Below are 55,492 nucleotides of genomic sequence, written 5' to 3' on the forward strand. Positions count from 1 at the left end.
CCACCACTCCCGGTGTCGGGTAGTTCCACAGCAGCAGCGCGAGCGCGCCGCCGGCGATGACCAGGCCGGTCGTCCAGGCCCGGTGCTCCTGCAGCCAGTGGCCCGTGGAGCCGGTGCGCATGCCCAGGCGTTCGAGGGCCCGGCCGGCCGCGCCCGTGGACCGGACCCCGGCCCGGCGGACGAGCCGGGCGCCGCGCCCGGGCCCGTACAGGTAGGCGGCCAGCGCGGTCACCACGGACAGGACGAGGAGCGTGCGCGTGCTCAGCCGCAGGAAGCGTACGAACGTGTCGTACACGGCGGCCGCGGCGTCCGGCGGGAGGGTCGCCGGGGGGACCGAGTCGAGGTAGATCCGCCGGGCCACGGCCAGGCCGACGAGCAGCAGGAGCATCATCACGAACAGCCCGATGGCCGTCGCCATCAGCCACACCCGGTGCGCGGGAGCGGCCCACACGCCCAAGGCTGCCAGCACGAGCACGGCGATGGGCAGCCACACGCCGACGGTGTTCAGCAGCCGCATCGCGTCCTGGGCCTGGTTGAGCTTGTCGACCTGGAGCAGCGGCACCTGCTTGTTCACCTCGGGGATGGCGGAGGCCTTCTCGAAGCCGGACTCGACGAGGCGCTGCTTGAGCTCGTCGGTCAGCGTGCCGATGTCCAGCACGATGGTGTCCCCGCTGGCCTGGACGGCGCTCGACCCCTCACCGGTCAGCACCTTCTCCACCGCGGCCTGCGCCCGCCGGTTGGCCTCGGTCCACACCGTCTCGAACTGGTCGCTGGTCACGACCTTGGACACCACGGCGCGGACCGCGGAGGTCAGGGCGCTCCTCAGCGGGCCTTCCAGCGCTTCGGACCTCTCCACCACCACCGGCGGGGCGTCCGCCTGCTGCAAAGCACGCTGGAGGGCGTCGGTGACGGCCTTGACGTCGACGTTCGCGACGACCGCGTTCGTCAGCTTGTCGGTGACCGCGTTCTGCACGGCCGGCTCCTGCGCGAGCGGGGCGACCGTCTGCACGTACCGGTCCTGATCGGAGACCGTGTTGTGCAGCCACGCCGCGATGACGCCGACCGGCGACAGCAGCAGCGCCAGCAGGAGCAGGACCGTCGCGCCGGTGTAGCGCAGCCGCCGGTGGCGCACCGAGGCCGACTTGCGCAGCCGTTCGTACTCCGCGCGCTCCTGCGGGGTCAGCGGGCGTTCCGCGGCGGGGGTCCCGCGCTCGTCGGGGCCCGGTGCGGTGGGGTCCATGCTTCCTCCTCACTGCCGCCCGGCGCGCCGGTGATCGCAGGCGGGGAGCCCCGACCCCGGCCCGGTCGGACCTCCACCGTGCCCGCCGCGCACGGCCGCCTGCCTCACCCGTCCCAGGTGAGGCAGGCGGCGGGTGCGGCGCGGCGGGGTGCGGGGGCCCGGTCAGGGCGCGGCAGGCGCCTTTGCCGGCCTGCCGGGCCGCTCGGCGGGCAGCCGGCGGCTGAAGGGCAGGCAGACCAGGGTGATGCCGCCGACGGCGAGGATCGCCGTCTTCAGTCCGCGCAGCTGCGCCTGCGCGTACGCGTCCACGTACGCGTCGGCCTCCGCGGCGGGCACCCCGGAGTCCTCGACCGCCGTACGCACCTGGTCGGTGGACAGGAAGCCGACCCCGCGGTCGATCGCGATGCCCGTCTGCTCGCGCACCGCGTCGGAGATGGCCGGATCGTCCGCGATCTGCCGGACGAAGACGGTGGAGAGGGCGACGACGAGCACCGAGCCGATCAGGGCGGTGCCGAGCGAGGAGCCCAGGTTCTGCGCGGTGTACTGCAGGCCGCCGGCCTCGCTGCGGCGGCTCTCCGCGACGCTCGACTGCACGACGTTGCCCAACTGCGACGCCAGCAGGCCCATGCCGACGCCGAGCAGGGCCATCGCGCCGGCGAAGGACGCGTCGTCGAGCTCCGGCCGGATCGCCGCGAGCAGCCACACCACGGCGGCGAGCAGGACGGCGAGGGCGGCCCTCACCACGGTGCGCGGGGAGGCCACCCGGCCCAGCAGCGGGCCGCTCATCGCGGAAAGGAACATCATGACGGACACCGGCAGCAGCCGCAGGCCCGTCTCGAAGGCGTTGAGCCCCTGCACGATCTGCAGGTACAGCGGAATGACGAAGAACAGGCCGAGCAGGACGAGGTTCTGACCCAGCAGCATCGCGAGCCCCGCCCGCAGCGGCGCCACGCCGAACAGGGAGAAGTCGACGAGCGCGTCCCGGCCGCGGGCCTCGCGCCGCCGCTCCCACACCCGGAACAGCCACAGCAGGACGCCGCCGGCGGCGACGACGAAGAGCGTGGGGGAGAAGCCGAGGACGGTGAACGGCGCGTCGCGCGGCTCCACCCACCCCCACGTCCCGCTCTGCAGGATGCCCAGCACCACCCCGCCCAGCCCGAGCGCCGACAGGACCGCGCCCACCCCGTCCAGGCGGGGCGGCCGGGCGGGCCGCGGCGGCTCCTCCACCCACCGCACCACGCACAGCATCGCGACGACGATCACCACCTCGCCCGCGAAGACGACGCGCCACGTCAGGTACGTCGTCACCCATCCGCCCAGCAGCGGGCCGATCGCGATGCCCGCCCCGGCCAGCCCGCCGATCACCCCGTACGCCACGGCCCGGTCGCGGCCCTGGTAGGCGCCCGCCACGAGGGCCGCCAGGGCGGGGAGGACCAGGGCGGCGCCCAAGCCCTCGACCACCGACCAGCCGATCGTCAGGACCCACAGCTCGGGCGAGACCGCCGTGAGGGCCGAGCCCACCGCGTACACGCACAGCCCCACCGTGAAGGCCCGGCGGCGGCCGATCATGTCGCCGACCTTCCCGCCCGTGATCATCCACGCCGCCATCACCAGCGTGTACAGGGTGATCACGGCCTGGATGGCGGTGACGTCGGTGTCGAAGTCCTCCACGAGCGCGCTGATGGAGACGTTCATGACCGAGGTGTCCAGCACCATCAGGAACTGCGCGGTTCCCAGCACCAGCAGAGCCCGCCATCGCCGCACTGCGCACCTCCTGGCCCGGGGCCACCCCCGGGAGCATGACGGCCACCCTGCCCACACGGTACGGACCCCCCGGGCGCGGGCTGCGCATTTGCCGGCGCATGTCGCCCGGCGGGCTCCGCCGGCGCCGGACGGCATCACGCGGGCGACGGGTCCCCCGGGGGGCGGGATCCCGCGTACGGGCCGCCGCGGGCCGGGCCGGGCGATACCGTAAGGGGGCCAGCCAGTTGAACTCCCAGGAGCTCCCGATGAGCGAACAGCCGGCCCCCGCCGCCCGGCAGCAGCTGGATCCCGCGGCCGCCGACGCGGTGCGCGCGTACGCCGCCCGCACCCGGGCCGGCGCCGACCGGTTCGCCGCCGCCCTGGAGGACATCGCCGCCAACGGGCTCCCCGCGCCGGAGGACTGCACGCCCTGGGAGGACCTCCGCGAGGCCCACCTGGCCCGCCTCGCCGCCCAGCGGCCGGCGGTCGCCTGACCCGGCGGCCCGGGGTCACCGCTTCAGGTAGGCGAGCACCGCCAGCACCCTGCGGTTGTCGTCCGCCGACGGCCCGATGCCCAGCTTCGCGAAGATGCCCGCGGTGTGCTTGGCGACCGCGCTCTCGCTGATGTGCAGGGCGCTCGCTATCGCCGCGTTCGACCTGCCCGCCGCCATCAGCTCCAGGACGTCCCGCTCCCGCCCCGTCAGACTGTCGGTCGTCCCCCGGGCCTCGCCGCGCGACAGCAGCCGCGAGATCACCTGCGGGTCCATCACCGTGCCGCCCGCGGCGACGCGGCGCACCGCGTCGACGAACTGCGCGGTGTCGGTGACCCGGTCCTTCAGCAGGTACCCGACGATGTCCACACGTGTTCTTCGCATGCCCCCGACGATCCCGCCCGGCGGGCGCGGGGGCACTGGTCCGGGATACCGGACCGGGGTGTACCCGGATACACGACGGCCGGCCGGCGGGCGGGTGTCACGGGTTGCGGCCGCGTCCGTCCCGTGGGGCGAAGACCGCGAGGGCGTCGGCGTCGGTCGCGCGGGCGTTCAGGAAGTAGTCGGCCCACTCGGCGATGTCGGGGTAGGACGATTCCCGGCCGAGCCGGGCGGCTGCCGCCCCGAGGTCGAAGTGCGTGGTGCGGAGTGCGACCCCCGGGCCGAGGAGGGCCCAGTGCGCGCCGCTTCGCCCGTAGGGCATGCCGACGCTGCCGGGGTTGACGACGAGTCGGCCGTGGGCGAGGCGGACGAACGGCATGTGGGTGTGGCCGCAGACCACGGTCCCGATGCCGGTGTCCAGCCCGTCGAAGACCTCCTTCCAGCGGTCGAGGCGGGAGTCGACCAGGACGACCTCCTCGTCGTCGCGGGGAGTGGCATGGCAGAACAGCACCTCTCCCAGGCCGTTGACGGACAGGGAGAGCGAGCGCGGGAGCGAGGCGAGGCGGTCGAGATGGTCCTCGCGGAGTTGTTCGGCTGCCCAGGGGGCGATCGGATCGGGGATCGTGTCGCGCCGTCCCCGGCGGTACTCGACGAGTTCCCGGTCGGCGTTGCCGCTGACCCAGGCCACGCGGTCGCCGAGGCCGGCCAGCAGGTCGAGGACCGGGGCCGGTTGCGGGCCGGCGGCGATGTCGCCGGTGAGCACGATGCGGTCGGCGGTGGCGACGTCCGGTTCGGCGAGCACCGCCTCCAGGGCGGGCAGGACGCCGTGGATGTCGGACAGGACGGCCACTCGGTTCGGCATGGTCACCACCGTGGGGCCACCACGGCCGATCGGCGCGGCCTTTCGCCCGGAGCGTACTCCGGGGCTGCCCTCCGGGAGACGGCGTGTGTGGCCAGCGGGCTCCGCGGATGGCCGGGGGCCCGCCGTTCAGCCCCCGTCCGAGGGCAGCCAGCAGCCGTGCAGGCCCAGCGGGACCCGTACGGGGACCCGGGCCCGGGCCACCGGCCCCGACTCCGGGTCCTCGGCCGCGAAGACGAGGAACCAGCTCGTGCCTTCGGTGCGGTCGGTGGCGAAGGTCAGCCAGTACCCGTGCTCCTCGGACCCGCTGCCCGGCTCGGGCGCGAAGACGGGCTCGCCGACCGCGAGGTCGCCCGCCGGCCACACCCGCGAGGCGCCGGTGGCGGTGTCGTACCAGCGCACCGCGTCGTACTCGCCGGGCAGCAGGTCCGCCCGGCCCGTCCCGGTGGCGAACGGGGCGCGGCGGTGGGGCCGGCCGAGGAGCCGGTCGTCGATGCGCGGGAACTCCACCCGGCAGTCGTCCAGCAGCGTGCGGGACATGGTGCCGGAGGCCGGGTCGATGCGGGCGCGGGCCGGCCCGCCGGTCACCTCCCCCGCGCCGTCCCCGCTCCCTCCGCTGCCCAGCGTCAGGCGGCTCCACTCCACGTAGTCCAGGACGACCGCGGCGTCCGCCCCGCCCCCGTCGTCGTACGCGTTGACGGTGTGCCACAGCCAGAAGGCCTCGCCCTCCGCCCACCGCACCGGCCCGCCGTCCCGCGGCACCAGCGCCACGCGCGTGCCGCGCTCGGGCCGCCAGGCGAGGAAGGATCCCCCGGCCGCGGCCGCCCGCAGGTCGAAGAAGGCGGGGGCGAGGACCAGCACCACGTACCGGCCTGTCAGCGCCATGTCGTGGATCATCACCGGCTCGTCCGCGCCGTCGACGGGCGTCGGCCCGCGGGTGACGGCGCCGTCGCGGCCGATGACCGACCAGGTCAGGTACGGGGGCTCCAGGGCGTAGCAGAACACCACCATCTCGCCGGTCACGGGATCGATCTTGGGGTGGGCGGTGATCCCCGCGGGCAGGGCGCCGTCGAAGTCCTCGCGGCCGAGGGTCGCCAGCTCGGCGTCGATCCGGTACGGGCACGCCGACTCGGCGAGGGCCAGCATCCGCCCCGCGTGCCGGACGACATTGATGTCAGGCAGGTCCTTGAAGGTGCCGGCGAGCAGCGGACCGACTTGGTCCGCGTCCGGCGTGACCATTGATTCGAGCCCGCCCCACAGGGCCCGCCCGGCCTTCTCCTCGGCCGCCATCGCCGGGGTGTGGACGAAGCGGTTGCGGTAGCGGGCGCGGCCGCCGGTGAGCCGGACGCCGTGCACCATGCCGTCGCCGTCGACCGGGTACAGGTACGAGCCGATCGGTGTGAAGCGCGGATTGGGCCCGTTGCGCAGGTACATGCCGTCGAGGCCGTCCGGGATCCGGCCGATCACCTCCAGCTCCTCGACGTCGACCTCCTCGCTGACGGGGGCGAAAGGGCCCAGCAGGTGGGGGACGCGGGTGGGGTCGAAGCGGGGCGGCGACTGCGTGTTCACGGGTACCTCCGGCCTCGCCCGCGGCGCCGGCGCGGTCGGGGGGCAAGGCATCCCGCCGGTCCGCGGACGCGTGTGTCGCCTTCCAGTCAAACGCGGACCGCCCGGGCGTGCCAGGCGCACGAGGCCGCAGCCGCGCGGACGCCGGCGCCGTGCCCGATATGGAAGTGCGGGCTCGCCGCCCCGTCTGTGATCATCGAGTCCGCGCGGCCGCGAACCGGCCGCGGCACGATTCGTCCGCACACCGCGCCGACGGGCGCACCCCGGGAGACCGCATGCCGTTCCGCTGCGCCACCGAATCCGACCTCGACCGCGTCGCCGCGGTGACCGTCGGGGACCCCGTCGGCTCGGTGGCCGCCGACCGCTACCGCGCCGAGCTCGCGCAGCGCATGTACCGGCCCGAATGGTCCTGGATCGCCGAGGACGGCGACCGCATCGTCGGTCGGGCCCTGTGGTGGGGGCGGCCCGACAGCGAACATCCCATAGCCCTGGACTGCCTGCACGTGGACGACGCCGTACCGGACCGGGCGGCCCTCGCGGCCGGCCTGCTCGCGGCGGCCCTGGACGCGTTCGCGGCCCAGGGCGCACGAAAGCCCCCGCTCTACAACCTGACGCTGCCCGCCGACTGGCGCGACCGGCCGGACGTCACCGCCGCCGTGTCCTGGCGGAGGGCCGCCGCGCTCGCCGCAGGCCTGACCGACGAGGTGGAGCGGCTGCGCCTCGAATGGACTCCGCAGAGCGGGCTGCCGGCGCCCGCCGGGCGGCTGGTCTTCCACGAGGGGTCCGACGAGGAGTTCCTGGACGCCTTCCGGCGCGTCGCCGAGGGCAGCCTGGACGAGGAGACCCGCCGCGGCCTCGCGCGCGACGGGGCCGAGGCGACCGCGCGCGGCGACATGGAGTTCTACCTGTCCTGCCCCGGGGAGCGCTCGTGGTGGCGCCTGGCCCGGACCCCCGGCGGCGAGCTCGTCGGGCTCGCCCTGCCGTCCGCGACCCCGTACCACCGCAACGTCGGCTACCTCGGCGTCGTGCCGGAGATGCGCGGCCGGGGCCACGTGGACGAGATCCTCGCCTGGATCACCCTGTTCCAGGCCGAGGCCGGAGCGGAGCGCATCACGGCCACCACGGACACCGGGAACACGCCCATGGCGGCCGCCTTCGCCCGCGCCGGATACCGCACGGCGGAGATCCGCCTGGTCCACTCGGCGCCGGCCGGCTGACCCGCGCCGCACGCGCGCCCGCCGACCGCCGTCACAGCCGCCGTCACGGCCCGGTCAGGAGCTGCGGCGACAAGTCCTCGGGGCTCGCCGGCCTCAGCCGGCCCCGCCGCCGGCGATCTGCTCCTGGGTGATCACCTGGATCTCTCCGGTCGCGTCGTTCCGGATCCGGTACACCGCGTGCGGGCCCTCGTCCCGCACCTCCTGGATCCGCCCCCGCTGCGGCTCCTCGCGGCCGTCGCGGTAGACGACGCGGTCGTTCGCGGTGTACGGCATGGCTTCCTCCGGCAGTACGGGAGACATCGGGCCGCTGCAGGCGCGCCTACCCGCCCGGCCCCGGAGCACGCGCCGCCCGGGCCGCCCCGTTTCGCCCGGAAGGACCGGGCAAGACGCGAGAGGAGCCCACCCGGCCGCACCGCCGCGGAGAAGGGCCCCCGCGTCCACGACCACGGGAGGAACCATGGACCATTCGCGTGCCCCGGTACTGGAAGCCCTCGAGGAGTTCCGGCGGCGCGGGGACGTCGTGTACGGCCCGCCCGGCCACAAACAGGGCCGGGGCACCGACCCCCGGGTCGCCGAGGCGCTCGGCCTCGGCCTGTTCCGCTCCGACGTCCTCCTCCTGAACGGCCTCGACGACCGGCGCCAGTCCCGCGGCGTCCTCGACCAGGCGCAGGAGCTGATGGCCGACGCCGTCGGCGCCGAGCACGCCTTCTTCTCCACCTGCGGCAGCTCCCTGTCCGTGAAGACGGCCATGCTGGCCGCCGCCGGCCCCGGTGAGAAGCTCCTGCTCTCCCGGAACGCCCACAAGTCGGTGATCTCGGCCGTCGTCATCAACGGCGTCGAGCCGATCTGGGTCCACCCGAAGTTCGACACGGAACGCCACCTCGCGCACCCGCCCGAGGCGGACGACGTCCGCCGCCGTCTCAAGGAGCACCCCGACGCCAAGGGCATGCTGCTCATCACCCCCACCGACTGGGGCACCTGCGCCGACATCGACGCCGTCGCCCGCGTCTGCCACGACGCCGACGTCCCGCTCATCGTCGACGAGGCCTGGGGCGCCCACCTGCCCTTCCACCCCGACCTGCCGCCGTGGGGCATGGACCACGGGGCGGACCTGGTCGTCACCAGCGTCCACAAGATGGGCGGCGCCATCGAGCAGAGCTCCGTCTTCCACCTCCAGTACGACCGGATCTCCCCCGAGGTCCTGGCCCAGCGGGAGGACCTCCTGGCGACCACCAGCGCCTCCACCCTCGTCTACGCAACCCTGGACGGCTGGCGGCGCCAGATGGCCGAGCAGGGGCACGACCTGCTCGAAGCGGCCCTGCACCGCGTGCGGCGGATCCGCGCCGCCGTCCGCGACATCCCCGGGCTGCGGCTCATGGACCGCGAGGTCGTCGACGAGGGCCTCGCCGCCGGATTCGACCCCCTCAAGCTCGTCATCGACGTCCGCGCCCTGGGCATCAGCGGCATGCAGGCCGCCGAATGGCTGCGCGCCCACCGGCACGTCGACGTGGGCGGCTCCGACACCTGCCGGATCAGCGCGTCGATCACCCACGCCGACGACGACGCCACCGAGGAGACCCTGCTCGCCGCGCTCCGGTCCCTGTCCGACCACGCGGACTCCCTCGACCGGCAGCCGCCCGTCCACCTGCCCGCCCCCTCCGACCTGGAGCTGGAACAGGCCATGCTCCCGAGGGACGCGTTCTTCGCCCCGGCGGAGCACGTCCCCGCCGAACGGGCCGCGGGGCGGATCGCCGCCGAGCTCCTCAGCCCGTACCCGCCGGGCGTCCCCGCCGTCGCCCCCGGCGAGGTGATCACCGAGGAGATCGTCGACTACCTGCGCAGCGGCGTCGCACACGGCGTCGTCGTCCCGGACGCCGCCGACTCCTCCCTGCGCACGCTGCGTGTCGTCGCGGACACCCGGGAGGCCCGGTAGAGCGCCCCCCGGAGAGGCCTCCGGCGCCCCCGCAGGCGCCGGACGTGGCGAAATCCGACCCCTTCCGCAAGGAAATCCGGAGCCGGACCGCTTACGCGCGCGGATGCGGGGCAGTGGCGCGGAAAGCGTCCGCCGTCAGCAGAAAGGGCCTCACCATGCTTCGCTCTGCAGCAGTTGCCGAGTCCGTCCGCCCGGCCGACCTCGACGAGGCGGTACGGGGAGCGGACCCGGGAGCCGGTGGAGCCGCCGGCTCCCTCGACCTGCTGCCGCCCCACACCCCGCCGCGCGAGATGGCCCCGGCCGATGCGCGCGAGCTGTCGAAGCTCTTCCTCGTCCGGCTCCGCTCGCTGGAGGAGGGCACCAGCGAGTACCAGTACGTGCGCGGCACCCTCATCGAGATGAACATCTCCCTGGTGCACTACGCCGCGCGCAGGTTCCGCAACCGCACCGGCCAGGGCCGGGTGGAGCTGGACGACATCGTGCAGGTCGGCACCATCGGGCTCATCAAGGCGATCGACCGGTTCGACCCGGACCGGGGGGTCGAGTTCACGACGCTCGCCCTGCCGTTCATCGTGGGCGAGATCAAGCGGTACTTCCGCGACGCCACCTGGGCCGTGCACGTGCCGCGGCGGCTCCAGGAGCTGCGCACCGACATCGCCAAGAGCCAGGAGGCGCTCTCGGACCTCCTCGGCCGCTCCCCGACGGTCGCCGAGATCGCCGGCGACCTCGGCATCGGCGAGGAAGAGGTGATCGAGGGCATGGTCGCGGCCAACGGCTACACCTCGGAGTCCCTCGACGCCGCCGCGGATTCCGAGGCGCAGCCCGGATCCGCCCGCCCGGGCCGCCGCACCCTCGCCGACACGCTCGGCGAGACCGACCCCGCCATGGAGCTGTTCGAGGACTTCACGACCCTCGCCCCGCTCCTCGCCCGCCTGGACGACCGCGACCGCCGCATCCTGGCCATGCGGTTCGGGAGCGAGATGACCCAGGCCGCGATCGGCGCCGAGCTCGGCATATCGCAGATGCAGGTCTCCCGCCTGCTCTCGCGGATCCTCACCCGCCTGCGGGAAGGCATGCTCGCCTCCTGACCGCCCCCGCGGGCACCTCCCAGCGCACCGGCGCGGTACACGGCGTACCGCGCCGGTGCGCGTTGGCCTCCGGGCCCGTCGGGCGGCGCCGCGAACCGGCCGGAAGATGCGCGGACATGCGAAAGGGCCGACGGGCGGAGTGCGCCCACCGGCCCGCCGCGTCCGCGGCAGCGTGCTCGTACGGTCTGACTTCCTACAGGGCTCAGCGGCGGCCGGGCGCCAGCCGGGCGACGTCGAACTCCGCCCAGATCGTCTTGCCCATGCCGTGCCGTTCGGCGCCCCAGCGGTCGGAGGTCCGCTGGACTATGAACAGCCCGTGCCCGCCGGGCAGGGCCGGCTGGTGCGGGCGCCGCGGCGCCGGCAGTGTCGGATCGCCGTCGCTGACCTCGACCCGCAGCCTCGACTGCGTGGCGTCCAGGACGAGTTCCAGCGGCCCGCCTGCGTGCAGCATGGCGTTGGCGACGAGTTCGGCCACGACGAGGACGATGTCCTCCACGACTCCCTGGTCCACCCCGTACGAGGTGTCGGACCACGACCAGTCGTCGAGGGCCTGCGAGGTGAACCCGCGGGCGCGCGCCACGGGCTTGGGCAGTCCGGCCAGCGGCATGCGGCGCCGCTGGCCGCCGGGTGGCAACATGCTCTCCTCGGGGCGGCCGTCGTCAAGGGTGCCCGGGCTGGTCGTCATGTGCGGGTACCCCTCCGAATCAGGCGTGCCGTGGTGGCCGTGTTTGCGGTTCGTCCGGTCGGATGCCCCGGCCCGCACGGATTATGCCCCTCGGGTGCGCGTGCGAACGGGCCGGTCATACCGCGAGGGCCGCGTCGACCGAGTCGTGGATGGAGAAGACGGCTCGCGCGCCGGTCAGTTCGAGGACACGCATGACCGTCGGGGCGACCGCGGCGAGGCGGAAGTCAATGCCCGCCTCCAGGGCCGCCGAGCGTGTCCTGAGCAGCAGGTTCAGGCCGGACGAGTCGCAGAACCCGACCTCTTCGAGGTCGACCACGAGGACGGGCGGCCCTTGTCCGAGCAGCCCCGACAGCGACTCCTGCGCGGGTGCGAGCGTCTCGATGTCGAGGTCCCCTGCCACACGGCAGACCGCTTGGCGGCCCTGTGTGTGGCGGACCTGCACCGTCAGCGGTGCCTCCTGCGGGTGTCCGGTCGTCATACCGGCTCCCTGCTCGTTCTCGGCTGGCATGGGTGTCGTTCCTCCAGAGAGTGCCCCTCGACTTTACGCAAGCCGCCCCCGCACGGCCAAGCCCCGGCCGCAGTCGGCGGGCGGCGGGGGGCGTCACGGGGCGCGGCCATACGGGTTCCTCCGGCGGGACGGTGGGCGGTCCGCCCCCGGATACCCCCGAACGGGCGAACGATGCGCGTCCGCGGCGGGAAATTCGGCGAAGAGGTGAACATCACGGGGCGTCCGGCCGTTCGCCGTCCTCCCGCTCCCGGACGAACACCCCGACGAGGCACGTGTCGTCGTCGGTGTCCGCGCGGCTGTAGCGCAGCAGGTGGTCCAGGTGGGCCTCCAGGTCCGTGGGGCCGCCTTCCCCGCTGCCGGCCTTCTCCGACAGCGAGATCAGATTGGTCAGCGACGCCTGCAGCGACTGGTCGCGGCGCTCGATCAGCCCGTCCGTGTACAGGACGAGCAGGTCGCCGGGGTGCAGGTGGATCTCGGTCTCCTCGTAGTCGGCCTGGTCCAGGACGCCCAGGAGGATCCCGCCGATTTGCGGCAGCGTCTCCGCCTGGCCGCCGCGCAGCAGGACGGGCGGCAGGTGGCCGGCGCGCGCCCAGCGCAGCCGCCGCGTGGCCGGGTCGTACAGCCCGCACACCGCGGTGGCGGTGAGGTTCTCGGTCAGCTGGTGGGTGATGCTGTTGAGCCACGTCAGCAGCTGCGCGGGGCCGGCCCCCGTGGCGGCGAGCCCGCGCAGGGCGTTCCGCAGGGCCACCATGCCCGTCGCGGCCTCGATGCCGTGCCCGGCCACGTCCCCCACGCACAGCAGGACCTCCCCCGACGGCAGGGTGAGCGTGTCGTACCAGTCGCCGCCGACGAGGTGGTCCTTCTCGGCGGGCCGGTAGCGGACGGCGACGTGCAGGTCGTCCAGGTGCACAGGGCCGCGGACCGGCGGCATGATGGCCTGCTGGAGCTGGCGGGCGAGGCGGCTGCGCTCGGCGGCCTCCTGCTCCGTCTGCGCGAGCTGGTCGCGGGTGGCCGCCAGGGCCACCTCGGTCCAGTGCTGGGCGGAGATGTCCTGGTAGGCGCCGCGGACGACGCTGAGCCGGCTGCCGGGGTCGTGGACGGGCTCGGCGACCACCCGGATGTGGCGGGCGACGCCGTCGGGGCGCAGGAGGCGGAACGCCGTCGAGGCCGGCCGCCGGTGGTGCAGCAGGGTCCGCAGGAAGCGGCCGATGGTGTGCCGGTCGTCGGGATGGGCGTGGTCGGCGAGCTGCTCCAGGGGGATGGGCAGCGCGGTGGGCGGCAGGCCGTGCAGCTCGTACACCGCCTCGTTCCAGGCGATCTGCCGGGTGTGCAGGTTCTCCTCGAAGCCGCCGATGCGGCCGAGCCGCTGGGCGTGCTGGAGCAGCCGGGCGACGCGCGGCGTTCCGTCGTCGAGGCGCCACACCACCATGAGGTGGCTGCCGTGCCGGCTGATGCTGACCTTGGCGCGGGTGCTCAGCGGCACCCCGTCGACCATCGCGGAGAGCGTCATGCCGCCGGTGCGGAAGGGCTCCCCGGTGACGAAGACGTGCTCGGCGGCCTCCATCAGCCCGCCTGCCTCCGCGGCGAGCGGGTACGCCTCCAGCAGCCGCGAGCCGACGATGGCGCTCGTGGGCCGCCCGGCGAAGTCCACGAACGCGGGATTGGCGTGCCGGATCGTGAACTGCAGCGGCACCTCGCCGCCTTCGGGCGACATCTGCAGGACCAGGCAGGGGTCCAGCAGGCCGTCGGCGAGGGCCCGTACCCCGTCGAGCTGCGCATCGTGGGGCTCGGGGCCCGTGGGCCGGCCGCTGTCCGCCCATGTCTCCAGGGTCGCGGCACACAGCTCGGCCAGCGCCTCGAACTGCCGCTGGAGGGGCTGGGACTGCTTGGGCAGCCGGTCGTTCCAGCACACCTCCAGTACGCCCGTGAGGCGCCCGCCGATGCCCGCCGGGACGGCGAGGCGGCCGCCGCCGATCGCGTGCTGGCCGATGGAGGGCAGCCCGGCGTCCGCGAGCGCCGGATACGCGACGGCGGCCCGCCGGTCGAGGGCGCGGCGGGCCGGGGTCGGCACGCCCGGCGGGACATGCCGCCAGCGGTGGGCCTCCTCGGCGCCGAACCCGGCGCTGCCGGCGAGCGACAGGGACTGGTCGGGGTGGGCGGCCCACACGGCGACCGCGACGGCGCCCAGGGGCCGCAGCGCGTGCTCCAGCATCGAGCGGGCGACCGCCTCGGTGTCCCTCTCGGCGAGGGCGTGCGCCTCGGCGCTGCGCAGGCGCACGCCGACGGAGTCCGCGGCCGGCGCCGCGGCCGAGGTCGTGACGAAGTCCCGGGCTATCGCCGAGATCCGGTCCGAGGCCGCCTGGTTGACCAGGTCCGCGGCGAGGACGAGCTGCGTGACGCCGGCCTTCTCGGCGAGGTCCGCCAGCTGCGCCGAGGCCTCGGTGGGCCCGCAGTGCAGCCGCTCGACGAGCACGCCGACGGCCATCTCGACGAGCGCCCGCCCGGCGGCGTCCGCGTGCGCCTGCTCCAGTTCCCGCCGCAGCCTCTCGACGGTCGTCGCCAGGCGGCCGACGGCACTGCCGACGGCGTGCTCCCCGGCCTCCGCCCCGGCGGGGGCCGGGGCGGAGACGGCGGCCGGCGCGCTGTCGCGCTGCGCCCCGATCCGGATCGCGCCGGGGTCGGGCGAGGTCCCGGCGAGGCCGGTGCCGTCTCGAGGGTCCTGGGGGTGGTGCACTGCTCGTCTCCTCGCGGTCCTTCGGTTGCTGTCGGCCGGCCCGGCGTCAGGAAGCCAGGTGCCGCTTGATCCGGCTGATCAGCTCGCCGGCGTCGACCGGCTTGGTGACGTAGTCGCTTGCGCCCGAGGCGATGCTCTTCTCCCGGTCGCCGATCATGGCCTTGGCGGTCACGGCGATGATCGGCAGCCCGCTGTGCTCGGGCATGGCGCGGATCGCGGAGGTGGCGGCGTACCCGTCCATCTCCGGCATCATCACGTCCATCAGGATGACGTCGATGCCCGGGTGCGTGCCGAGCGCGTCCAGGGCGGCCCGGCCGTTCTCCGCCTGGAGCACCCGCATGCCGTGCAGTTCCAGGATCCCGGTGATCGCGTACAGGTTGCGGTCGTCGTCGTCCACGACGAGCGCCGTACGGCCGGCCAGCGAGGGGTCGACCTCGGGGTCCCAGGGCGAGCCGGGGTCCGTACGGTGGGCGAGCGGCAGGACGTCGCCGGGCCGGTCCGCGCCCATGTGCAGGGCGATGCGCTCGCGCAGCTCGTCCAGCCCCGTGATCAGCTCGAGGAGGCCGGAGCCGCCCCGCTCCCGCAGCAGCCGGGCGTCGTGCGCCGCGGTGCCCCGGCTGCTGTGGGCCAGCACCGGGACGCCCTGCAGCGCCGGGTCCCGCTCCATCTCCTCCAGCAGGCCGACGGCCGCCCCGTCGGGCAGGTCCAGTTCGAGGACGACGCAGTGGCAGGGGCTGGTGGCCAGGGTGGCCGCAGCCTCCTGCGCACCGACCGTGGTGATGATCTCCACCTCCCGGCGGCCCGCCGCGTCCGCGTGGTGCGGCAGGTCCCCGACGGCGTTCTCCGCGACCAGCGACAGCAGCCCCTTGGGGCGCGCCTCGACCACGAGGAGGCGGCGCGGCTGCAGCGGCGCCGGCGCGGAGGCGGGGTCGGCCGCGGCCCGGCCCGCCTCCAGGGCGTCCTGCTCCGGGCGGCTCTCCAGCTCCCGGGGGGCTCCCGCGTCCGCCGCGGCGACCACCGCGAAGTCGGGCTGCGCGACCGGCAGGTAGAGAGTGAAGGTGCTGCCCTTGCCCAGGGTGCTCTCGGCTGTGATCGCCCCGCCGAGGAGGTAGGCGATCTCGCGGCTGATGGACAGCCCGAGGCCCGTCCCGCCGTACTTGCGGCTCGTCGTCCCGTCGGCCTGCTGGAAGGCGCCGAAGACGGTCTCCAGGTGCTGCGGGGCGATGCCGATGCCGGTGTCCGTCACGTGGAACGCGAGGACGGGGCCGCCGCCGCGGCGCACGATCTCCGGGATGCGCGCCTCGTCGGCCGGCTCGATGTGCAGCCCGACGCTGCCCTGCTCGGTGAACTTCACCGCGTTCGACAGCAGGTTGCGCAGGATCTGGCGGAGCCGGTAGTCGTCGGTGACCAGTTCGGACGGCACCTCGGGGGAGGTGTGCACGGTGAACGACAGGCTCTTCTGGCCGGTCATCGGCCGGAAGGTCGCCTCGACGTAGTCGAGCAGCCGGGCGAGGGAGACCGTCTCGGGGGTGAGGTCCATCTTCCCCGCCTCCACCTTCGACAGGTCGAGGATGTCGTTGATCAGCTGGAGCAGGTCGGAGCCCGCGGAGTGGATGATGCCGGCGTACTCCACCTGCTTGGCCGTCAGGTTCCGCGTCGGGTTCTGGGCCAGCAGCTGCGCCAGGATCAGCAGGCTGTTCAGCGGAGTGCGCAGCTCGTGGCTCATGTTGGCCAGGAACTCCGACTTGTACGTGGAGGCCAGCGACAGCTGGTGTGCCCGCTCCTCCAGCTCCTGGCGGGCCTGCTCGATCTCCAGGTTCTTCGTCTCGATGTCGCGGTTCTGCGCCGCGAGCAGCTCCGCCTTCTCCTCCAACTCGGCGTTGGAGGCTTGGAGTTCCTCCTGCCGGGCCTGGAGCTCCTGCGAGCGGACCTGCAGTTCGGCCGTCAGCCGCTGGGACTCGCCGAGGAGCTCGTCCGTCCGGGCGTTCGCGATGATCGTGTTGACGTTCACCCCGATCGCCTCCATCAGCTGGTTCAGGAAGTCGCGGTGGACCTGCGTGAACGGCCGCACCGAGGCCAGCTCGATCACGCCGAGCACCTGGCCCTCGACCACGATCGGCAGCACCACCAGCGACAGCGCCTCCGTCTGCCCGAGCCCCGAGGACACGGCGAGGTAACCCGCCGGGAGGGCGTCGACCGCGATCGGGCGCTTGCTGCGGGCGGCCTGCCCGACGAAGGACTCGCCGAGGCGGAACCGCGTCGGCCGGGAGCCGTCGGGGAAGGCGTACGAGCCGACGAGCTGCAGGACCGTGCCCTCCCGGCTCTCCTCGGCCAGGTAGAACGCGCCGCACTGCGCCGACACCAGCGGCGTCAGCTCGTCCATGATCGACTCGGCGACGAGCTTCAGGTCGCGCTGCCCCTGCAGCAGGGCGGAGATGCGGGCCAGGTTGGTCTTCAGCCAGTCCTGCTCCTCGTTGGCGCGGGTGGTCTCGCGCAGGGACTCCACCATGAAGTTGATGTTGTCCTTGAGGTCGGCGACCTCGCCCGAGGCGTCGACGGTGATGGAGCGGGTCAGGTCGCCCGCCGCGACGGCGCTCGTGACCTCGGCGATGGCGCGGACCTGGCGGGTCAGGTTCCCGGCCAGCTCGTTCACGTTCTCGGTGAGCCGCTTCCACGTGCCCGAGACGCCCTCCACCTCGGCCTGGCCGCCGAGCCGCCCCTCGCTGCCGACCTCGCGTGCGACGCGCGTCACCTCGGCGGCGAACGAGCTGAGCTGGTCCACCATCGTGTTGATGGTGGTCTTGAGCTCCAGGATCTCCCCGCGGGCGTCGACGTCGATCTTCCGGGTGAGGTCGCCGTTCGCGACGGCCGTCGTGACCTGGGCGATGTTGCGCACCTGGCTGGTCAGGTTGTGCGCCATGAAGTTGACGTTGTCGGTGAGGTCCTTCCAGGTCCCCGCCACGTTCGGCACGCGCGCCTGGCCGCCGAGGATGCCCTCCGTGCCGACCTCGCGTGCGACGCGCGTCACCTCGTCCGCGAACGCGGACAGGGTGTCGACCATGGTGTTGATGACGCCCGCGAGGGCCGCCACCTCGCCCTTGGCCTCCACGGTGATCTTCTGCGACAGGTCGCCCTTGGCGACCGCCGTCGCCACCTGGGCGATCGAGCGGACCTGCCCGGTCAGGTTGGAGGCCATCACGTTGACGTTGTCCGTGAGGTCCTTCCACGTGCCCGACACCCCGCGGACGGTGGCCTGGCCGCCCAGGTTGCCGGCGGTGCCGACCTCGCGTGCGACGCGCGTCACCTCGTCGGCGAACGCCGACAGCTGGTCCACCATCGTGTTGATGGTGTCCTTCAGCTCCAGGATCTCGCCGCGCGCCGTCACCGTGATCTTCTGGGACAGGTCGCCCTCGGCGACGGCCGTCGCCACCTGTGCGATGGCCCTGACCTGGCTGGTCAGGTTCCCGGCCATGAAGTTCACCGAGTCGGTCAGGTCGCGCCAGGTGCCCGAGACGCCCTGGACGTCGGCCTGGCCGCCGAGGATGCCCTCGGTGCCGACCTCGCGTGCGACGCGCGTCACCTCGCCGGCGAACGAACTGAGCTGGTCCACCATCGTGTTGACGGTGTCCTTCAGCTCCAGGATCTCGCCGCGCGCATCGACGGTGATCTTCTGGGAGAGGTCGCCCTTCGCGACGGCAGTCGCGACCTGTGCGATGTCGCGGACCTGCGTGGTGAGGTTTCCCGCCATCGCGTTGACGGAATCGGTGAGGTCCTCCCACGTGCCCGACACGCCCGGCACCTGCGCCTGCCCGCCGAGCCGGCCCTCGGTGCCGACCTCGCGTGCGACGCGCGTCACCTCGGAGGTGAAGAGGGAGAGCTGGTCCACCATGCCGTTGAAGACCGTGGAGATCTCGCCGAGGAGGCCGTCGGCCTCGGCGGGCAGGCGGATGCCGAAGTCGCCGTCGCGTACGGCGGTGAGCCCCGCGAGGAGCAGCCGCAGCTCGGGCTCGCCCACCTGGGCGGGCCCGGTGCCGGATCCCTGGGGCAGGTCCACACCCTCGTCGGGCGGTGTCGCGCCAGCCATCAGAACGTCGCCTCCGTAGAACGCCGGGCCGGTGGCCGGCTGTCGATCCTTGTGCGTCCCGCCCGCCCGGCGGCCGTCTTCGGCCGGGCGGGGTCAGGGCGCGGGCCCGTACCGAACCGGAGGCTACCCCACCCTCCATGGGATGGTAAAAGCCCCGGATCACGCCGTAATTCCCAGGCGTGGCCGTGCATGGATGCTCCGGATCCGGTGATACGCGCAACACCGGGCGGCCATCGCGGCTGCCCTCCACCGGAAGGAGCCGCCCCGTGGCCGAGATCGCATCCCTGCCGTTGTCCGGATCGTTCGAGCAGCGCCGCGACCGGCCGCTGGACGGGGCGTGCCGGGGTGCGGAGGGCGGCGTCTTCGCCCGGGTCGCCCACGAGCCGGCCACGGTCGCGCGGGCCCGCGAGGAGGCCGCGAAGGCCGTCTGCGGCGGCTGCCCCGTGCGGATACCGTGCCGTCGCCACGCCCTCGCCGCGCGCATCCCGTACGGGGTGCGGGGCGGGCTGACGGCGGACGAGCGGCTCGTACTGCTGGCAGCCGCACCGCACCCGCCGGCCTGACCGGACGGGCGGGCGGGCCGGGGGCGCCGGGCCCGGTTGCAGGCCGCTCCCGGCGGCGTGACCATGAACGCGGCGGCCTCCGGCCGCAGAGCGGGGGAGCCCCTGCCCGACGCGGCCACCGCGCAAAGGGGGAGTGACGCATGCCACGACGTACGCTGATCCACAGCCTGCTCGCCCTGTCCACGGCCGCCGCCCTGTCCGCCGGGGGCGTGCTCCCGGCGGCCGCGGCAGCCCCACCGCCACCGGCCTCAGCCGTCGCCCCGGCGGCTCCCACGCCGAGCACGCAATGGGTGCGGACGGAGGACGCCCCCAGCCGCATCTCCGCGGAGCTCCCCGGCCGTGCCAAGCCCGAGGAGACGTCCGTCCCCGTGGACGAGGGGGAGGCCGTCGCGGCCCGGACGTACCGGGTGGACCTCCCCGGCGGCGGCGGCGCCGGCTTCACCGTTCACGACGTCCCGGGCTGGCGGAACACCCTCCGCGAGTTCCTCGACGGCTTCCTCGAGTCGTACAACGCCCTCTCGGACGAGCCCCTGGACGCCAAGGACATCAAGGAGACCACCCTGGAGGGCCGCCAGGTCCTCGACGCCCGCCTGGTCTCCGAGGTCCCCGGCCCGGACGGCATCGCCGGCTTCATCCGCCTCATCGCCGAAGGCGACCACCTGGTCCAGATCATCACCTTCGGCCCCGCCGCGGATGCCAACCCCCTGGGCCAGACCCAGGCCCGCATGGCCGCAAGCCTCCGCTTCCCCACCACCCCGCCCCCGACATCCGACTGACGGCCTCGGCGGCGGGTCAGCGGCCCCCTGCCCGCCCACCGGCCGGACCGGCGGCCACCCTGACCCGGTGCATGAACCGGCCGGAAGTGTGGCCTCCGACTCAGCAGGCACAGCAGGCGCAGCAGGCACAGCGGGATCACGATGCCGCCGGCCGATGGCGTTCCTGCTGCTCCCCGTCCCGGCCGGGCTGGTCCTCCCCTTCGTGTACGCGCGCCGCGCGGTCGGCGTGCTCGCCCGTGCCGGCGGGCTGCGCCGGGCCGGCGGGCGGGCCCGGCTGCGCGCCGACGGCCTCCTCCAGGCGGCGGCCGCCGTTGCGGTATACGCCTGGGGCCTGTTGCACGTCCCCGGCTAGGTCAACCCGGCGGCATTCGTCGTCGGCCTCGGCGCCGCCGCCTGCCTCTTCGCCGCCCGGCCGGAGTCCGGCGGCCCGCCGGACTCCGGCCGGGGCGGCCGTGCGGCGCTGCTCAGGACACGAGCGCCTGCTCTGCCAGCTCCGTCAGCTTCACCGTGCACAGGCCGCCGCGGTCCGCTCTCACGGACGTCACCTTCAGCTGCGTGCCCGGTGCGAGGATGTACTCCTCCTCGCCGGTGAACGCCGAGAAGTTGCGGATGCCCACCGCGCGGGCCGGCGTCACCTCGAACAGCGTGCGCTTGCCGCGGCTGCCGAGGAACGCCCGCGCCACGCCCGGCTCAGACGTGCACGAGGACACGCCCCACCAGGTCACCGTCCGGCCCAGCGGATACTGCCCGCGCAGGTCCAGTGGCACGCCCCGCCACAGCGGCTCCGTACGGGCCGGCAGGCCGGACACCGCCGAGAACAGCAGCCGCAGGTACGGCAGGTACGGCGCCACCCTGGCGCGGTCCGGGGAGCGCAGCGCGGCGTTGATCTCGCGGTAGAAGGCCGACGGGCAGGTGTACAGGTACAGGGCGGCTATCGCGTCGGCGCCCAGCCCGCCGGGCGCCTCGTCGGCCCGCCGCTTGCCGAACTCGTACGACTCCTTCACGTGCCGGTCGAGGTTCGGCAGCAGGGAGGCGAGGGAGCCCACGGCGTCCTGGAACTCCATGAGCGGCGTGTCGAACACGCCCGTGACCGGCGGGAGGACGAGCCCCTCGTCCTTGACGCTCGCGAGCCGCTCCAGGTACAGCTGGTGCAGCTCCATCGTGGAGGCGATGAACGCCCCCATCCGCGCGGCGGTGCCGTCGTCCTTCCCGCCGCCCGGCGCGCCCTCGTTCCACCCCTTGCTCGGCAGCCAGTCGACCGGCTCGGCGCCCAGCGACGCCAGCGCCTCGTTCACCACGGCGAAGTGGTCGCCCTCGCAGAAGACGTCGCCCTGGGCGGCCGGGTTGGGGTGGTCGATGTGCCGGACGTCCACGCCCGGGTACTTCTTCTGCAGCCGCATGACGACCCGCTTCAGCGCCCGCGCATGGGCGCCCCACCACGCGAACACGACGCCGCGGTCCTCCTCGTCGGCGTCCTGCTTGGCCTTGAGGATCTCCTCGACGATCCGCTCGGCGACCGGACGCCAGAAGGCGGTGTGCCGGTCGGTCGGCTTCGCCCCGTCGCTGCTGGCGGTCATCGACGCGTTCAGCAGCAGCACGCCCTGCGTCAGCATCGCCTGGAACCACTCCGGCGGCTGGACGGTGTCCTTCTCCTCCAGCAGCGCCCGCACGTCGGCGATCGGCGTCTTCTTCCCGATCCCGTACTTCCACATCGCCGCCGCCTTGATGATGCAGCGGATGCTGACGACCCTGCCGAACTGGCTGTCCTTCCAGTCGTGGAAGGTGTTGTCGAACATGGCGATGCCGGTGGCGCTCTCGGGCCGCGGGTACGGGTTCTGCCCGAAGACGACCACCTTCCACTTGTGCGGCGGATGCGGCTTGAGCGCCTGGAAGGTCAGCTCGCGGACGGGCACGATCTCCTGGCTGCGGCCCTTCCCGATGTACGACGCGGCCTCCGGCTGCGCCTCGATGACGGGCTTCAGCAGCGGAAGCCACGGCTCACCGCCGCCCGTGAACAGCTCGGTGAGCCCCAGCGGGTCGTTCGGGTCGGCCGGGGCCGGGGCGTTGGTGTCGCTCATGGGGGAGGGGCTCCCAGGGGTCGTACCGGACGGGGAAACGGCGGGGGTGTCTGTGTCAGTGGCGAAATCCAGGCCGCGCCGGCGGCACGATCCGCACCCGCGTCGTGGCGGGGGCGCTGTCGATGTCGGTGAGCTGCCCGACGACGGTGCTGCGCAGGTCGTCATAGGAGTCGAAGCAGTGGTCGTTGAAGAGCGTGTAGCCGGTCCACATCAGGTTGGCGCACACCTGCGCCGGGACCCGGCCCGTCTGTGCGCCCATCCCGACGAGCGCCACCGACCGGATGCTGCCCGGACTGACCCGGTTCTGCCGGTGGACCGCCTGGAACGCGGCCGCGCAGGCGAGGGCCACGTTCAGCGTGTGGCCGACGTCCTGCGAGGACTGCTCCATCGTGGGCGTGGAGATCAGGAACCGCGGCGTCTGCGCCCCCGACGGCACGCAGACCGCGCTCCCGACGGGCAGGCTCCCCGCGAAGCCGTCCCGGATGGCCCGCTGCACGCGCAGCTGGATCCCGGCGCCGAGGTGCCGCTTGATGACGGCGTCGACCCCGCCGTCCATCCGGCCGCGGGAGTTGGTCGGGGTGACCCAGGCGTCGACGTCCTCGTCGAGGATCGAGCCCCGGCGGATCTCGATCTCCGGGGTGTCCGCGAACGCCGCCCGCCACGCCTGCACCACCTGCGCGTTGAGATCGGTCAGCACCACCCTGAGCCGGGGCTGCACACGGTTGACGGTCATGATCGCTCCTTCGGGAGGACGGCCCTTCGAACTCCCTCGAAACTACCTTCGACCACTGACAACGGGCCCTCGCCAAAGCCCCGGTGAACGGCCGTCACACGACCGCGGCGGTGCTCGGTCCGCGCACCCGCGTGTGCATCCGCGCCGCGCGGGCACACGCGGGCCATGACCGTGCAGAAGACACCCGTACTCGCCCTGGACTGCGCCGAACCCGAGGGCCTGGCGCGGTTCTACGCCGCACTGCTGGGCGGCGAGGTCCGGCCCGGCCCCGGCCCCGACGAGGTGGAGGTGGCGGGCCCGGACGGCGTCACGGTGGCGTGCCGCCGCGACCTGGGCTTCGCCCCGCCGAGCTGGCCCCGGCCGGAGGGCTCGCTCCAGGCGCACCTGCGCATCCGGGTCGCGGCCGCCGACCTCGACGAGGCCGAGCGGGAGGCCGTCTCCCTGGGGGCCCGCCCCGTGGCGACCGGCACGGAGGACGGCTTCCGGCCGGTCCGCCTCCTCAGCGACCCGGCGGGCCACTCGTTCGCCCTCATGGCGGCGGACCCGCCGGCCGAGGGCCGCCAGGACCCGTCCGGCAGCGGCCGGGTCAGCGCCCCGCCGGAGTGAGCACGACGAAGTCCGCCCCCGCCGGGTCGAGGCAGACGGCCAAACGGCCGACACCCTCGGCGTCCTCGGGCCCCATCTGCAGGCTGCCGCCGTTCGCGGTGACCGCCGCCACCGCCGCGTCGCAGTCGGCGACGGCGAACACCGGGTGCCAGTACGGCCGCCCGCCGGCCGTGGAGAGCTGCTCCGCGGGCAGCTCCACCATCCCGCCGTGCATCCGCTCGTCGGGCTGCCCCGCCGGGGTGATCAGCCAGTACGAGCCCCCGCCGCCCGGCGTCTCCATCGCCCCGAACCGCCAGCCCAGGACCCCGCCGTAGAACTCCTTCGCGGCCTCGACGTCGCTGGTGTACAGCTCGGTCCACGACAGCGAGCCGGGCTCGTCCACCAGCTCCACACCCGCGTTGGTCCCCGGCTGCCAGACCGCGAACTGGCCGCCCAGCGGGTCGCTGAACTGCGCCATCCGCCCCCACTCGTCCAGGTCGCGCGGTGGCACCCGTACGGTTCCCCCGGCCTGCCGGACGGCCTCGGCGGCGGTGTCCGCGTCGCCCACGCAGTAGTAGACCATCCAGGCCGACCGGGCACCCTCCTCCGTCAGTTTGCCCAGGCCGGCGACGATCCGGCCGTCCTTGCGCAGCACCCCGCCCTCCATGTCCTCGCCCTCGCCCATGGACTCGTACTCCCACCCCAGCACGGCGCCGTAGAACGCCGCGGCGGCGCGGACGTCCGGGCTGCCGAGGTCGATCCAGCAGGGGGAGCCGGGGACGAAGTCAGTGGTGATCATGGCGTGCCCTTCCTCAGGTCGCTGACGAGCCCAGCCTGACACCCGCCGCCCGGCCCCGCCCCCCGACCGCATGGGCCGGGCCCGCCGGGGTACCCGCCGGAGGTGGGACGTGAACGGCTGGTGTTCGACGGATGGATCGCCGCCCTCGGAACGGCGTCCGGCACCCGCGTGGTCCTCGGCCACTGGCCGGCCTCCCCGTTCGGGCCGTTCAGCGACGTGATGCTGGAGGACGCCGGCGGTCGGCGGACCCTGCTCGCCCCCACCGCCCCCACCGCGGCGTACATCGCGGGCGTCTACCGCTTCGACGAGGTCCGCACCGCCCCCGTCGGGGTGCGTGTGGACGGCGCCCGCTGGGAGGTCGCCGCCGGCCCCCTGGCCCTCTGGTTCTCCGTCGGCCGGCGCGGCCCGCTGGGCCTGGCGCTGCGCACCGTCCCCCGGCCGCTCGCACGCCGCCCTGCCTGGGCCGCGCTGGCCGCCGCGCCCGCCCGCCTGCTGCCGGGCGTCCGCACCCGCGGCAGCGCGCGCCCCGGCCACCGCCAGTGGTACGCGGCCTGCGACATGCGCCGCATCACCGGCGCCGGCGCTGCCCTCGACGGCGCGGACCTCGGGCCGCTGCGGCCCGTCCTGCCCCCGGTGCGCTTCGGTTTCGGCTCGGCTCCGGCCACACCGGCGCTCGTACGCGTCGTCTCCACCATCGAAACACCGGCGAACGGATAGCGTCCGTGCAGACCTTCCTCCCGTACCCCGGATTCGCCGAGTCCGCCGCGGCCCTGGACCCGAGGCGCCTCGGCAAGCAGAGGGTGGAGGCCCTGCAGGTGCTCCGCGGCCTCACCGTCCCCGGCTACGGCTGGCGCCGTCATCCCGCGGTCCGCATGTGGGCGGGCTACGAGGAGGCCCTCGTCCGTTACGGGCTGGACGTGTGCGGGGTCTGGACCGCCGAGGGCCGCATCGACACCTGCGCCGCCACGATGCTGGCCGACTTCCGCAGCCGGCTCCCCGGCAGCGCGGTGCGCGAGCAGCGGCGGCTCGCCGAGGCGGGTGAGCTGCCGCCCTGGCTCGGAGACCCGGCATTCCACCGCAGCCACCAGTCCGCGCTGGTCCGCAAGGCCCCCGAGTTCTACCGCGACCGCTTCCCGGGGGTACCCGACGACCTGCCCTACGTATGGCCCGACTCGGACCGCGCCGCCGACACCTGCGACGGGCCCTGAGCGGCCGCCCCGGGGCTGCTCCCCGGGTCAGCCGCGGCGCTTCTTCAGCGCTCCCGGCTTGTGCACCGCGGTGCGCCCGCTCTTGTCGCTCTCGACCTCGTACTGCGGCTCCTCCGCGGAGGCGGCGACGGTGCGGCCGGCCGCCCGCGACCGCTCGGTGATCTTCCGGCGCACGGTTCCGGGGACGGTCTCCCCGTGGCTCTGCCAGCTGACCCGGTCGCCCTCGCGGAGATCCTTCCGGTCCTTGCCCATGAGGTGTCCCTCCGGCGCGCAGGGGTGAAGACGGTTCCATCATGACAGGTCAGAGGCGGTTTTCGTAGGACGGAAGGCACAGTCGTCTGCCCTTGTTCGGACCCCTGTCCGGCTTTCAGAATCACCGTCATGAATCACACGGCGAACACGAACCACGACGCAGTGCTGCGAGCCCGGGTGGCACTCCTGGGGTCGGGGACCCTGCCGATCCGGCAGCAGGTCGAGGCCTACCGGCTCCTCGCCGAGGTCACCCCGCTCGCGTACCTGCCCCGACTGTCGATCGCGCTGTACGACTACAGCCGCCAGGAGTTCGCCCACGACACCCGCATCGCGCTCGCCCTGCGCGCCGAGTCCCTGGAGGCCGCCCGGCGCATACACGCGCTCGAACCGGAGCGCCTGGAGCTGCTCGCGGCGGCCCTGGACGCGTACCGCGAACTCCTGCACACCACCGGTGACACGGAGGGGGCCGCCGCCGCGACCAAGGAACTCGCAAGCCTGGGCCACCGCCCCGGGAACCCGGACCAGCGCTTCCATCGGCTGGCATACCACTAGTCCGGCCGGCCCCCCGTCTTGCGCAGCCGGGTGTTGAGGCGGGCGGCCCGGCGGTTCAGGTGGTTGCGTTCGGCCAGGTTGGGGGCCTTGCGGGCCGCCTCCGCGTACAGGCGGGCCGCGCCCGCCAGGTCGCCGTCACGCTCGTGGAGGTAGGCCGCCACCGCCGTGTGGCGGGGCAGCGAGTCGTCCACCGAGGCGAGCGCGGCCAGGCCGGCGCGGGGCCCGTCCGCCTCCCCGACGGCCACCGCCCGGTTGAGCAGGGCGACCGGGCTGTCGGTCAGCCGTACCAGCTCGTCGTACCACTCGACGATCTGCACCCAGTCGGTCTCCGCGGCGGTCCGCGCATCGGCGTGGAGCGCCGCGACGGCCGCCTGCGCCTGGTACTCGCCGAGCCGGTCCCGGGCGAGGGCCGCCTGCAGGATCCCGGTGCCCTCGGCGATCAGCGCGGTGTCCCACCGGCCGCGGTCCTGCTCGGCGAGCGGCACCAGGCTGCCGTCGGGCGCGGTCCGGGCGGCCCGCCGGGCGTGGTGGAGCAGCATGAGGGCGAGCAGCCCGGCCGCCTCCGGGTGGTCGGTGTACGCGGAGAGCTGCCGGGTGAGCCGGATGGCCTCGGCGGCGAGGTCGACGTCCCCGGAGTAGCCCTCGTTGAAGACGAGGTAGAGGACGCGCAGCACGGTGGCGACGTCACCGGGCCGGTCGAGGCGCACCCCCGAGACGGTGCGCTTGGCCCGGCTGATCCGCTGCGCCATGGTCGCCTCGGGCACCAGGTAGGCGCGGGCGATCTGCCGGGTCGTCAGCCCGCCGACGGCGCGCAGCGTGAGCGCGACGGCCGACGACGGAGTCAGCGACGGGTGCGCGCACAGGAAGTACAGCTGCAGCGTGTCGTCCGCCGCCGGCGCCGGCCCGGGCGCCGGCTCCTCACCGGCGCGGTCCTCGCGCCGGCGGCGGGCGGAGTCGGAGCGGGCCGCGTCGAGGAATTTCCGCCAGGCCACGGTGGTCAGCCAGCCCTTCGCGTCCCGCGGGGGATCGGCCGGCCAGACGCGCAGCGCCTCGACCAGCGCGTCCTGTACGGCGTCCTCGGCCGCCGCGAAGTCGGCTCCGCGGCGGACGAGGGCCGTGAGGACGCCCGGGGTGAGGCTGCGCAGCAGGGCCTCGTCCATGGGCGGGGTCACTCCCCCGTGACGGCGGGCTTCGCGGTCAGGAACGGGCGGACCTCCAGCCACTCGTGGATCGGCCGGCCGCCCGCCCCGGGCGCCGCCGACAGCTCGCCGGCCAGCTCGACGGCGCGGTCGTAGCCGTCCACGTCGATGATCATCCAGCCGGCGATGAGGTCCTTCGTCTCGGCGAACGGCCCGTCGGTGACGGGCGGGCGGCCCTCGCCGTCGTAGCGGACCCAGGCCCCCTCGGGTGCGAGGGCCTGGCCGTCGACGAACTCGCCGGTCTTCTCCAGCCGGGCCGCGAAGTCGTTCATGTACCGGATGTGCGCCGAGACCTCCTCCGGCGTCCACTGGTCCATCGGCACGTCGTTCACGGCGGCGGGGGCGCCTCGGTAGTGCTTCAGCAGCAGGTACTTGGCCATCGTGGTCTCCCGGGAGCTCGTGCGGCCCATTGTGGCCGCGTTCGTACCGGGGACGGAGCCGGACGCGGCTTCTCGACACCTCCGCCGCATCTTTTTTCCGTGTACGCCGGCTGCCGCCGTCACGGCGGTGCGGGGGAGTCCCGGCGGAGCCTGTCCAGGCGGCGGATGGCGGGCGTGGCGGCCGCGCCGTGCAGGAGGACGGACAGCAGCACCGTGAAGGCGACCACGGACCACAGCTGCGGCGCGAGCGCGTCGAAGCGGGTGGTCTGCCCCAGGGCGTAGGCCAGGTAGAACAGCGAGCCGATGCCGCGGATGCCGAAGAACGACGCAGTGAGGCGTTCCCGCGGCCCGGCCCCGTGCCCCCACAGGCTCACCCAGCCGACGAGGGGCCGGACCGCCAGGACGAGCAGTACGGCGAGGAGGGCCCCCTGCCAGGTCAGGTGGGGCAGGCCCGAGGCCGCCAGGTAGCCGCCGAGGAGGAACAGCAGGAAGACGGTCAGCAGCCGCTCGATCTGCTCGGTGAACTCGTGGAGCACCTTGTGGTAGCCGTGGCTGCGCTCGGCGGCCCGGATCGTGCAGGCGGTGACGAACACGGCGAGGAAGCCGTAGCCGTGCAGGAGCTCGGCCGCCCCGTACGCCACGAAGGTCGCGCCGAGCGCGACGAAGCCCTCCATGTGCTCGGAGAGCCGCAGCGCCGACGGCCGCGCCCGGAAGAACATCATCCCCAGCAGCCGCCCCGTCACCACGCCGACCGCGACACCGACGGCGGTCATGGCGAGCACGTCGACGAGGGCCCACCGCCCGATCCAGCCGGCGCCGCCGCCGGCGGAGGCGAGCGCCAGGGCCGCGAGGACGAAGGGGAAGGCGAGCCCGTCGTTCAGGCCGGCCTCCCCGGTCAGCGAGAACCGCACCTCGTCCTCGTCGTCCTCCTCGTCCGTCGGCTCCCCGACCCGCACCTCCGCGGCGAGCACCGGGTCCGTCGGCGAGAGGACGGCGGCCAGGAGCAGCGCCGCGGCGAGCGGCCACCGGAGCAGGGGGACGGCGATCGCGCAGACCGCGGCGACGGTCAGCGGCAGGGCGATCCCGACGAGCCGCCACGGTCCGGCCCAGCGCCGCAGCCCGACCGGCCTGTTCAGGGCGAGGCCCGCGCCCATGAGGGAGACGATGACGCACAGCTCGGTCGCATGCTCCACCCACAGCCGGTCCCGGACGGGATCCACCACGGGCACGGGCAGCGGCAGCAGCCCGACCAGCACGCCGGCGGCCATGAACACCATCGGCATGGAAAGCGGCCGCCGGAAGACCAGCCGCGGCACGACGGCCGCGCCGAGCGCGCCGACCCCCATGGCGAGGTACACGGCGTCGGAAAGCGTCATCCTTTCGAGCCCGCCCTCCGGGTGCACATATATTGCAACTGCAAGAGACATGCAGAAAGGGGGCCGCAGTGGGCGGACCGGTGGTACTGGGGATCGAGTCGTCGTGCGACGAGACCGGCGCGGGCATCGTCCAGGACGGCAGGCTGCTGGCACACGTCGTCGCCTCCAGCATGGACGAGCACGCGCGGTTCGGCGGCGTCGTACCGGAGATCGCCGCGCGCGCCCACCTCCAGGCCTTCAACCCGGTCGTCCGCGAGGCCCTCGACCGGGCCGGACTGCGCCCCGGGCAGATCGACGCCGTGGCCGTCACCACCGGGCCCGGCCTGTCCGGCGCCCTCCAGGTGGGCCTCGCCGGGGCCAAGACCCTGGCGTATGCGGCCGGAGTGCCCCTGTACGGCGTCCACCACCTGGCCGGGCACGTCGCCGCCGACACCCTCGCACACGGGCCGCTGCCCCGGCCGTCCGTCGTGCTGATCGTCTCGGGCGGCCACACCTCGCTGCTCCTCGTGCACGACCTCGTCCGCGAGCCGATCCTGCACCTCGGCGACACCCTCGACGACGCGGCCGGGGAGTGCTTCGACAAGGTCGCCCGTATCCTCGGCCTCCCCTACCCGGGCGGCCCCGCCATCGACCGGGCGGCCCGGGACGGCGATCCGCGGGCCGTGGCCTTCCCCCGGCCGCTGACCCGCCCCGGCGACGATCCGTACGCCTTCTCGTTCTCCGGGCTGAAGACGGCCGCCGCACGCTGGGTCGAGGACCACCGCGCCCGCGGCGCGCAGGTCCCCGTCGCCGACGGGGCGGCCGCCCTTCAGGAGGCCGTCGCCGACGTCCTCACCCGCAAGGCGCTGGCCGCCTGCGCGGCACACGGCGTCCGCACACTGGTCGTGGTCGGCGGCGTCGCCGCGAACTCGCGGGTACGCGCCCTGGCCGAGCGGCGGTGCGCCGCCGCCGGCGTCGAACTGCGCGTCCCCCCGATGACGCTGTGCACCGACAACGGCGCGATGATCGCCGCCGTCGGCGACCTGCTGGTCCGCTCCGGGGCCGATCCGGCCCCGCTCGACGTCTCGATCGACCCCTCCGCCCCCCTCGAGTACGCCGCCCTCACCCCGCTTGCGCGCACCCACGCCCGGGCGGCCTGACCCGGTCACCCTCAGCCGTGGTGGCACTGGCCGCCCCGGACCATGTCGAGGTGTGCGGACACCACCGGGCGGGCCTCGCGCGCAGCGGCCTGCACGTCCGGGTCCTGGCCGCGCTGGATCTCCGCCTCGATGACCAGGAGCGTCTTCTTGTGGGCGTTCTCCTGCGCCGCCAGCCAAGCCTTGTCATAGCCGTCGCCGCCCGCATTGGACTGCAGGCTCTTGAGCTCGGCCTCCTGCTCGGGGGTGACCTCGACCGCGAGCGTGACGCCTTCCTTCTCCGCGAGGTCGGACAGGGCGGCGTCCAGCTTCTTGTGGTCGCGCACCAGCATCGCGCCGACTTCCTTCACGCACGACGACCCCCCGTGCCGCTGGGCGTCCTCGCCCGCCGCGATCTCCGCCATGTTGCCCTGGTGCGCGCTGTTCATGAACGTCACGTCCTGGCCGCTGACCGCCGCGGACGACGTGCCCGGCACCGCGCCGAGCCCCACGACGGCGATCGTGCAGGCGCATGCCGCGAAAATGCTCCTCCGCATGGCTCCTCCTCAGTCGCAACCGGCCTCCGCCGGGCGTGTCTCCCCCCGCCTACCCGCACGCACGGCGGCAAACGGGCCGGGCGATGGCTGCGCCGAAGGGAGAGAGGAGCTTCGGGACCGGAAGGCGCCCCGCCGGGGCTACGGGCGGGGCTGCCATTCCCCGGGGCCGCCGCCCCGCCACTCGACGAACGCGGGGTCGGTGAGGTCGGCGTCGTCGGCGTCCTCCAAGCCGGCGGCGGCGAGGAAGACGCGGATGTCGGCCGGGCGGTGGGCCACTCCGATGGCGACGCCGTCGTACCGCACCCGGCGCCAGCCGTTCTCGTCGGGCGGGTAGACGACCAGTCTGGCGGGCATGGCCCCAGCCTGGCCCCGCCCGGGCCGGCCAGCACCCCGCAGCACCCGAACGGGTGGCTCCGCCGGACAGGCGCTGCGGCCGCTCACCCGCCCCCGGCGGGCGCCGGGCCCGCCCGCAGCGCCGCGGCCGCGTAGACGGCGGCGCCGGTGGCCAGGGCGTCCTCGTCGAACACGGCGAGGTTCGAGTGCAGGTCCGCGGCCTCCTCCGGCGGGACACCGGGCGGACGCGCCCCCAGGAACGCCATCGAGCCGGGCACCTCCCGCAGGACGAAGCTGAAGTCCTCGGCGCCCATGAACGGCGCGGGCAGCAGCCCGACCCGGCCCGGGCCGAGCAGCGCGACCGCCGTGTCGTACAGGGCGGCCGTGCGGTCGGCGTCGTTCACGACGGGCGGGTAGCCCTCCTCCAGGTCCACGTCGGCCTCCGCGCCGTGGGCGGCGGCCACGTGCCGCGCGACCCGGTGGACGCCCTCGCGGACCCTCTGCCGGGCGGCGGGGGAGAGGGTGCGGAACGTGCCGCGGATCTCGGCCGTCTCGGGGATGACGTTCGAGGTCGTGCCGGCGTGGATGGAGGCGACCGTGACCACCGCCGGGTCGAACACGTCGACGGTCCGGGTGACCATCGACTGGAGCGCCAGCACGATCTCGCAGGCGACCGGCACCGGATCGAGCGCCCGGTGCGGGGACGAGGCATGTCCGCCTCGCCCGCGGACGGTCACGTGCAGCCGGTCGGAGGCGGCGAAGGTCGGTCCGGACCGCAGGTGCAGGGTGCCGCTGTCGAAGCGGGTCGTGACGTGCAGCGCGAACGCGGCGGCCACCCCTGCCCCGTCGGCGGTCTCCAGAACCCCCTCGTCGATCATGTGGCGGGCGCCGCCGCCGGACTCCTCGCCGGGCTGGAACATGAAGACGACCGGGCCGGCCAGCAGTCCGCGGCGGGCGGCGAGCAGCCGGGCGGCGCCGACGAGCATCGCGGTGTGCGTGTCGTGCCCGCAGGCGTGCATGGCGCCCGGCACCCGGGAGGCGAACTCCAGGCCGGTGTCCTCGTCCAGGGGCAGGGCGTCCATGTCGGCGCGCAGCAGCACCGCCGGGCCGGGGAGGGCGCCCTCCAGGGTGGCGGTGACGGAGCTCAGCCGGGAGCCGGTCGCCACCTCAAGCCCGAGCCCGCCCAGTGCCTCCAGCACGGTCTGCTGCGTACGCGGCAGATGTGTGCCCAGCTCGGGGAAGCGGTGGATGCGCCTGCGGAGGGCGACGATGTCGGGCAGCGCGGCGTGCGCGTCGGCGAGGAGGCCCTCCAGGGCGGCCCCTCCGGACGCGGGCGCGGGGGCGGGGACGCTCAACGGAAATCTCCTCACGGAACGTGCCGGGCGGACGGATTCGGGTCGCCTGCGATCCCTGCCCCGCATCCCACCCCGCCACGCCGACCGCGCACCGCCGGCCGCGGAGCACCCCCCGGCGGGCGGCCCGGCAGCTCACGCCCGGCCGGGCCGCCCGTCGCGGAGCCGTTCGGCGAAGGCCCGCGCCGCCGCCAGGTCGTCCGGGCCCGGCCGGTTCCGCCGGATGCCGCCCACCAGCCGGAACGGCGCCCACGTGTCGAACGCCCGGCACGAGAAGGCCCCCTCCACCGCGAAGCCCTTCCCTTCGAGGAGCCGCACCAGCGGACGGGTGAACGGCGCCGGCCGGAACTCGGGGAGCCCGCTGGTCGCGAACACGAACGCCCGGCCGCCGGTGCCGCCGGGCAGCCCGCCCGCGAAACCGGTCAGACGCCGGTGCAGCCGGCCGTGGAAGACACCCGAGCCGAACCCCACGAGGTCGGCGGCCGCCAGCTCGGCCGGGTCCGCGTCCTCGGGGGACACGACCCGCGCGCCGAGCACCCCGGCGATGCTGTCGGCGACCCGGCGGGTGTTGCCGTGCGATACGGAGACGCACACGATCACGGTCTTCATCCGGCGATCCCTTCTTTCCGCTCCTGCCGGTACAGACCGCGCAGCCGCCCGGAACGTGACACCCCCGGAACGTGACACCGCAGGGACCCGCCGTGCGGTGTCACGTCAGCGGGGCGCGGCCCTTCGGCTGGGGCGGTTCCACCGTGTCGGGTGCGGGCGGTACGGGAAGCTCCGCCGGGGCCTCCGGGTCCAGGACCGTGGTCGTGCCGTGGTGCAGCACCGGCAGGGGCGCCCCCTCCAGCAGCGTGTACCGCGCCGCGCCGCGGCCGATCTCGACGCGCAGCCGCCGGTCCCTGACGCGGACGTTGAAGGCGAGCCGGGTCAGCGTCGCCGGCAGGCGCGGGGCGAACCGCACCGGCGCCTCCGCCCCCTCGCGGGGCGCGCCCGCGCCCGGCGGCAGGACGGCGGGGCCGGCGCCGTAGCGCCGACGCAGCCCGCCCAGGCCCTGCACGAGGGCGATCCACGTCCCGGCCAGCGAGGCCATGTGGAGGCCGTCGCGGGTGTTGTGCTCCAGATCGTTCAGGTCCATCAGCGCGGCCTCCCGGGTGTACGCCCAGGCCAGGTCCAGGTGGCCCGTCTCGGCGGCGAGGGCGGCCTGGCAGCAGGCGGACAGCGAGGAGTCCCGGACGGTCAGCGGCTCGTAGTACGCGAAGTTGCGGGCCTTCTCCTCGTCCGTGAACTCGTCCGGGCAGGCCAGCATCGCGAGGACCAGGTCGGCCTGCTTGACGACCTGCTTGCGGTAGAGGTCGAAGTACGGGAAGTGCAGCAGCAGCGGGTACTGCTCCTCCGCGGTCCCCTCGAAGTCCCACGGCTCCTGGCCGGTGAACCCGGCCGCCTGCTCGTGCACCCCCAGCCGCTCGCTGTACGGGATCGCGATCCGGGCGGCGGTGTCCCGCCAGTCCGCGGCCTCGGCGGCGCCGACGGCCAGTTCGGCGGCCCGGTCCGGGTGCAGGGCGACCGCGTCCGCGGCGGCCAGCAGGTTCCGCCGGGCCATCACGTTCGTGTACAGGTTGTCGCGGGCCACGGCACTGTACTCGTCCGGGCCGGTGACCCCGTCGATGTGGAAGGCGCCGTCGGCGTCGAAGTGGCCCAGCGAGCGCCACAGCCGTGCGGTGTGCACCAGCAGGTCGAGCCCGGGGCCGCGGTGGAAGGCGTGGTCGCCGGTGGCGAAGACGTACCGCTCGGCGGCCGCCGCGATGTCGGCGTTGACGTGGAAGGCGACCGTCCCGGCGGGCCAGTAGGCGGAGCACTCGGCCCCGTTGATGGTCCGCCAGGGGAACGCGGCGCCTGCGAGGCCGAGTTGGCGGGCCCGCTCCAGCGCACTCGGCAGGGTGCTGTGGCGCCACCGCAGGACGGGTGCCACGGTGTCCGGCGCGGTGTGCGTGAGCACCGGCAGCACGAACGACTCGGTGTCCCAGAAGGCGTGCCCGTCGTAGCCCGTCCCGGTGAGCCCCTTCGCCGGAATGGCGCGCTCCTCGGCGCGGGCCGCGGCCTGGAAGAGGTGGAACAGGGCGAACCGCACCGCCTGCTGGACCTGCGCGTCCCCCTCCACCTCGACGTCGCCGTCGGCCCAGAACTCGTCCAGGCAGGCCTGCTGCCCGTCCAGCAGGCCCTGCCAGCCGGTGCTGCGGGCCGCCGCGAGCCCGCCCTCCACCTGGTCGCGCAGGGCGGGCAGCGACCGCTGCGCGGACCACCCGTACGAGACGAACTTGACCAGGGACAGCCGCTCGCCCGCCGCCAGGTTCGCGGTGACGGTCAGCCGGGCCACGTCCGGTTCGCTCTCCGCGGCCCAGCTCGTCCCCGGGGGCCCCTCCACCAGGTGGTCGGCGGCGACCGCCACCCGCTGGCGGCTGCTGCCGGTGCAGTGCACCAGGCGCAGCCGCGTGCCGTGCGCGTGGTGCTCCTCCGGCAGGAGCGGCGAGTCGATGACCGCCGCCACCCGCGGATCGCCGGAGGCGGCGGGCAGCTGCTCGTTGGCGACGAGCTCGGACTGCACGGCGATGCCGGCGGGCCCGTCGACGGCCTCCACGGTGTAGGAGATCGCGGCGACGGCCCGCTGCGCGAGGGAGACCAGCCGGTGGGAGGTCAGGCGCACCGTCCGGCCCGACGGCGTGGTCCACTCCGCGGTGCGGCCCAGCACCCCCGTGCGGAAGTCCAGGACCCGCTCGTGGGAGCGGAGTTCGCCGTAGCGCAGGTCGAAGGGGTGGTCGTCGACGAGGAGCCGGATGACCTTGCCGTCGGTGACGTTGATGGCGGTCTGCCCGGACTCCGGATAGCCGTAGCCCGCCTCCGCGTAGGGGAGGGGGTGCGTCTCGTGCACGCCGTTCAGGTAGGAGCCCGGCAGACCGTGCGGCTCGCCCTCGTCGAGGTTGCCGCGCCAGCCGAGGTGGCCGTTGGACAGGGCGAAGACGGACTCGCTCTGGGCGAGGACGCCCAGGTCGAGGGAGGTCTCCCGGAGCCGCCACGGCTCGGTGGCGAAACACGTGTGCGTGATCATCCGCGGTCCAGGAGCTCGGAGAGGTCGCCCACCACGACGTCGGCGCCGTGCTCGCGCAGCGCACCCGCCTGGCCGGCGCGGTCCACGCCCACGACGAACCCGAAGCCGCCCGCCCTGCCCGCCGCGACGCCCGCCAGCGCGTCCTCGAACACGGCCGCCTCTCCGGGCGCCACACCGAACAGGCGGGCCGCGGCCAGATAGCTGTCGGCGGCGGGCTTGCCGCGCAGGTGCTGCTCGGCGATGGTCAGCCCGTCCACGCGCTCCTCGAACAGGTCCGCGATACCGGCCGCGGCCAGGACGTCCCGGCAGTTGGCGCTGGAGGAGACGACGGCCCGGTGCAGCCCGGCGTCCCGGGCGGCGCGCACGTAGGCGACCGACCCCTCGTACGCCTCCACGCCCTGCTCGCGGATCATCCGCAGCACCAGCCCGTTCTTGCGGGTGCCCAGCCCGTGGACGGTCTCCCGGTCGGGGCCGTCGTTCGCGGCGCCTTCGGGGAGGGTGATGCCGCGGGAGGCGAGGAAGGTGCGTACGCCGTCCTCGCGGGGGCGGCCGTCCACGTACTCGTCGTAGTCCCGCACGGCGTCGAACGGAACGAACGGCGAGCCCGCGCGCTCGGCCCGCCGCCGCAGGTAGTCGTCGAACATCTGCTTCCATGCGGCGGCGTGGACCTTCGCGGTCCGGGTGAGCACGCCGTCCAGGTCGAACAGGCACGTGCGGACGTGGTCGGGAAGTCCCAGCATGCCGTCGAGGCTAGGCCGTCTCCCCCGCATCCTGCCTGACCCACGCCGCCGGCCCGGTGCGCAAGACCCGGGGGAGACGACCTGGGCCGCCTCTTCCGGATCCTGCCGGGCCCACGGCGTCGGGGATCACGCGCCGCGGGTCTCCGCCTGAGCCCACGACAGGTACGCCTCCGTGGCCGCCGACACCGGAAGCACGATCCACTGCGGCACCTCGTACGGGTGCCGCCCGTGCACCCACGCCTCCAGCGCGCCCACCCGGTCCTGCACCGTCTTGAACGTCAGCCGGTACTCGCGCTCGTGCTGCACCTTCCCCTGCCACCAGTAGAAGGACGTCATCCGCGCCTCCACGTGCACCCCGGCCGCCAGCCGCGCCTCGACCGCGGCGCGCCCCAGCTCGTACGCGGTGTCCTCGTCGTCCACCGTGGTCTGCGCGAGGACGACCGGGTTGCCCGGCTCCGCCATCTCCAACCTCCTCGATCGGGTTCCCCCGACCCTAACCGGCCCCGCCCCCACCCCTCCGCACGCCTGCCGCCGGCCCCGTGTGACCCCCTGGAGTGAACCTGTCGGCCGTGCGGGTGGCGGGGCCGCCCGCAGCGGGCCGCGGACGGAGCGGGCCCGCTACAACCGGGCCGTGAACTCCAGCTGCCGGCGCGCCGCGCCCGCCCTCGCCCTGGGCCTCGCCGCCCTCCTCCTCCCGCAGCCGGCGTCCGCCGCGCCCGCCGCGGCCCCCGATCCGGTCGTCTTCGTCCACGGCTGGAACAGCAGCGGCTCGACATGGGACACCATGGCGGGCCGCTTCCGGGCCGCCGGCTGGCCGGCCGACCGCCTCCACCAGTGGACGTACCCGTCCGGCCAGTCCAACGCCACGACCGCCGCCGCCCTCGCCGCCGAGGTCGACCGGGTCCTCGCCGCCACGGGAGCCGCCCGGGTCGACCTGGTCGCCCACTCCATGGGGTCCCTGTCGTCCCGGCACTACCTGAAGAACCTCGGCGGCACCGCCAAGGTGGACGCCTGGGCCTCCCTCGCCGGCCCCAACCACGGCACCGACGCCGCCCTCCTGTGCGGCGGCCCCGCCTGCACCGAGATGCGCCCCGGCTCCGTGTTCCTCCAGGCCCTCAACACAGGCGACGAGACCCCCGGCGAAACCCGCTACGCGACGTGGGCCTCGCCGTGCGACGTCTTCGTCCGCCCGGCGTCCACCGTCGCCCTGGAGGGGGCCGGGAACCGGACCACGGCCTGCCTCGGCCACACCGATGTGCACCGCGACGCCGCCGTCCACGCGGAGGTCGCCGCGCACGTCCGCTGAGGAACGGCGCCCGCGCCGCGGCCGGCCGGGCGGCCGCGACCGTGTATCAGCCGTGTATCAGGCGGCGCTCGGTCCTCCATCCACCGGCCGGAGGGGGCTCGCCGAGGGCCGGTCCGGCGCGGGGCCTGCCGTATCGTTCCGGGCGGGGCACGGGCCGGGGAGCGGCCGGCCCCGGCCACCCCCGCCGCCCGACCGTCCGAACAGGAGCCGCCCGCCCGTGTCCGCGCCCACCCCGGCCGGGGCCGCCGAACCCGCCGTCCGCGTGCTGCTGGTGGAGGACGACGACCTGATGCGCCGCTCCTTCGCCCTCGCCCTGGAACGCTACGGCTACCTGGTGCAGGCCGCCGCCGACGGCCTCGCGGGCCTCGAACTCTTCCGCGCGGAGCCCTTCGACGTGCTCGTCCTGGACGTGATGCTGCCCGGCCTGGACGGGATCGGCCTGTGCCGCCGCGTCCGCGAGACCAGCCTCGTGCCCGTCCTGATGATGTCGGCGCGCGGCGACGGGCTCGACGTCGTGGCCGGCCTGGAGGCCGGAGCCGACGACTACGTCGTCAAACCCGTCGAGACGTACGTCCTCGTCGCCCGCATCCGCTCGCTCCTGCGGCGAGCGACCTACCCGCCGGCCCCGGCCGGCGCGCCCGCCCCCGCGCCCGGACCCGGGCCGGCCGCGCCGGACGTCCTGGCCTTCGGCGACCTCGCCATCGACACCGCCGGCATGGAGGTCACCCTCGCGGGCGACCCCGTCGCCCTCACCCCGACCGAGCTGAAGCTGCTCCTGGAGTTCGCCGCCCACCCCGGCGTCGTCCTGGAGCGGCACACCCTGCTGCGCGACGTCTGGGACTACGGCTGGGACGGCGACAGCCGCGTGGTGGACCTGTGCGTGCAGCGGCTGCGCCGCAAGCTCGGCAAGGACCGCATCGAGACGGTCCGCGGCTTCGGCTACAAACTCAGGCGCTGAGCGCGGTGACGGCCACGAACCGCCGGCCCCGGCCGGGCAGGACGTCCCTGCGGTGGAAGATCGCCGGGCTCGCCGCCGCCACGGCCGCGCTGACCGCCGCCGCGGTCGGGGTCCTCGTCCACGTGTGGACCGCGCACGACATCCACGACCGCGCCCGCGCCCGGGCGTTCAACGCCGTGTACGCCGCCGCCGACGTCCACCGGCGCACGGGAGCGCTCACGGAAGGCGCCCGGCTCGACCCGCCCGACCTGCCCGCCTCCCTCCGCGACCCCGCCGACGGCGCCCGGCACACCGCCTACGATCCGCGCACCGAGGGGAACGTCGGCCCGAGCGTCTGGGCCGCCCAGCGCACCGGCGGCCCCGGCAGCCCCGTCCTCGCCGTCCAGGTCAACATGAGCAGCGAACTCCACACGCTGCGGCGGCTCGACGCGACCATGACGGCGGCCTCCCTCGCCGCGCTCGCCGCCGCCACCCCCCTCGCCTTCTACGGGGCGGGGCTCGTCGCCCGTCGGCTGCGGCGGGTCTCCGCGACGGCGGCCCGCATCTGTGCCGGCGACCTCGACGCCCGGACCGGCCCCGCCAGGGGGCGGGACGAGGTCGCCGAGATCGCCGCCACCGTCGACCTCATGGCCGACAGCCTCGCCCGACGCCTGCGCACCGAGCGGCAGTTCACCGCCGATGTCGCCCACGAGCTGCGCACCCCCGTCGGCGGACTGCTGGCGGCCGCCGACCTGCTGCCGCCGGGCGAGACGGAGGACCTGCTGCGCGCCCGCGTACGGGACCTGCGCGGCCTGGTCGAGGACCTCCTGGAGATCTCCCGCCTGGACGCGGGCGCCGAACGCCCCGTCTGCGTACGGGTACCGCTCGGTGCCGTCGTCGCCGAGGCGGTGGCCCGGACGGGGCTCGACACCGAGGTCACGCCCGCCCGGCCGGAGCCGCCGGATGCCGAGACCGCCACTGCGGAACCGGAGCCCACGGTGGAGACCGATCCGCGCCGCCTGGAGCGGATCGTCGCCAACCTCGTCGTCAACGCCCACCGCCACGGCGCCGCCCCGGTCCGTGTCACGGTCACGGACCGCACCGTCGTCGTACGCGACCACGGGCCGGGTTTCCCGGCCGACCTGCTGCTCCACGGCCCGCGCCGCTTCCACACCGGCGCCGCCGAGCGCGGCAGCGGCCACGGCCTCGGCCTGACCATCGCCACGGGCCAGGCCCGCCTCCTCGGCGCCGAGCTCCACTTCGGCAACGCCCCGGACGGCGGCGCCGTCGCCACCCTCCGCCTGCCCGCCTGAACCCCCGGCCGGCCCTGCTGCACGACCGCGACGAAGCGGAGCGCGCAGCGATACACCGCCGACAAGGAGCGGATACGCGGCCGCGGAACCCTTCGGAGTGCACCGTTCGCACCCGAAGAGGAGCCCCCGTGACCGCCGACCCCTTCGCCCCGCACACCGCGGCCACCACCTCCGGAACCGCCGCATCCGCCTTCGGCCTGACGAAGGTCCACGGCACCGGAGACGCCCGCGTCACCGCCCTCGACGACGTGAGCATCACCTTCCGGCAGGGGGAGTTCACCGCCGTCATGGGCCCTTCCGGCTGCGGCAAGTCCACGCTCCTGCACTGCGCCGCCGGCCTCGACACACCCACGTCCGGATCCGTCCGCATCGGCACCACCGAACTCGGCACCCTGGACGACCGCGAGCTGACCCGGCTGCGCCGCGACCGCATCGGATTCGTCTTCCAGGCCTTCAACCTGCTGCCGACGCTGACGGCCCTGGAGAACATCACCCTGCCCTCGGCGATCGCCGGGCGCCGCCCCGACCGCGAGTGGCTGGACCGGGTGGTGTCCATGGTCGGCCTCTCCGGGCGCCTCGGCCACCGGCCCGCCCAGCTGTCCGGCGGGCAGCAGCAGCGCGTCGCCGTGGCCCGCGCGCTCGCCTCCCGCCCCGCGATCGTCTTCGCCGACGAGCCCACCGGCAACCTCGACTCCCGGTCCGGGGCCGAAGTCCTCGGCTTCCTGCGCGACTCGGTGCGCGACCTCGGCCAGACCGTGGTCATGGTGACGCACGACCCGGCGGCCGCCGGCTACGCCGACCGCGTCGTCTTCCTCTGCGACGGCCGCCTCGTCGACGAGATGACGCGCCCCACCCCGGACCGCGTCCTCGACCGGATGAAGGCCTTCGACACCCGCTCCCGCACCAGCTGACCGGCCCTCCCGCCCTCCCCGGCCCCGTCCCGCGCCGCGCGCTGCCCTTACCGCCCCGCCTGCGGCCCGTACCGCGCGGCACAGCCCCGCACCTCACCGAAAGCCGCCATGCTGAGAACAGCCCTGCGCAACGCCCTCGCACACAAAGCCCGTTCGGCCATGACCGTCCTCGCGGTCTGCCTCGGCGTGGCCTTCGTCTGCGGCACCCTCGTGTTCGCCGACTCCACCGCCGCAGCCCACCGCGCCGCCGCCTCCAAGAGCTTCGCCGGCATCGCGCTCACCGTCACCGCGAAGCCGCCCCTGCCGGGCGCCGCGGGCCCCGGCCCCGACGTCCTCGACGACGCCCTGGTCCGCACGCTCGCCGCCGTGCCCGGCGTCGCCGCCGTCCGCCCCACCGCAGACGGCTCGGCCACCCTGAACGCGGCCGACGGCACCCCGCTGCGCGCCGGCAAGGCGTGGGCCAACCTGGCCTCCGCCTACGTCCCCGGCCCCGACGGCAAGGACGGCCGCCACCCGCTGGCCGAGGGCCGGGCACCGGCGGGGGCCGGGGAGGTCGCCCTCGACAGCGGCACCGCCGCCGCCGGCCGCCACCGCCTCGGCGACACCGTCACCCTCGCCACCGACGGCCCGGCACTGCACAAGCGGCTCGTCGGCATCGTCCGCACCACCGACTCCCGGGTCACCGCCGGCGGCACGCTCGCCGTGTTCGACAAGGCGACCGCCCAGCAGCTGTTCGCCACCCCCGGCCACTACACCGGCATCGACCTGACCGCCGCACCCGGCACCGACCAGGCCGAACTGGCCCGCCGGGTGACCGCCGTCCTCCCCGCCGACCGCGCCGAGGCCACCACCGGCGCCGCCCAGGCCGCCCAACAGGCGGGTTACGTCGACACCCTGACGCGCGGCCACGAGAAGCTGCCGATGCTCTTCGCCGGCGTCTCCCTCTTCATCAGCTCCTTCCTCGTCGTCAACACCTTCACCATGCTCGTCGGCCGGCGCACCCGCGAGATCGCCCTGCTCCGCGCCATCGGCGCCACCCGCCGCCAGGTCGTCCGCTCCGTCCTGCTGGAAGCCGCCCTCGTCGGCCTCGCCGCATCCGCCGCCGGCTTCCTGCTCGGCCTCGGCATCGCCGCCGCACTGCCCGCCGCCCTCGGCACGGACCAGGACGCACTGCCCCGCGGCCCCCTGGTGGTCGGGCCGCTGCCCGTCGCCGCGGCACTCGCCATCGGTGTCGGCGTCACCGTGCTCGCCGCCTGGCTCCCCTCGCGGAGGGCAGCCCGCATCGCCCCCGTGGAAGCCCTGCGCTCTGCCGAGCACCAACTCCCCGCCACGGGCGCCCGCACCCGCGTCCGCACCGCAGCGGCAACCGCCCTCCTCGCCCTCAGCGCCTTCCTGCTGATCCCGCTGACCCGCGCCGAGGACGCCTCCGAGGAGAACCTCCGCGACGCCATGGCCGGCTGCGCCCTCCTCGTCGCGGCCGCCGTCGTCCTCACCCCGCTGCTCGCCGCCCCCGCGATCCGGGGCGCCGGCCGCCTGACCCGCCGCCTCGGCATCACCGGCCGCCTCGCCGGGCAGAACGCCCTGCGCGACCCCCGGCGCACCGCCGCCACCGCCGCCACCGTGCTGATCAGCACCGCCCTCGTCAGCGGACTCGCCACCATCGGCCATTCCGGGGCCCTGGCCCTCGACCGCCAGGCTGCGGAGGGCCTCGCCGCCGAGTACGTGATCAGCACCCCCACCCCCACCACCGCCATCGACGACGCCACCCTGCGCCGCGTCGCCGACACCCCCGGCGTCCGCGCCGCCCACGGCATCGCCGACTCCACCCTCTTCCTCGGCGGCGGCGTCCGGAACATCGCCGGCGTCGATGCACGCACCGTCGACGACGCCATGCGGCTCGACTTCACCAGCGGCTCCGCCGCAGGCCTCGGACCCGGCCGGATCGCCGTGTCCGCCACCACCGCCCGCGACCACCGCCTCGACACCGGCAGCCGCATCACCGGACGGATCGGCCGGGGCGGCCCCGAGACCGCCTACACCGTCGTCGGCGTCTACCGCGACAACCCCACCGCCGGCGACGCCCTCGGAGCCCGCACCGAGGTCCAGCAGCACCAGTTCCGCCCCGGCACCCTCCAGCGCATCCTCGTCCGCACCGACAGCGGCGCCGCCGGCATCCGGAGCGCCCTGCACACCGCCGTCGGCAACAGCCCGCTGCTGAAGGTGCAGGACCGGGCGGAACTCGTCCGCGAGGCCGCGGGCGTCATGGGCGACCTGCTCACCCTGATGTACGGGCTCCTCGCCCTCGGAGCCGCCATCTCCGCCCTCGGCATCGCCAACACCCTGGCCATGTCCGTCGCCGAACGCACCCGCGAGATCGGCGTCCTGCGCGCCCTCGGCATGGACCGCGCCGGCATCCGCCGCACGATCCGCCTGGAAGCCGTCACCGTCGCCGCGTACGGCACCCTGCCCGGTTTGGCCTGCGGCCTGTGCGGCGCCTGGGCGGTCGGCTCCCTCGCCAACGGCGCCGTGCAGCAGTACGCCTTCCGCCTGCCCTGGGGGACCCTGCTCCTCGTCTGCCTGGCCCCCCTCGCCGTCGCCGCGGCCGCGGCGGCCGCCCCGGCCCGCCGGGCAGCCGCCCTCCGCCCGCTGGAGGCCGTCGCCGAGCAGTAGCACCAGCCGACGTCACCCGTCGCCGCCGCCGGTCCCGCCGCCCGCCGCGGCCGGACCGGCGGCCGCGGGCTCGCGCCACATCGGCCACAGGACGGGCCCGCCGTCCGGCAGCCGGATCTCGCCCGTCGCCCGGAATCCGAACCGCTCGTAGAACGGCACGTTCGACGCCTTGCTCGACTCCAGGTACGCCGCCTCCCCGAGCCGGTCGCAGTGCGCCAACTGCTCCCGTACGAGCGCCGAACCGGCCCCCGTCCCCCGCACCTGCGGATCCGTCCCCACGGTCGGCAGGTACCAGTGGGGTTCCGCCGGGTGCGCCCGATGCAGGCACTCCTGCACCTCGGCGGCCCGCCCCAGCCCCCGCGGCCCGAAGACCCGCACGTAGCGGGGCACGGCGGCCAGCTCCCGCACCGCCGGCGCCCGCCACCGGCCCGGCCCCGACCAAAGGGCCGCCGCCAGCAGCCGCCCGTCCCCGGTCGCGGCGACCCGCACGGCCCCCTCCCGCGGCCGCTGCTGCCGTTGCGCCAGCCGGAAGTACAGGGCGATCCTGTGCATCCGGTCCGGCCCGCCGTCGGGGACCATCCACCCCATGACGGGGTCGTCGGCGAAGGCGAGGGCGAGGAGGCCGGCGATCGTGCGCGCTTCGCCCGGCCGGGCGCGCCGGATCCCGAACGCCTGCGGCAGCGGCCGCGTCCGTGTGCTCATCGCGCCACGGTAGGCGGCCGGCCACCGCAGCCCCCGGCCACACGCCCGCCACACCGCCCCGATCAGGCCGAACGGGGCCGGGTCGCGGCACCGGGCGCACCTGACAGAGCACCACCGGCTCCACCCTGGCGATCCGCGCCGTCTGGTGAGGATGGCCGGGACCGACGCGGCGGGACGCGGGCCTCGACCATCCCTCGGGGCCCGCCGGACGGCACATGTCCACAGTCCCGCCTCTCACGACCGATGCAAGGTGAAGGTTCCCTGATGAAGAGACGAGTCTTCCTCCGCGCCGCCGCGCTCGGCGTCGCGGCCGCCGGGACCGGGGCCGGCCTCACGGCCGGCACGGCGCACGCCGCGAACACCGTACAGCCGGGGCCGGGCCCCTACGGCGAGCTCCTCCCGCCGGACGCCAACGGCCTTCGCCTGCCCGCCGGTTTCAGCAGCCGGGTCGTCGCCCGCGCCGGCCAGACCGTGCCCGGCACCGCGTACGCCTGGCACACGGCCCCCGGCCCGGGCGGCGTCGTGCGCGACGGCACCGGCTGGATCTACGTGTCGCACTCCGAGAACGGCGGGGCGAGCGCCCTCCGCTTCTCCTCCGGCGGCACGGTGACCGGCGCCCACCGCGTCGACACCGGCAGCACCGCCCCGACCCTCGGCACCGCGATGCCCGGCGGCGGCTGGCTCGTCGGCGAGCGCATCACCGGCGGGTACGCGTACGAGGCGGACCCGCGCGGCGCGAAGGCGCCCGTACGCCGCCCCGAGCAGGGCCGGTTCAAGCGCGGCGGCCTGGCCTACGACGGCGGCGGCACGCTCCTCATGACCGAGGACGAGCCCGACGGCGGCGTCTACCAGATGTTCAACACCACTCTCTACGCGTGGACCTCGCCCGCGGGCGGCGGCCGGCTCACGACGACGCAGGTGCCCGACCCGTCGGCGGCGACCACCCCGGTACGCCGGCAGCTGCCCGACCAGGTCCGGTTCGACCGGCCCGGCACCCCGGCCGCCGCGAACACCGTGTCGTACTACGTCCCCGCCCGCGGGGACAGCCGCATCCACCGCGTCGACACCTACTTCGCGGCACTGCGGACCTACTACGACCCCGCCGCGACCGGCGGCGGGCCGCTGACACAGCCGCGCGAGGCGGCCTTCCCGCTCGGGAAGTCGGCGGCGGAGGAGCTGTTCGTCACCGAGGGCGCCGGCGGCAACGCCGAGGTCTGCGCGATCACCGGCCGGGACACCATCGCCCCGTTCCTGCGCCTCGACGGCGCGACGGGCCTGGCCGGGCTGGACTTCGCCCCGAACGGCAAGCGCATGTACGTCGCCTCACCCGACGCCGTCTACGAGGTGTCGGGCCCGTTCAACGGCTGACGGGCACGGGCGGGGCCGCGGCACCCGGCCGCGGTTCTGCCCGAGCGTCCCCCGCCGGTCAGTCGCGGACCGGCGGGGGCGGCCCCCCGGCCGGAAGGCGGCCGGTGAGGATCCGGCCCGCGTGCAGGCCGATCGCGAGGCAGCCGACCGCGGCCGGGACGAAGAGCAGCGCCGCCCAGAGGGCCTCGCCCGTGTCATAGCTGTTCTGCCCGACGAAATCGAAGAACTTCCCCGCATCAGCGCGCAGCAGGTCGGAGTCCGCCTTCATCTCGTCGGAGCGGGATGAGGAGTCCCCGGCCAGCCACCGGAACGCCGGCAGCACCCCGCCCAGCGCCAGCGCCGGCACCCGCGGGGGCAGCCATGCGGACGGCGAACGCAGCCCCGGCCGGTACAGGGCGCCGAGCGCCCAGGCGCGCCGTACGAGATACAAGGCCGCGCCCAGGGAGGCCAGCCCCGCCAACTGGCTCAGCGAGACCGCCGTGTCGAACTCGTAGCTGGAGAACCACCAGGTCAGCCAGACGACGGCCAGCGGCGGGACCGTCCAGGACGCCGTGACCGCCAGGGCCCGGAAGGCGGCCGCCACCCGGGCCCGCGGGTGGAGTCGGGCCCGTTCGGCGTCGAGCCAGGCCCGGTGCCGCTCCCGGTGCTCGGCCTCGGCGCGCGCTGCGGCCTCCTGCCGCTCGCGCTCCCGCCGGCCCGCCTCCTCCAGGCGCCGCTCGGACTCCTCCCTGGCCAGGAGGCGCGCACGGACCTCCTCGCGGGCGGCGGGGGCCAGTTCCGCCTCGGCCATGCGGGCCAGCAGGGTGTCCGGGCCGCCGGCGCACCGCAGCACGCCCGCGTACCAGGGCGGCGGGTCCTCGGGCGGTGTGGCCGGCGGCAGCCGGCGTACGGCCTCCGCCACCTGCGGCGCCGGGAGCAGGGCGGCGAGCAGGACGCCCGGCGCGGTCTCGTCGGCCCACCGCCGGACGGCCTCCGGCCAGCCGTGCTGCCGGGCGACGGCCGCGTGCCAGGTGTCGAGGGACCGCGACCAGGCCGCCCGGATCCCGCGGAGCGCGGCGAGCTCTCCGAAGCCGGCCAGGACATCGAGCAGCGGCGTGTCGGCGAGCTCCGCGCGCAGTCTGCGGTCGGCCGCGTCCGCCCCGCCGCCCGCGAGGCAGGCGCGCGCCAGCAGGCCGTACGTGATCCTGCGACCCCGGTGGACGACCGGCCCGGCCGGATCGAGCCAGCGCAGCAGGCACAGCAGCTTCAGCGCGGGCGACAGCTTCCGGTCGGCGAGGTGGCGGTCGACGAGAGCGATGCGGCCCTCGACGTCGTCGGTGTCCGGATTGCCGAACTGGCGCAGCCAGCCGAGGAGGTCGGCCCACCCCTCGGAGGGAGTCGCGGCGGAGCGGCCGTCCCCGAAGAAGCGCCGGGCGGCGTCCGGGCCGTGCGCGCGGAGCGTCTCGGCCAGTTCCCGCTTGGTGGTGTGCAGGGTTCCGGCCAGGGCGAGGGGGCGGGCCACCCCGGCCGCCGGCGGCGTGCGGGGCAGTGGCGGCGGTTCCTGTACGCCGGTCCGCCCGGCCCGCGCCTGCCGCCGGCCCGCGGCGCGGCCCGCCGCAGCGGCGGGCGGCGCGGCCGCGGCGTTCCGGAGCAGCGCGAGCCGGCCCGCCGACCCGCCGGCGCGGACGTCGGGCATCGGCAGCCCCCGCAGCCGGGCGCGCTGCCGTACCGCCCGGGCGACGGCGTCGAGCGGCAGCAGCTCGCCCGCACCGGGCACCCCGGAGCGCAGCACGTACAGCAGCTCGCCGGTGAAGCTGGTGTGCTCGGCGCCCTCCGGCGCGAGCGCCGTCGAGGTCGCCGGCGTCGCCGTCAGGACGTAGCTGCCCTCGATCTCCAGCTCCTCCGGTGAGGCGAGCGCCTCCCCGTCCCCGCCGCCCATGCCCTGCACCGCCCATCCGCTGAAACAGCAGTCCAGGACGACGACCTTGTTCAACGCCGGCGACTCCGCCAGCACTTCGCGCAACAGGCTGTACGGGAAGCCCGTGACGGCGAGGGTGCTGCGGCGCGCGGCGGGCAGCCCCAGGTAGAGCTCGCCCGCCTTGCGGACCATCCCGTGCCCCGCGAAGTAGACCAGCAGCGTGTCCTCGGCCTCTTCGGCGCACCGGCGCAGTTCGCCGAAGACGTCGACCGTGCCCGGCGGGTCCAGGTGCACGGTGCAGTGCTCCGCAGCGAAGCCCCCCGACGGGGCCGTCAGGACGGCGCCCAGGTCCCGCAGATTGTGGGCGACGGCGGGCAGGTCGGGCAGTTCGTCGTGCAGGTAGGCGGCGGAGCCGAAGAGGTACGCGCGGGAGAGCCGGGGGTCAGGCAGCCGGCTCATGGCCGCCTTCGCCGTCGGCGTCCCCGGAGCCCTCACCGCCCAGGTGCGGGGAGAGCGCGGCGACCAGGCGCTCCACCTCCGCGGGGCCGCCGCCGAAGTCGAAGACGGCCCCGTCCGGCCGGGTGACGCGCACGCCAGGCCCGCCGCCGCGCCGTGTGGGCCGCTGGCTCAGCCACAGGTCGACGGACTGCAGCACGGCGACGAGCACTGCCATGCCCAACTCGGCCAGCTGGAGCACGAGTTCGGTGTCGGAACCCATCGTCCCGGCCTGCGGCGGCGCGCTCCGCAGCTTCACACGCCCGCGCAGCACCCGCTCGGCCCGCAGCCAGGCGGCGAGCTCCTCCAGCGCGGCGTCGTCCCCCGGGACGTCGATTCGGATGTCCATCCGCCTGCTGTTCCTTCCCCCGTGCCGACGCGGCGCGCCCACGCGCGCCGCAGCCGGTCATCGTAGAACGCGCATTCCCCCGGGGGGTCGGTTATCGGCCGCGCCCGCCGGGTCACCGGGGCAGCCGGGGACCCGCCCCGTGGGGCGTCACGACGGCGTGCCCGCCCCGCGGGCAGTGCACCAGCCGGTCGGCGAGCCCCGCGGCGCGCGCGGCGGCGAGGAACGATGACAGGGGCGACTTCATGACGGTGTAGTCGCCGTAGTGCACGGGCAGGACCGGGCTCGGCGCGAGCCGCCGGGCCAGCGCCACGCCCTGCTCGGCGTCCATCGTGACGAGCATCCCCCCGGGCAGCGTGGTCCCGCCGAGGTGCAGTACGGCCAGCCGGATGCCGGGGAACCGGCGGGGAATCTCGTCCAGCCCGTCGAAGTCCAGGGTGTCGCCGCTGATGTACAGGCTGATCTCCGGAGGGGAGCCGGCCGGCCCGAACCGGACGAGACTTCCCATGACCGGCGGCAGGAGGCGTCGCAGCCAGGGGCTGCCGGCGTGCCGGCCGGGCAGCGCCGTCACCCGCACCTCGGTGTCGGCGTTCCGCAGGACGTGCTCCTGCCAGGTCTCCAGGCCGACGGCCCGGCCGAACCCGTGCCACCGGGCGAGCCGGCGCGCTGCGTGCGGCGTGGTCACGACGGGCAGGCCGGCGTCGAGTCCGCGGCGTGCGACGCGGTCGAAGTGGTCACCGTGCAGGTGCGACAGCAGGACGCCGTCCAGGGCGGGCAGCTCCCTGACGTCCAGCGCGGGATCGCGCAGGCGGCGGCTGACCAGCCCGCGCCCGAGGTAGGCGTATTGGCCCTTGTGCAGGAAGTTGGGATCGGTCAGGAGGGTCATGCCGCCGTACCGCAGCAGCAGCGTGGCGTTCCCGATCAGCTGGATTTCGAGGGGTTCCCCGTCCCGATGGCTCATGTCGTGCGCCTCCGCGGCCTTCGTCTGGGGGTGTCGGACGGGGCGCCTGCCCGGGACGGGGGTGTTCACCGCCGGCGGTCGAGGGAGCCCCAGCTGTCGTTGTGCCGGGCTACCTCGCCCAGAGCCTCCTCGATCACCTCGGCGCCGATCCAGCCGAGCGGCTCCACGTCGGCGACGAGGGGCTCGTTGTCCGGGCCCCGCCCGCACTCCCTGCCGTGCAGCAGCCAGGGCCGCACCCGGCGGTCCTTGACGCGCGGGAGGTGCGAGTAGTCGTAGAGCCGGCGGGCCGCCCACGTCGACAGGGGGCGCTCCCCCCACCACGGCTCCACGTCGAGGGGGTTCGCGGACAGGCCCGGGAGCTCGATGCCGGTCAATTCGTCGCGGCTGGCCGGCGCGGGCAGGTCCGCGGCGGGCCCCATCGACCAGCGCACGTACAGGCCGGAGCGGCCGGCCAGGATGCCGGCCAGCTCGTCCAGGGAGCCGATCGTCGGCATGTTCCGGGGGTCGTTCGCTGCCACGCCCGACGCCTACCCGGCGCCGCCCGCCGTAGTCGCGCCGCGCAAACGCGGGCGGTTTGGGCGCGGGCGCGGTGGACAGGCGCCCCTCGCGCCGCACAGCGGTGCGCGGAGCGGCACAGGGCCGCCCGGCGCCGCCGGCGCGCACGGGAGGCAGCGATGGCAGGAATCCGATGGGCGGCCCCGGCGGCCGCAGCCGCTGCGGTACTGGGACTTGCCGTGCCCGCGGCGGCCGCTCCGAGCCCGGGAAGCCCGGATGCGGCGTTCGTCCAGGCCGCCCACCAGGCCAACCTGGCCGAGATCGCGGCGGGGCAGGACGCCCAGCGCAACGGCGGCGACACCTGCGTCAAGGACGCCGGCGCCAAGCTGGTCCGCGACCACACCGAGCTGGACGCGGAGCTGACCGACCTCGCGCAGGAGGGACGCCTGCAGCTGCCGGACGCACCGACGGCCGAGCAGAAGGCGGCCTTGGACAAGGTCAAGGCCCAGGCCGGCACGTCCGGCTACGACAAGGCGTGGCTGACGGCACAGGAGAAGGCCCACACCGCCACCCTGGCGGCGATCGACAAGCAGATCGCCGACGGCAAGGACGCCGACACCGTCGACGCGGCCAAGGACGCCCGGCCGGTCGTCGCCGCCCACCTGGAGATGGTCCGCGGCGGCACCTGCCACGCCATGCCCTCGGACGACGCGTAGCGGCACGGCGCAGGGGTACGCGCCGGAATTCTCGATGACCTCGTACCGATGCACGTGGAGGAGCCTTGAGTGACTTCGACGACCGTGGCACCGCGGGCCGGAGCGGGCCGCAGGCCATGGCACACACGGTGAAGGAGAAGGCGGGAGAGGGAGCCGCCGTGGTGGGGGAGAAGACGTCGCGGATCGCCGGCACCGTCGGCGAACAGGCGGCAGGTGTTGCCGGGGAGGCAGGCGCGCGGGCCCGTGACCTCGCGGGCGAGCTGCGCACCCAGGTCCAGGACCAGGCCCGCACCCAGACCGGGCGCCTGGCGCAGAACGTCCGCTCCCTGGCGGACGACCTGGCCCGCATGGCCGAAGCGGACACGTCGGGCTCCCCGGCCGCGTCCGCGGTGCGCCGCGTTGCCGACGGAGGCCGCCGGATGGCGTCCCGCTTGGAGAGCCGCGGGCCGGACGGGCTCCTCTCCGACCTGCAGGACTTCGCCCGGCGCCGGCCCGGGGCGTTTCTCGCGGGCGCCGCGCTGGCCGGTTTCGCGCTCGGCCGGATCGGCAAGGGGACCCAGGCCGCCGGATCCTCCGGAGGCGGTGGCGGTACCGGTCCGTCCGTGGCGGACCGAGCCGCGCCGGCCATCACCGAACGAGCCGCACCGCCCGCGGGCGGCGGACCGCCGGACGCCGGGCAGCGGCACGCCCCCGCCCCCGCCGTGCGCCACCCGGGCGAAGGGAGCTGACCGATGGCCATGTCATCCGCCGAGCGCGCGACGGCGCCGCGCCGGCCCGGACCCCGGCGGGGCGTGTCCCCGGCCGGACCGGAGCCGTCCCTCGGCACGCTCGTCGGCGAGGTCGGCGCCGACCTCTCACTGCTGGTCAGGGACGAGATCGAACTGGCCAAGGCGGAGCTCAAGGAGGAGACGGCCAAGGCCGCCAAGGCCGGCAGCCTGCTGGGCGGCGCCGGCTACGCCGGGCACCTGGCCCTGCTGCTGGGCAGCCTCACCGTCGTCTTCGCACTCTCCTACCTGATGCCCGCGGCGTGCGCGGCGCTCACGGTCACCGTGCTGTGGGCCGTCGCCGGCGCCGTCATGTACGCGGCGGGCCGCCGGCGGATGCGCGAGGTCCACATGAAACCGGAACAGACGGTCGAGACCCTGAAGGAGGATGCGCGATGGGCGCGACACCTCAAGAGCTGAGGAACGACGTCGAATACCGGCGTGCCCACCTGGCCGACAGCGTGGACCGCCTGGCGGAGCGGATGGCGCCCCGCCGCGTGGCCCGCAGGAAGATGGGCGCCGCCCGGGGCCGGCTCTCAGGCCTCACGCACCGGGTCATGGGATCCGTGCAGGACGGTGCGCAGAGCATCGCCGACACCACAGGCCAGGCCGCCGGCGGCCTGGCGCAGACGGCGAAGGACGCGGCCGGAACGGTCGCCGACACCGCCGGGACGGTCGGCAGCGCGGTCCAGGAGGCGCCCGCGCGGCTGGAGCGCCGCACCCAGGGCAGCCCCCTCGGCGCCGGCCTCGTCGCGTTCGGCGCGGGCATGCTGGCCGCGGCCCTCATACCGGCGACGGAGGCCGAGGAGCGACTCGGCCGGCAGGTCCGCGAACACTCCGACGAGCTGGTGGAGCCGGTCGGGCAGGCCGCGGCGCAAGCCGCCCGCGAGGTCAAGGAGGGCATGCAGGAGCCGGCGGCCGAGGCGGTGGAGGCCGTCAAGGGCGCCGCGCAGGACGCAGCCGGGACCGCGAGGGACGAGGCGCTGGCCGCGGGGCAGGAGACTGCCGAGGGCCTGCGCGACGTCGGCCGCGGCACCGCCGAGGAGCTCCGCAACCGGAACCCCGGGACCGGAGCCGCCGGCTGACCCGCCGCGCCGCCGGCAACCCCGCCGCCGTGCCCCGGGGCCGATGCGCCCGGGGCACGGCCGCGGGGCTTCAGTCCGCCGGGGGGCCCGCCGTGTGGTCGGGGTGGCCCGGGGTGCGGCGGGCGCGCTTGAGCTGCGCCTCGTAGAGGTGGTCGCGACCGCCGGCGAGTTCGCCGACGGCCTGCTCCGCGAGCGCCGCGAACGGCCGGTAGTAGGTGTGGTTGTAGGCCTCGACGATCTGGAAGGTCCAGTGGCCGGGGATGACGTTGCGGCCGAGGATGTCCCGCTCGATCGCCGCCGCCACGCCGTGGTGCCCGGCCTCCCGAAAGAGGCGCACCGCGTCGTCGAGTTCGAAGTCCGCGGTGCCGGTCAGCTGGTGGAAGGAGTACAGGTGGCCGCGCGCGCGTTCCGTGGTCTCCAGCGCCTTCGACAGGGCGCCGAGGGCGAGGACGGTGGCGTGCGGCACGCCGTGCGGCCGGAGGGGGTCCGTGCGGGGCGGCTGGTCGTGCTCCTCTGGTGCGCTCACCCTCCCTGCATAGCCGCTGCGGGGCCGCGCGCCGAGCGGGCGCGCGGGGCTGCCATCCGGACGGCGGGAGGGCCGTCCCCGGTTGCGCCGTCAGCGGCCCACGAGGCCGAGCTGGTGGTTCATCTCCTGCAGGAAGCGCACCACGACGTGCAGCTCGCCGGGGTCGAAGGGCGCGCAGGCGGCCTGCGTGCCGCGGGCCAGCGGCCCGAAGAACGCGCGCGCCGCCTCCCGGCCCGACGGGGCGTAGTGGATGTGCACCACGCGGCGGTCGTCCGCGGCCCGGACCCGCCGGACGTGGCCGGCCTTCTCCAGCCGGTCCAGGCAGGCGGTGACGGCCCCCGAGGTGAGGTTCATCCGGCTGCGCAGGCGCCCCGGGGTCATCGGGCCGCCCTCCTCGTCGTGCTCGGCGTCGAGGACGGCGATCAGCGCCTGGACGTCCGTCAGGTGCAGCCCGTGCGCCTGGGCGAACTCCTGGACGATCCGGTTGAACTCCGCGTTCATGCGGCGCAGCAGCACGGCGAAGGACTGCAACCCGATCGGGTCGTCCGGCGGAAGTGGGGGCAGGGGGGCGTCGGCGCTGGGCATGACACCAGCATATGATCTCTCAATCGTTGACATACTTTTTGATTGAGTGATTGAAGGGCGGTTCGTTCACGTGAGCAGTAATCCGCGCCGGGCCCTGTGGCTGGTCCCGCTGGCCCTGCTGGTGGTCTGGCTGGGCATCGGCGGCGCGCTCGGCCCCTACGCCGGGAAGCTCGGCGAAGTCGCCACCAACGACCAGGCGGCCTTCCTGCCCCGCAGCGCCGAATCCACCGCCGTCCTCGAAGCCCGGCGGCCGTTCGAACGCTCGGAATCCGTCCCCGCCATCGTCGTCTGGGAGGCCCCGGACGGCACCCGCATCAGCGCGGACCAGACGGCCGCCGCGTCCCGCGCCGTCGCCGCACTCGCGGGCCGGCCCGGCATCGCCGAGGCGCCTTCGCCCGCCCGGCCCTCCGAGGACGGCAGGGCGCTCCAGGCCGTCGTGCCCCTCGAGCCCGACCTGGGAGACGAGCTCCCCGCCGTCCTCGACTCGGTCCGCTCGGCGGCCTCGACCGTACCCGGCGCCACCGTGCACATCGGCGGCCCCGCGGCCACGCAGGCCGACCTCTCCGACGCCTTCGCCGGCATCGACGGACTGCTGCTCGGCGTCGCACTGGGCGCCGTCCTGCTCATCCTGCTGCTGGTGTACCGGAGCGTCCTCCTGCCGCTGGTGATCATCGTCGCGGCCGTGTTCGCCCTCTCCCTCGCCTGCGCGATCGTCTACGCCCTCGCCGACCGCGGCACCGTACGCGTCGACGGCCAGGTGCAGGGCATCCTCTCCATCCTGGTCATCGGCGCGGCCACCGACTACGCCCTCCTCCTCGCGGCCCGCTTCCGGGAGGAGCTCGCCGCCCACGGCGACCGCATGCGCGCGGCGACGGCCGCCGTCCGGCGCTCGGCCGGCGCCATCACCGCCAGCGCCGCCACCGTGGCGCTCGGCCTGCTCGCCCTGCTCGCGAGCGACCTCACGAACAACCGGGCGCTCGGGCCCGTCGGCGCGATCGGCATCCTCTGCGCCGTCCTGACGACCCTCACCTTCCTGCCCGCCGTCCTCGCCCTGCTGGGCCGGACCGCGTACTGGCCGGCGAAGCCCAGGGCCGCCGGCGAGGACGGGCGCGGCGTGTGGCACCGCATCGCCGCGCTGATCGACCGCGCGCCGCGGAAGGTGTGGGCGTCGACCACGGTGCTGCTGCTCGCCATGGCCGCCTTCGCCCCGACGCTGTCCTCCAAGGGCGTACCGCTCGACGAGATCTTCGTCGGCGAGGCGCCCTCCGTGAGCGCCCAGCAGGCCCTCGGCCGGCACTTCCCCGGCGGATCCGGCCAGCCTGCCGTGATCATCGCCGACGCCGGGCGGGCGGAGCAGGTGCAGGCGGCCGCCCGCGCGACCGACGGCGTCGCCTCGGCGGCCGCAGTCACGGCCACCGGCCGTCCGGGCGAGGGCGAACCGGTCGTGCACGACGGCCGCGTCCGCATCGACGCCACGCTGGAAGCGGCCGCCGACAGCGACGCCGCCAAGGCCACCGTCGAGCGGCTTCGCGCGCAGGTCCACGCCGTCCCCGGTGCCGGCGCGATCGTCGGCGGGTACACCGCCCAGCAGTACGACACCCAGCAGACCGCGGCCCGCGACCGCAACGTCATCGTCCCCATCGTGCTCGGCATCATCCTGCTGATCCTGGTGGTTCTGCTGCGGGCCCTGGTGGTGCCGGTGCTGCTGGTGGCGACGGTCGCCCTCAACTTCCTCGCCACCCTCGGCGTGTCCGCGCTCGTGTTCGACCTGCTGGGCTTCAGCGGCACCGACGCGTCCGTTCCGCTGTACGGGTTCGTCTTCCTGGTGGCGCTCGGCGTCGACTACAACATCTTCCTGATGTCGCGCGTCCGCGAGGAGACCCTCGCGCACGGGGTGCGCCAGGGCGTCCTGCGCGGGCTGACCACGACCGGCGGGGTCATCACCTCCGCCGGGGTGGTCCTGGCGGCCACCTTTGCCGCGCTGATGGTCATCCCGCTGGCCTTCCTCGTCCAGATCGCCTTCATCGTCGCCTTCGGCGTCCTCCTCGACACCCTGGTCGTCCGGTCCCTGCTGGTCCCGGCCCTCGTCGTGGACCTCGGCCCGCGCAGCTGGTGGCCCGGCCGCCTCGCACGCGCCGAGCAGTGAGGCCTGGCGGGGGTTCGCCGTGCGGTACCGGCCGGC

53 protein-coding genes and 1 pseudogene are annotated in these 55,492 nt (G+C 75.0%); 23 read left to right on the forward strand and 31 right to left on the reverse strand.

What is annotated here, in order from left to right:
- Both IE170_RS27355 and IE170_RS27360 read right to left on the reverse strand, forming a co-directional pair.
- The coding region (locus tag IE170_RS27355) for a hypothetical protein (RefSeq protein WP_229885215.1) at positions 1-1,240 on the reverse strand (1,240 nt) is incomplete at its 3' end.
- A gap of 162 nt (positions 1,241-1,402) precedes the next feature.
- A complete protein-coding gene (locus tag IE170_RS27360; RefSeq protein WP_189812131.1) occupies positions 1,403-3,004 on the reverse strand; it encodes an MFS transporter in 1,602 nt (533 codons plus the stop codon).
- 245 nt (positions 3,005-3,249) lie between these two features.
- On the opposite strand from IE170_RS27360, the gene IE170_RS27365 reads away from it, so the two are divergent.
- Positions 3,250-3,477: a hypothetical protein gene (locus IE170_RS27365; protein WP_114055748.1), complete on the forward strand. Its 228-nt coding sequence runs from the start codon at positions 3,250-3,252 to the stop codon at positions 3,475-3,477.
- A gap of 15 nt (positions 3,478-3,492) precedes the next feature.
- Here IE170_RS27365 and IE170_RS27370 read toward each other — a convergent pair.
- The 3 genes and pseudogenes from IE170_RS27370 to IE170_RS27380 all read right to left on the reverse strand — a co-directional run.
- Positions 3,493-3,834 (reverse strand): annotated as a pseudogene (locus tag IE170_RS27370) (LuxR C-terminal-related transcriptional regulator); the annotation flags it as partial.
- A gap of 121 nt (positions 3,835-3,955) precedes the next feature.
- Positions 3,956-4,717 carry a metallophosphoesterase family protein gene (locus IE170_RS27375; protein WP_189812132.1) on the reverse strand — a complete coding sequence of 254 codons (762 nt, stop codon included), beginning with the start codon at positions 4,715-4,717 and terminating at the stop codon, positions 3,956-3,958.
- Positions 4,718-4,843: 126 nt separating this feature from the next.
- Entirely contained in the window at positions 4,844-6,283 is a 1,440-nt protein-coding gene (locus tag IE170_RS27380; RefSeq protein ID WP_229885216.1) for a carotenoid oxygenase family protein, read from the reverse strand.
- 272 nt (positions 6,284-6,555) lie between these two features.
- Here IE170_RS27380 and IE170_RS27385 point away from each other — a divergent pair, with 272 nt between their 5' ends.
- The gene (locus tag IE170_RS27385; protein ID WP_189812134.1) at positions 6,556-7,497 is read left to right on the forward strand and encodes a GNAT family N-acetyltransferase; all 942 of its coding nucleotides are present in this window, start codon (positions 6,556-6,558) and stop codon (positions 7,495-7,497) included.
- A 93-nt stretch (positions 7,498-7,590) separates the two neighbouring features.
- On the opposite strand, the gene IE170_RS27390 is transcribed toward IE170_RS27385, so the two are convergent.
- A complete protein-coding gene (locus tag IE170_RS27390; RefSeq protein WP_189812135.1) occupies positions 7,591-7,770 on the reverse strand; it encodes a hypothetical protein in 180 nt (59 codons plus the stop codon).
- Positions 7,771-7,954: 184 nt separating this feature from the next.
- On the opposite strand from IE170_RS27390, the gene IE170_RS27395 reads away from it, so the two are divergent.
- The gene (locus tag IE170_RS27395) at positions 7,955-9,430 is read left to right on the forward strand and encodes an aminotransferase class I/II-fold pyridoxal phosphate-dependent enzyme (protein ID WP_189812136.1); all 1,476 of its coding nucleotides are present in this window, start codon (positions 7,955-7,957) and stop codon (positions 9,428-9,430) included.
- 155 nt (positions 9,431-9,585) lie between these two features.
- The gene (locus IE170_RS27400; RefSeq protein ID WP_189812137.1) at positions 9,586-10,518 is read left to right on the forward strand and encodes a SigB/SigF/SigG family RNA polymerase sigma factor; all 933 of its coding nucleotides are present in this window, start codon (positions 9,586-9,588) and stop codon (positions 10,516-10,518) included.
- Between the two features lie 202 nt (positions 10,519-10,720).
- Here IE170_RS27400 and IE170_RS27405 read toward each other — a convergent pair whose 3' ends face one another.
- From IE170_RS27405 to IE170_RS27420, 4 genes are all read right to left on the reverse strand, one after another.
- The gene (locus IE170_RS27405; RefSeq protein ID WP_189812138.1) at positions 10,721-11,203 is read right to left on the reverse strand and encodes an ATP-binding protein; all 483 of its coding nucleotides are present in this window, start codon (positions 11,201-11,203) and stop codon (positions 10,721-10,723) included.
- Between the two features lie 115 nt (positions 11,204-11,318).
- Positions 11,319-11,681 carry an STAS domain-containing protein gene (locus tag IE170_RS27410; protein WP_189812139.1) on the reverse strand — a complete coding sequence of 121 codons (363 nt, stop codon included), beginning with the start codon at positions 11,679-11,681 and terminating at the stop codon, positions 11,319-11,321.
- 241 nt (positions 11,682-11,922) lie between these two features.
- Positions 11,923-14,445, reverse strand: coding sequence for a SpoIIE family protein phosphatase (locus tag IE170_RS27415; protein ID WP_229885217.1), 2,523 nt, complete (start codon positions 14,443-14,445; stop codon positions 11,923-11,925).
- A 46-nt stretch (positions 14,446-14,491) separates the two neighbouring features.
- On the reverse strand, positions 14,492-18,529 hold the full coding sequence (locus IE170_RS27420) for a HAMP domain-containing hybrid sensor histidine kinase/response regulator (protein WP_189812140.1): 4,038 nt from the start codon (positions 18,527-18,529) through the stop codon (positions 14,492-14,494).
- 266 nt (positions 18,530-18,795) lie between these two features.
- On the opposite strand from IE170_RS27420, the gene IE170_RS27425 reads away from it, so the two are divergent.
- The 3 genes from IE170_RS27425 to IE170_RS27435 all read left to right on the forward strand — a co-directional run bounded on the left by IE170_RS27425 (position 18,796) and on the right by IE170_RS27435 (position 20,220).
- Positions 18,796-19,092 (forward strand): WhiB family transcriptional regulator, encoded by a 297-nt coding sequence (locus tag IE170_RS27425; RefSeq protein ID WP_229885218.1) that lies wholly within the window; start codon positions 18,796-18,798, stop codon positions 19,090-19,092.
- Between the two features lie 140 nt (positions 19,093-19,232).
- Entirely contained in the window at positions 19,233-19,868 is a 636-nt protein-coding gene (locus tag IE170_RS27430) for a hypothetical protein (protein WP_189812141.1), read from the forward strand.
- 154 nt (positions 19,869-20,022) lie between these two features.
- The gene (locus tag IE170_RS27435; protein WP_189812142.1) at positions 20,023-20,220 is read left to right on the forward strand and encodes a hypothetical protein; all 198 of its coding nucleotides are present in this window, start codon (positions 20,023-20,025) and stop codon (positions 20,218-20,220) included.
- Positions 20,221-20,332: 112 nt separating this feature from the next.
- Here IE170_RS27435 and IE170_RS27440 read toward each other — a convergent pair whose 3' ends face one another.
- The gene (locus tag IE170_RS27440; protein WP_189812143.1) at positions 20,333-21,946 is read right to left on the reverse strand and encodes an ADP-ribosyltransferase domain-containing protein; all 1,614 of its coding nucleotides are present in this window, start codon (positions 21,944-21,946) and stop codon (positions 20,333-20,335) included.
- A 55-nt stretch (positions 21,947-22,001) separates the two neighbouring features.
- Positions 22,002-22,679, reverse strand: coding sequence for a macro domain-containing protein (locus IE170_RS27445; RefSeq protein ID WP_189812144.1), 678 nt, complete (start codon positions 22,677-22,679; stop codon positions 22,002-22,004).
- 165 nt (positions 22,680-22,844) lie between these two features.
- On the opposite strand from IE170_RS27445, the gene IE170_RS27450 reads away from it, so the two are divergent.
- A complete protein-coding gene (locus IE170_RS27450) occupies positions 22,845-23,285 on the forward strand; it encodes a VOC family protein (RefSeq protein WP_189812145.1) in 441 nt (146 codons plus the stop codon).
- Here the strand turns inward: IE170_RS27450 and IE170_RS27455 are convergent.
- The gene (locus tag IE170_RS27455) at positions 23,266-24,063 is read right to left on the reverse strand and encodes a VOC family protein (RefSeq protein WP_189812146.1); all 798 of its coding nucleotides are present in this window, start codon (positions 24,061-24,063) and stop codon (positions 23,266-23,268) included. The genes IE170_RS27450 and IE170_RS27455 overlap by 20 nt on opposite strands.
- Before the next feature lie 102 nt (positions 24,064-24,165).
- Between IE170_RS27455 and IE170_RS27460 the strand changes: the two genes are divergently transcribed.
- Both IE170_RS27460 and IE170_RS27465 read left to right on the forward strand, forming a co-directional pair.
- Complete coding sequence (locus tag IE170_RS27460) at positions 24,166-24,780, forward strand: hypothetical protein (protein WP_189812147.1); 615 nt, start codon at positions 24,166-24,168, stop codon at positions 24,778-24,780.
- Between the two features lie 5 nt (positions 24,781-24,785).
- Positions 24,786-25,271 (forward strand): MSMEG_6728 family protein, encoded by a 486-nt coding sequence (locus tag IE170_RS27465; protein ID WP_189812148.1) that lies wholly within the window; start codon positions 24,786-24,788, stop codon positions 25,269-25,271.
- Positions 25,272-25,298: 27 nt separating this feature from the next.
- On the opposite strand, the gene IE170_RS27470 is transcribed toward IE170_RS27465, so the two are convergent.
- Positions 25,299-25,523: a hypervirulence associated TUDOR domain-containing protein gene (locus IE170_RS27470; protein ID WP_189812149.1), complete on the reverse strand. Its 225-nt coding sequence runs from the start codon at positions 25,521-25,523 to the stop codon at positions 25,299-25,301.
- Positions 25,524-25,652: 129 nt separating this feature from the next.
- On the opposite strand from IE170_RS27470, the gene IE170_RS27475 reads away from it, so the two are divergent.
- A complete protein-coding gene (locus IE170_RS27475; RefSeq protein WP_189812150.1) occupies positions 25,653-26,075 on the forward strand; it encodes a hypothetical protein in 423 nt (140 codons plus the stop codon).
- Here IE170_RS27475 and IE170_RS27480 read toward each other — a convergent pair.
- From IE170_RS27480 to IE170_RS27490, 3 genes are all read right to left on the reverse strand, one after another.
- Positions 26,072-27,235 (reverse strand): RNA polymerase sigma factor, encoded by a 1,164-nt coding sequence (locus IE170_RS27480; RefSeq protein ID WP_189812151.1) that lies wholly within the window; start codon positions 27,233-27,235, stop codon positions 26,072-26,074. The two genes, IE170_RS27475 and IE170_RS27480, sit on opposite strands and share 4 nt — an antisense overlap.
- An 8-nt stretch (positions 27,236-27,243) precedes the next feature.
- On the reverse strand, positions 27,244-27,654 hold the full coding sequence (locus IE170_RS27485; protein ID WP_189812189.1) for a YciI family protein: 411 nt from the start codon (positions 27,652-27,654) through the stop codon (positions 27,244-27,246).
- 119 nt (positions 27,655-27,773) lie between these two features.
- Complete coding sequence (locus IE170_RS27490; RefSeq protein WP_189812152.1) at positions 27,774-29,030, reverse strand: cation:proton antiporter domain-containing protein; 1,257 nt, start codon at positions 29,028-29,030, stop codon at positions 27,774-27,776.
- Positions 29,031-29,098: 68 nt separating this feature from the next.
- Between IE170_RS27490 and tsaD the strand changes: the two genes are divergently transcribed.
- Positions 29,099-30,169, forward strand: coding sequence for a tRNA (adenosine(37)-N6)-threonylcarbamoyltransferase complex transferase subunit TsaD (tsaD, locus tag IE170_RS27495; protein WP_189812153.1), 1,071 nt, complete (start codon positions 29,099-29,101; stop codon positions 30,167-30,169).
- An 11-nt stretch (positions 30,170-30,180) separates the two neighbouring features.
- On the opposite strand, the gene IE170_RS27500 is transcribed toward tsaD, so the two are convergent.
- From IE170_RS27500 to cutA, 7 genes are all read right to left on the reverse strand, one after another.
- Positions 30,181-30,702: a DUF4142 domain-containing protein gene (locus tag IE170_RS27500; protein WP_189812154.1), complete on the reverse strand. Its 522-nt coding sequence runs from the start codon at positions 30,700-30,702 to the stop codon at positions 30,181-30,183.
- Between the two features lie 138 nt (positions 30,703-30,840).
- Positions 30,841-31,056 (reverse strand): hypothetical protein, encoded by a 216-nt coding sequence (locus tag IE170_RS27505; RefSeq protein ID WP_189812155.1) that lies wholly within the window; start codon positions 31,054-31,056, stop codon positions 30,841-30,843.
- 83 nt (positions 31,057-31,139) lie between these two features.
- Positions 31,140-32,390 (reverse strand): M20 metallopeptidase family protein, encoded by a 1,251-nt coding sequence (locus tag IE170_RS27510; protein ID WP_308428433.1) that lies wholly within the window; start codon positions 32,388-32,390, stop codon positions 31,140-31,142.
- A gap of 132 nt (positions 32,391-32,522) precedes the next feature.
- Complete coding sequence (locus IE170_RS27515) at positions 32,523-32,996, reverse strand: flavodoxin family protein (protein ID WP_189812157.1); 474 nt, start codon at positions 32,994-32,996, stop codon at positions 32,523-32,525.
- A gap of 100 nt (positions 32,997-33,096) precedes the next feature.
- Positions 33,097-35,493: a glycoside hydrolase family 65 protein gene (locus IE170_RS27520; RefSeq protein WP_189812158.1), complete on the reverse strand. Its 2,397-nt coding sequence runs from the start codon at positions 35,491-35,493 to the stop codon at positions 33,097-33,099.
- A complete protein-coding gene (locus IE170_RS27525; protein ID WP_189812159.1) occupies positions 35,490-36,233 on the reverse strand; it encodes a beta-phosphoglucomutase family hydrolase in 744 nt (247 codons plus the stop codon). Before IE170_RS27525 ends, IE170_RS27520 begins: the two co-directional genes overlap by 4 nt.
- Before the next feature lie 126 nt (positions 36,234-36,359).
- Positions 36,360-36,695: a divalent-cation tolerance protein CutA gene (gene cutA / locus IE170_RS27530; protein WP_189812160.1), complete on the reverse strand. Its 336-nt coding sequence runs from the start codon at positions 36,693-36,695 to the stop codon at positions 36,360-36,362.
- A 169-nt stretch (positions 36,696-36,864) separates the two neighbouring features.
- Between cutA and IE170_RS27535 the strand changes: the two genes are divergently transcribed.
- The 5 genes from IE170_RS27535 to IE170_RS27555 all read left to right on the forward strand — a co-directional run bounded on the left by IE170_RS27535 (position 36,865) and on the right by IE170_RS27555 (position 43,370).
- Positions 36,865-37,539 carry an esterase/lipase family protein gene (locus IE170_RS27535; RefSeq protein WP_189812161.1) on the forward strand — a complete coding sequence of 225 codons (675 nt, stop codon included), beginning with the start codon at positions 36,865-36,867 and terminating at the stop codon, positions 37,537-37,539.
- A gap of 217 nt (positions 37,540-37,756) precedes the next feature.
- Positions 37,757-38,497: a two-component system response regulator CseB gene (gene cseB, locus IE170_RS27540; protein WP_268255664.1), complete on the forward strand. Its 741-nt coding sequence runs from the start codon at positions 37,757-37,759 to the stop codon at positions 38,495-38,497.
- Between the two features lie 5 nt (positions 38,498-38,502).
- Positions 38,503-39,789: a HAMP domain-containing sensor histidine kinase gene (locus IE170_RS27545; RefSeq protein WP_229885220.1), complete on the forward strand. Its 1,287-nt coding sequence runs from the start codon at positions 38,503-38,505 to the stop codon at positions 39,787-39,789.
- 128 nt (positions 39,790-39,917) lie between these two features.
- A complete protein-coding gene (locus tag IE170_RS27550) occupies positions 39,918-40,700 on the forward strand; it encodes an ABC transporter ATP-binding protein (protein WP_189812162.1) in 783 nt (260 codons plus the stop codon).
- A 108-nt stretch (positions 40,701-40,808) separates the two neighbouring features.
- Positions 40,809-43,370, forward strand: coding sequence for an ABC transporter permease (locus tag IE170_RS27555; RefSeq protein ID WP_189812163.1), 2,562 nt, complete (start codon positions 40,809-40,811; stop codon positions 43,368-43,370).
- 12 nt (positions 43,371-43,382) lie between these two features.
- On the opposite strand, the gene IE170_RS27560 is transcribed toward IE170_RS27555, so the two are convergent.
- Positions 43,383-44,072 (reverse strand): GNAT family N-acetyltransferase, encoded by a 690-nt coding sequence (locus tag IE170_RS27560; RefSeq protein ID WP_189812164.1) that lies wholly within the window; start codon positions 44,070-44,072, stop codon positions 43,383-43,385.
- Between the two features lie 264 nt (positions 44,073-44,336).
- Between IE170_RS27560 and IE170_RS27565 the strand changes: the two genes are divergently transcribed.
- The gene (locus IE170_RS27565; protein ID WP_189812165.1) at positions 44,337-45,440 is read left to right on the forward strand and encodes a translocation protein TolB; all 1,104 of its coding nucleotides are present in this window, start codon (positions 44,337-44,339) and stop codon (positions 45,438-45,440) included.
- 58 nt (positions 45,441-45,498) lie between these two features.
- On the opposite strand, the gene IE170_RS27570 is transcribed toward IE170_RS27565, so the two are convergent.
- From IE170_RS27570 to IE170_RS27585, 4 genes are all read right to left on the reverse strand, one after another.
- Positions 45,499-47,796, reverse strand: coding sequence for a caspase, EACC1-associated type (locus IE170_RS27570; RefSeq protein ID WP_189812166.1), 2,298 nt, complete (start codon positions 47,794-47,796; stop codon positions 45,499-45,501).
- Positions 47,780-48,181, reverse strand: a complete 402-nt coding sequence (locus IE170_RS27575; RefSeq protein ID WP_189812167.1) for an effector-associated constant component EACC1 — start codon at positions 48,179-48,181, stop codon at positions 47,780-47,782. Before IE170_RS27575 ends, IE170_RS27570 begins: the two co-directional genes overlap by 17 nt.
- Before the next feature lie 112 nt (positions 48,182-48,293).
- Positions 48,294-49,139 (reverse strand): MBL fold metallo-hydrolase, encoded by an 846-nt coding sequence (locus IE170_RS27580; protein ID WP_189812168.1) that lies wholly within the window; start codon positions 49,137-49,139, stop codon positions 48,294-48,296.
- Between the two features lie 65 nt (positions 49,140-49,204).
- Complete coding sequence (locus IE170_RS27585; RefSeq protein WP_189812192.1) at positions 49,205-49,633, reverse strand: DUF6098 family protein; 429 nt, start codon at positions 49,631-49,633, stop codon at positions 49,205-49,207.
- Positions 49,634-49,813: 180 nt separating this feature from the next.
- Between IE170_RS27585 and IE170_RS27590 the strand changes: the two genes are divergently transcribed.
- The 4 genes from IE170_RS27590 (at position 49,814) to IE170_RS27605 (ending at position 52,199) form a co-directional block, all read left to right on the forward strand.
- Complete coding sequence (locus tag IE170_RS27590) at positions 49,814-50,350, forward strand: DUF4142 domain-containing protein (RefSeq protein WP_189812169.1); 537 nt, start codon at positions 49,814-49,816, stop codon at positions 50,348-50,350.
- Positions 50,351-50,415: 65 nt separating this feature from the next.
- A complete protein-coding gene (locus IE170_RS27595; RefSeq protein WP_189812170.1) occupies positions 50,416-51,078 on the forward strand; it encodes a hypothetical protein in 663 nt (220 codons plus the stop codon).
- A 3-nt stretch (positions 51,079-51,081) separates the two neighbouring features.
- A complete protein-coding gene (locus IE170_RS27600; protein WP_189812171.1) occupies positions 51,082-51,534 on the forward strand; it encodes a phage holin family protein in 453 nt (150 codons plus the stop codon).
- Positions 51,510-52,199: a DUF3618 domain-containing protein gene (locus IE170_RS27605; protein ID WP_189812172.1), complete on the forward strand. Its 690-nt coding sequence runs from the start codon at positions 51,510-51,512 to the stop codon at positions 52,197-52,199. Before IE170_RS27600 ends, IE170_RS27605 begins: the two co-directional genes overlap by 25 nt.
- A gap of 70 nt (positions 52,200-52,269) precedes the next feature.
- On the opposite strand, the gene IE170_RS27610 is transcribed toward IE170_RS27605, so the two are convergent.
- Both IE170_RS27610 and IE170_RS27615 read right to left on the reverse strand, forming a co-directional pair.
- A complete protein-coding gene (locus tag IE170_RS27610) occupies positions 52,270-52,725 on the reverse strand; it encodes a hypothetical protein (protein WP_189812173.1) in 456 nt (151 codons plus the stop codon).
- Between the two features lie 90 nt (positions 52,726-52,815).
- On the reverse strand, positions 52,816-53,310 hold the full coding sequence (locus IE170_RS27615) for a MarR family winged helix-turn-helix transcriptional regulator (protein ID WP_189812174.1): 495 nt from the start codon (positions 53,308-53,310) through the stop codon (positions 52,816-52,818).
- Positions 53,311-53,380: 70 nt separating this feature from the next.
- On the opposite strand from IE170_RS27615, the gene IE170_RS27620 reads away from it, so the two are divergent.
- Positions 53,381-55,456, forward strand: coding sequence for an MMPL family transporter (locus IE170_RS27620; protein ID WP_189812175.1), 2,076 nt, complete (start codon positions 53,381-53,383; stop codon positions 55,454-55,456).
- The last annotated feature ends 36 nt before the right edge of the window (positions 55,457-55,492 follow it).

This window comes from Streptomyces toxytricini, from assembly GCF_014649915.1.
Taxonomy (GTDB): Bacteria; Actinomycetota; Actinomycetes; order Streptomycetales; family Streptomycetaceae; genus Streptomyces; species Streptomyces toxytricini.

Coding starts and splice junctions, on each gene's coding strand:
- IE170_RS27585 (WP_189812192.1), bottom strand. CDS start 49,633: ATGCCGACGATCGGCTCCCTGGACGAGCTGGCCGGCATCCTGGCCGGC.
- IE170_RS27455 (WP_189812146.1), bottom strand. CDS start 24,063: ATGATCACCACTGACTTCGTCCCCGGCTCCCCCTGCTGGATCGACCTC.
- IE170_RS27440 (WP_189812143.1), bottom strand. CDS start 21,946: ATGAGCGACACCAACGCCCCGGCCCCGGCCGACCCGAACGACCCGCTG.
- IE170_RS27615 (WP_189812174.1), bottom strand. CDS start 53,310: ATGCCCAGCGCCGACGCCCCCCTGCCCCCACTTCCGCCGGACGACCCG.
- IE170_RS27515 (WP_189812157.1), bottom strand. CDS start 32,996: ATGAAGACCGTGATCGTGTGCGTCTCCGTATCGCACGGCAACACCCGC.
- IE170_RS27485 (WP_189812189.1), bottom strand. CDS start 27,654: ATGGCCAAGTACCTGCTGCTGAAGCACTACCGAGGCGCCCCCGCCGCC.
- IE170_RS27475 (WP_189812150.1), top strand. CDS start 25,653: ATGAATCACACGGCGAACACGAACCACGACGCAGTGCTGCGAGCCCGG.
- IE170_RS27570 (WP_189812166.1), bottom strand. CDS start 47,796: ATGAGCCGGCTGCCTGACCCCCGGCTCTCCCGCGCGTACCTCTTCGGC.
- IE170_RS27400 (WP_189812137.1), top strand. CDS start 9,586: ATGCTTCGCTCTGCAGCAGTTGCCGAGTCCGTCCGCCCGGCCGACCTC.
- IE170_RS27500 (WP_189812154.1), bottom strand. CDS start 30,702: ATGCGGAGGAGCATTTTCGCGGCATGCGCCTGCACGATCGCCGTCGTG.
- IE170_RS27480 (WP_189812151.1), bottom strand. CDS start 27,235: ATGGACGAGGCCCTGCTGCGCAGCCTCACCCCGGGCGTCCTCACGGCC.
- IE170_RS27410 (WP_189812139.1), bottom strand. CDS start 11,681: ATGACGACCGGACACCCGCAGGAGGCACCGCTGACGGTGCAGGTCCGC.
- IE170_RS27470 (WP_189812149.1), bottom strand. CDS start 25,523: ATGGGCAAGGACCGGAAGGATCTCCGCGAGGGCGACCGGGTCAGCTGG.
- IE170_RS27490 (WP_189812152.1), bottom strand. CDS start 29,030: ATGACGCTTTCCGACGCCGTGTACCTCGCCATGGGGGTCGGCGCGCTC.
- cutA (WP_189812160.1), bottom strand. CDS start 36,695: ATGGCGGAGCCGGGCAACCCGGTCGTCCTCGCGCAGACCACGGTGGAC.
- IE170_RS27505 (WP_189812155.1), bottom strand. CDS start 31,056: ATGCCCGCCAGACTGGTCGTCTACCCGCCCGACGAGAACGGCTGGCGC.
- IE170_RS27560 (WP_189812164.1), bottom strand. CDS start 44,072: ATGAGCACACGGACGCGGCCGCTGCCGCAGGCGTTCGGGATCCGGCGC.
- IE170_RS27450 (WP_189812145.1), top strand. CDS start 22,845: ATGACCGTGCAGAAGACACCCGTACTCGCCCTGGACTGCGCCGAACCC.
- IE170_RS27395 (WP_189812136.1), top strand. CDS start 7,955: ATGGACCATTCGCGTGCCCCGGTACTGGAAGCCCTCGAGGAGTTCCGG.
- IE170_RS27555 (WP_189812163.1), top strand. CDS start 40,809: ATGCTGAGAACAGCCCTGCGCAACGCCCTCGCACACAAAGCCCGTTCG.
- IE170_RS27590 (WP_189812169.1), top strand. CDS start 49,814: ATGGCAGGAATCCGATGGGCGGCCCCGGCGGCCGCAGCCGCTGCGGTA.
- IE170_RS27365 (WP_114055748.1), top strand. CDS start 3,250: ATGAGCGAACAGCCGGCCCCCGCCGCCCGGCAGCAGCTGGATCCCGCG.
- IE170_RS27405 (WP_189812138.1), bottom strand. CDS start 11,203: ATGACGACCAGCCCGGGCACCCTTGACGACGGCCGCCCCGAGGAGAGC.
- IE170_RS27420 (WP_189812140.1), bottom strand. CDS start 18,529: ATGGCTGGCGCGACACCGCCCGACGAGGGTGTGGACCTGCCCCAGGGA.
- IE170_RS27375 (WP_189812132.1), bottom strand. CDS start 4,717: ATGCCGAACCGAGTGGCCGTCCTGTCCGACATCCACGGCGTCCTGCCC.
- IE170_RS27605 (WP_189812172.1), top strand. CDS start 51,510: ATGGGCGCGACACCTCAAGAGCTGAGGAACGACGTCGAATACCGGCGT.
- IE170_RS27445 (WP_189812144.1), bottom strand. CDS start 22,679: ATGACCGTCAACCGTGTGCAGCCCCGGCTCAGGGTGGTGCTGACCGAT.
- IE170_RS27580 (WP_189812168.1), bottom strand. CDS start 49,139: ATGAGCCATCGGGACGGGGAACCCCTCGAAATCCAGCTGATCGGGAAC.
- IE170_RS27575 (WP_189812167.1), bottom strand. CDS start 48,181: ATGGACATCCGAATCGACGTCCCGGGGGACGACGCCGCGCTGGAGGAG.
- IE170_RS27385 (WP_189812134.1), top strand. CDS start 6,556: ATGCCGTTCCGCTGCGCCACCGAATCCGACCTCGACCGCGTCGCCGCG.
- IE170_RS27525 (WP_189812159.1), bottom strand. CDS start 36,233: ATGCTGGGACTTCCCGACCACGTCCGCACGTGCCTGTTCGACCTGGAC.
- IE170_RS27435 (WP_189812142.1), top strand. CDS start 20,023: ATGGCGTTCCTGCTGCTCCCCGTCCCGGCCGGGCTGGTCCTCCCCTTC.
- IE170_RS27520 (WP_189812158.1), bottom strand. CDS start 35,493: ATGATCACGCACACGTGTTTCGCCACCGAGCCGTGGCGGCTCCGGGAG.
- IE170_RS27390 (WP_189812135.1), bottom strand. CDS start 7,770: ATGCCGTACACCGCGAACGACCGCGTCGTCTACCGCGACGGCCGCGAG.
- IE170_RS27565 (WP_189812165.1), top strand. CDS start 44,337: ATGAAGAGACGAGTCTTCCTCCGCGCCGCCGCGCTCGGCGTCGCGGCC.
- IE170_RS27430 (WP_189812141.1), top strand. CDS start 19,233: ATGCCACGACGTACGCTGATCCACAGCCTGCTCGCCCTGTCCACGGCC.
- IE170_RS27600 (WP_189812171.1), top strand. CDS start 51,082: ATGGCCATGTCATCCGCCGAGCGCGCGACGGCGCCGCGCCGGCCCGGA.